The organism is Pseudomonas sp. B21-019 (assembly GCF_024749225.1).
Taxonomy (GTDB): Bacteria; Pseudomonadota; Gammaproteobacteria; order Pseudomonadales; family Pseudomonadaceae; genus Aquipseudomonas.
The window spans coordinates 5,656,101-5,711,832 of the sequence record NZ_CP087193.1 but is presented as its reverse complement, the minus strand read 5'-3'; the positions used below and the strand labels follow the sequence as shown (position 1 = coordinate 5,711,832).

The 55,732-nt window shown below is 55.5% G+C and carries 57 protein-coding genes, 6 tRNA genes and 3 rRNA genes (2 of these 66 only partly in view); 57 read left to right on the top strand and 9 right to left on the bottom strand.

The annotated features are described in order from the left end of the window. Positions 1–1,019, bottom strand: the 5' portion of a protein-coding gene (locus LOY36_RS25725) for an anhydro-N-acetylmuramic acid kinase (RefSeq protein ID WP_026345948.1). The gene continues 73 nt to the left of window position 1, outside the view; 1,019 of the gene's 1,092 nt are visible here — the first part of the coding sequence; it begins with the start codon at positions 1,017–1,019; its stop codon lies beyond the left edge, outside the window. A gap of 3 nt (positions 1,020–1,022) precedes the next feature. Beyond that, complete coding sequence (locus tag LOY36_RS25720) at positions 1,023–2,441, bottom strand: peptidoglycan DD-metalloendopeptidase family protein (RefSeq protein WP_019650356.1); 1,419 nt, start codon at positions 2,439–2,441, stop codon at positions 1,023–1,025. Between the two features lie 210 nt (positions 2,442–2,651). Between LOY36_RS25720 and tyrS the strand changes: the two genes are divergently transcribed. The 55 genes from tyrS to bfr all read left to right on the top strand — a co-directional run bounded on the left by tyrS (position 2,652) and on the right by bfr (position 45,181). After that, positions 2,652–3,851 carry a tyrosine--tRNA ligase gene (gene tyrS / locus LOY36_RS25715; RefSeq protein WP_007941670.1) on the top strand — a complete coding sequence of 400 codons (1,200 nt, stop codon included), beginning with the start codon at positions 2,652–2,654 and terminating at the stop codon, positions 3,849–3,851. Between the two features lie 552 nt (positions 3,852–4,403). Continuing rightward, positions 4,404–5,942: ribosomal RNA gene (locus tag LOY36_RS25710) — 16S ribosomal RNA — on the top strand. A gap of 82 nt (positions 5,943–6,024) precedes the next feature. After that, positions 6,025–6,101, top strand: a tRNA-Ile gene (locus tag LOY36_RS25705). Between the two features lie 29 nt (positions 6,102–6,130). Next, positions 6,131–6,206 (top strand) — tRNA-Ala (locus LOY36_RS25700). 245 nt (positions 6,207–6,451) lie between these two features. Continuing rightward, positions 6,452–9,343 (top strand): 23S ribosomal RNA (locus tag LOY36_RS25695). A 149-nt stretch (positions 9,344–9,492) separates the two neighbouring features. Then, positions 9,493–9,608: ribosomal RNA gene (gene rrf / locus LOY36_RS25690) — 5S ribosomal RNA — on the top strand. The 16S, 23S and 5S rRNA genes sit together here with 2 tRNA genes alongside, the layout of an rRNA operon. 135 nt (positions 9,609–9,743) lie before the next feature. Continuing rightward, a complete protein-coding gene (gene birA, locus LOY36_RS25685) occupies positions 9,744–10,703 on the top strand; it encodes a bifunctional biotin--[acetyl-CoA-carboxylase] ligase/biotin operon repressor BirA (protein ID WP_019650825.1) in 960 nt (319 codons plus the stop codon). After that, the gene (locus LOY36_RS25680; protein WP_258671298.1) at positions 10,693–11,442 is read left to right on the top strand and encodes a pantothenate kinase; all 750 of its coding nucleotides are present in this window, start codon (positions 10,693–10,695) and stop codon (positions 11,440–11,442) included. The genes birA and LOY36_RS25680 overlap by 11 nt, the downstream gene beginning before the upstream one ends. Before the next feature lie 7 nt (positions 11,443–11,449). Beyond that, the gene (locus LOY36_RS25675; protein WP_019650827.1) at positions 11,450–11,890 is read left to right on the top strand and encodes a hypothetical protein; all 441 of its coding nucleotides are present in this window, start codon (positions 11,450–11,452) and stop codon (positions 11,888–11,890) included. 143 nt (positions 11,891–12,033) lie between these two features. Continuing rightward, positions 12,034–12,118, top strand: a tRNA-Tyr gene (locus LOY36_RS25670). Between the two features lie 24 nt (positions 12,119–12,142). Beyond that, positions 12,143–12,216: transfer RNA gene (locus tag LOY36_RS25665), tRNA-Gly, on the top strand. Between the two features lie 26 nt (positions 12,217–12,242). After that, positions 12,243–12,318 (top strand) — tRNA-Thr (locus tag LOY36_RS25660). Positions 12,319–12,492: 174 nt separating this feature from the next. Continuing rightward, positions 12,493–12,568, top strand: a tRNA-Trp gene (locus tag LOY36_RS25655). Positions 12,569–12,613: 45 nt separating this feature from the next. Beyond that, a complete protein-coding gene (gene secE, locus LOY36_RS25650) occupies positions 12,614–12,982 on the top strand; it encodes a preprotein translocase subunit SecE (RefSeq protein ID WP_007933728.1) in 369 nt (122 codons plus the stop codon). A 9-nt stretch (positions 12,983–12,991) separates the two neighbouring features. Further along, positions 12,992–13,525 carry a transcription termination/antitermination protein NusG gene (gene nusG / locus LOY36_RS25645; protein ID WP_007933727.1) on the top strand — a complete coding sequence of 178 codons (534 nt, stop codon included), beginning with the start codon at positions 12,992–12,994 and terminating at the stop codon, positions 13,523–13,525. Positions 13,526–13,642: 117 nt separating this feature from the next. Next, entirely contained in the window at positions 13,643–14,074 is a 432-nt protein-coding gene (gene rplK / locus LOY36_RS25640; protein WP_007933726.1) for a 50S ribosomal protein L11, read from the top strand. Continuing rightward, on the top strand, positions 14,074–14,769 hold the full coding sequence (gene rplA / locus LOY36_RS25635; protein WP_007933725.1) for a 50S ribosomal protein L1: 696 nt from the start codon (positions 14,074–14,076) through the stop codon (positions 14,767–14,769). The genes rplK and rplA overlap by 1 nt, the downstream gene beginning before the upstream one ends. A gap of 198 nt (positions 14,770–14,967) precedes the next feature. Further along, entirely contained in the window at positions 14,968–15,468 is a 501-nt protein-coding gene (gene rplJ, locus LOY36_RS25630) for a 50S ribosomal protein L10 (protein ID WP_018925653.1), read from the top strand. Between the two features lie 78 nt (positions 15,469–15,546). After that, positions 15,547–15,912, top strand: coding sequence for a 50S ribosomal protein L7/L12 (rplL, locus tag LOY36_RS25625; protein ID WP_018925654.1), 366 nt, complete (start codon positions 15,547–15,549; stop codon positions 15,910–15,912). Positions 15,913–16,132: 220 nt separating this feature from the next. Further along, positions 16,133–20,206, top strand: a complete 4,074-nt coding sequence (gene rpoB / locus LOY36_RS25620) for a DNA-directed RNA polymerase subunit beta (RefSeq protein WP_018925655.1) — start codon at positions 16,133–16,135, stop codon at positions 20,204–20,206. A gap of 64 nt (positions 20,207–20,270) precedes the next feature. After that, positions 20,271–24,470 carry a DNA-directed RNA polymerase subunit beta' gene (gene rpoC / locus LOY36_RS25615; protein ID WP_019650829.1) on the top strand — a complete coding sequence of 1,400 codons (4,200 nt, stop codon included), beginning with the start codon at positions 20,271–20,273 and terminating at the stop codon, positions 24,468–24,470. A 218-nt stretch (positions 24,471–24,688) separates the two neighbouring features. Beyond that, positions 24,689–25,060, top strand: coding sequence for a 30S ribosomal protein S12 (gene rpsL / locus LOY36_RS25610; RefSeq protein WP_003186084.1), 372 nt, complete (start codon positions 24,689–24,691; stop codon positions 25,058–25,060). Positions 25,061–25,178: 118 nt separating this feature from the next. Continuing rightward, positions 25,179–25,649 (top strand): 30S ribosomal protein S7, encoded by a 471-nt coding sequence (gene rpsG / locus LOY36_RS25605; RefSeq protein WP_002555493.1) that lies wholly within the window; start codon positions 25,179–25,181, stop codon positions 25,647–25,649. Between the two features lie 30 nt (positions 25,650–25,679). Further along, complete coding sequence (gene fusA, locus LOY36_RS25600) at positions 25,680–27,785, top strand: elongation factor G (RefSeq protein WP_007933703.1); 2,106 nt, start codon at positions 25,680–25,682, stop codon at positions 27,783–27,785. Positions 27,786–27,815: 30 nt separating this feature from the next. Then, positions 27,816–29,009 carry an elongation factor Tu gene (tuf, locus tag LOY36_RS25595; protein ID WP_007933700.1) on the top strand — a complete coding sequence of 398 codons (1,194 nt, stop codon included), beginning with the start codon at positions 27,816–27,818 and terminating at the stop codon, positions 29,007–29,009. Between the two features lie 158 nt (positions 29,010–29,167). Further along, complete coding sequence (gene rpsJ / locus LOY36_RS25590; protein ID WP_003186070.1) at positions 29,168–29,479, top strand: 30S ribosomal protein S10; 312 nt, start codon at positions 29,168–29,170, stop codon at positions 29,477–29,479. 80 nt (positions 29,480–29,559) lie between these two features. Beyond that, complete coding sequence (gene rplC / locus LOY36_RS25585) at positions 29,560–30,195, top strand: 50S ribosomal protein L3 (protein WP_003186059.1); 636 nt, start codon at positions 29,560–29,562, stop codon at positions 30,193–30,195. Positions 30,196–30,207: 12 nt separating this feature from the next. Continuing rightward, entirely contained in the window at positions 30,208–30,810 is a 603-nt protein-coding gene (rplD, locus tag LOY36_RS25580) for a 50S ribosomal protein L4 (RefSeq protein ID WP_003228735.1), read from the top strand. Then, positions 30,807–31,106 (top strand): 50S ribosomal protein L23, encoded by a 300-nt coding sequence (gene rplW / locus LOY36_RS25575; protein WP_002555488.1) that lies wholly within the window; start codon positions 30,807–30,809, stop codon positions 31,104–31,106. The genes rplD and rplW overlap by 4 nt, the downstream gene beginning before the upstream one ends. A gap of 14 nt (positions 31,107–31,120) precedes the next feature. Beyond that, entirely contained in the window at positions 31,121–31,945 is an 825-nt protein-coding gene (gene rplB, locus LOY36_RS25570) for a 50S ribosomal protein L2 (RefSeq protein WP_003210080.1), read from the top strand. Between the two features lie 16 nt (positions 31,946–31,961). Next, complete coding sequence (gene rpsS / locus LOY36_RS25565; protein ID WP_002555486.1) at positions 31,962–32,237, top strand: 30S ribosomal protein S19; 276 nt, start codon at positions 31,962–31,964, stop codon at positions 32,235–32,237. An 11-nt stretch (positions 32,238–32,248) separates the two neighbouring features. Then, positions 32,249–32,581 (top strand): 50S ribosomal protein L22, encoded by a 333-nt coding sequence (gene rplV / locus LOY36_RS25560; protein WP_003103908.1) that lies wholly within the window; start codon positions 32,249–32,251, stop codon positions 32,579–32,581. Positions 32,582–32,594: 13 nt separating this feature from the next. Continuing rightward, positions 32,595–33,281, top strand: a complete 687-nt coding sequence (gene rpsC / locus LOY36_RS25555) for a 30S ribosomal protein S3 (RefSeq protein WP_003176422.1) — start codon at positions 32,595–32,597, stop codon at positions 33,279–33,281. 12 nt (positions 33,282–33,293) lie between these two features. After that, entirely contained in the window at positions 33,294–33,707 is a 414-nt protein-coding gene (gene rplP / locus LOY36_RS25550; protein ID WP_003228729.1) for a 50S ribosomal protein L16, read from the top strand. Continuing rightward, positions 33,707–33,898, top strand: coding sequence for a 50S ribosomal protein L29 (rpmC, locus tag LOY36_RS25545; protein ID WP_002555481.1), 192 nt, complete (start codon positions 33,707–33,709; stop codon positions 33,896–33,898). The genes rplP and rpmC overlap by 1 nt, the downstream gene beginning before the upstream one ends. A gap of 2 nt (positions 33,899–33,900) precedes the next feature. Further along, a complete protein-coding gene (gene rpsQ, locus LOY36_RS25540; protein WP_003176419.1) occupies positions 33,901–34,167 on the top strand; it encodes a 30S ribosomal protein S17 in 267 nt (88 codons plus the stop codon). A 23-nt stretch (positions 34,168–34,190) separates the two neighbouring features. Next, positions 34,191–34,559: a 50S ribosomal protein L14 gene (gene rplN, locus LOY36_RS25535; protein WP_002555479.1), complete on the top strand. Its 369-nt coding sequence runs from the start codon at positions 34,191–34,193 to the stop codon at positions 34,557–34,559. 11 nt (positions 34,560–34,570) lie between these two features. Then, the gene (gene rplX, locus LOY36_RS25530) at positions 34,571–34,885 is read left to right on the top strand and encodes a 50S ribosomal protein L24 (protein WP_007896770.1); all 315 of its coding nucleotides are present in this window, start codon (positions 34,571–34,573) and stop codon (positions 34,883–34,885) included. Positions 34,886–34,905: 20 nt separating this feature from the next. After that, positions 34,906–35,445, top strand: a complete 540-nt coding sequence (rplE, locus tag LOY36_RS25525; RefSeq protein WP_003210069.1) for a 50S ribosomal protein L5 — start codon at positions 34,906–34,908, stop codon at positions 35,443–35,445. 13 nt (positions 35,446–35,458) lie between these two features. Beyond that, positions 35,459–35,764 (top strand): 30S ribosomal protein S14, encoded by a 306-nt coding sequence (rpsN, locus tag LOY36_RS25520; protein WP_003176414.1) that lies wholly within the window; start codon positions 35,459–35,461, stop codon positions 35,762–35,764. Positions 35,765–35,974: 210 nt separating this feature from the next. Next, positions 35,975–36,367, top strand: a complete 393-nt coding sequence (gene rpsH, locus LOY36_RS25515) for a 30S ribosomal protein S8 (protein ID WP_003186040.1) — start codon at positions 35,975–35,977, stop codon at positions 36,365–36,367. A 12-nt stretch (positions 36,368–36,379) separates the two neighbouring features. Then, positions 36,380–36,913 carry a 50S ribosomal protein L6 gene (gene rplF / locus LOY36_RS25510; protein WP_003176412.1) on the top strand — a complete coding sequence of 178 codons (534 nt, stop codon included), beginning with the start codon at positions 36,380–36,382 and terminating at the stop codon, positions 36,911–36,913. 10 nt (positions 36,914–36,923) lie between these two features. Beyond that, positions 36,924–37,274 (top strand): 50S ribosomal protein L18, encoded by a 351-nt coding sequence (rplR, locus tag LOY36_RS25505; protein WP_003186037.1) that lies wholly within the window; start codon positions 36,924–36,926, stop codon positions 37,272–37,274. 3 nt (positions 37,275–37,277) lie between these two features. Beyond that, positions 37,278–37,778, top strand: coding sequence for a 30S ribosomal protein S5 (rpsE, locus tag LOY36_RS25500; protein WP_003186035.1), 501 nt, complete (start codon positions 37,278–37,280; stop codon positions 37,776–37,778). Positions 37,779–37,780: 2 nt separating this feature from the next. Beyond that, the gene (gene rpmD / locus LOY36_RS25495; RefSeq protein WP_003176408.1) at positions 37,781–37,957 is read left to right on the top strand and encodes a 50S ribosomal protein L30; all 177 of its coding nucleotides are present in this window, start codon (positions 37,781–37,783) and stop codon (positions 37,955–37,957) included. 3 nt (positions 37,958–37,960) lie between these two features. Further along, positions 37,961–38,398 carry a 50S ribosomal protein L15 gene (rplO, locus tag LOY36_RS25490; RefSeq protein WP_003228720.1) on the top strand — a complete coding sequence of 146 codons (438 nt, stop codon included), beginning with the start codon at positions 37,961–37,963 and terminating at the stop codon, positions 38,396–38,398. After that, positions 38,399–39,727, top strand: a complete 1,329-nt coding sequence (gene secY / locus LOY36_RS25485) for a preprotein translocase subunit SecY (protein ID WP_003228718.1) — start codon at positions 38,399–38,401, stop codon at positions 39,725–39,727. Between the two features lie 27 nt (positions 39,728–39,754). Further along, a complete protein-coding gene (rpmJ, locus tag LOY36_RS25480) occupies positions 39,755–39,871 on the top strand; it encodes a 50S ribosomal protein L36 (RefSeq protein WP_002555468.1) in 117 nt (38 codons plus the stop codon). Between the two features lie 130 nt (positions 39,872–40,001). Continuing rightward, positions 40,002–40,358, top strand: coding sequence for a 30S ribosomal protein S13 (gene rpsM / locus LOY36_RS25475; protein WP_003186020.1), 357 nt, complete (start codon positions 40,002–40,004; stop codon positions 40,356–40,358). 30 nt (positions 40,359–40,388) lie between these two features. Further along, complete coding sequence (gene rpsK / locus LOY36_RS25470; protein ID WP_002555466.1) at positions 40,389–40,778, top strand: 30S ribosomal protein S11; 390 nt, start codon at positions 40,389–40,391, stop codon at positions 40,776–40,778. 18 nt (positions 40,779–40,796) lie between these two features. Further along, positions 40,797–41,417 (top strand): 30S ribosomal protein S4, encoded by a 621-nt coding sequence (gene rpsD, locus LOY36_RS25465; RefSeq protein ID WP_003176404.1) that lies wholly within the window; start codon positions 40,797–40,799, stop codon positions 41,415–41,417. A gap of 22 nt (positions 41,418–41,439) precedes the next feature. Beyond that, positions 41,440–42,441: a DNA-directed RNA polymerase subunit alpha gene (locus tag LOY36_RS25460; protein WP_003186012.1), complete on the top strand. Its 1,002-nt coding sequence runs from the start codon at positions 41,440–41,442 to the stop codon at positions 42,439–42,441. 42 nt (positions 42,442–42,483) lie between these two features. After that, positions 42,484–42,870, top strand: a complete 387-nt coding sequence (gene rplQ / locus LOY36_RS25455; protein WP_007924175.1) for a 50S ribosomal protein L17 — start codon at positions 42,484–42,486, stop codon at positions 42,868–42,870. A gap of 242 nt (positions 42,871–43,112) precedes the next feature. Beyond that, on the top strand, positions 43,113–44,552 hold the full coding sequence (locus LOY36_RS25450; protein ID WP_258671297.1) for a catalase: 1,440 nt from the start codon (positions 43,113–43,115) through the stop codon (positions 44,550–44,552). Positions 44,553–44,716: 164 nt separating this feature from the next. Further along, positions 44,717–45,181 (top strand): bacterioferritin, encoded by a 465-nt coding sequence (gene bfr, locus LOY36_RS25445; RefSeq protein ID WP_007933692.1) that lies wholly within the window; start codon positions 44,717–44,719, stop codon positions 45,179–45,181. Positions 45,182–45,255: 74 nt separating this feature from the next. Here bfr and uvrA read toward each other — a convergent pair whose 3' ends face one another. Beyond that, positions 45,256–48,090, bottom strand: coding sequence for an excinuclease ABC subunit UvrA (gene uvrA, locus LOY36_RS25440; RefSeq protein ID WP_258671296.1), 2,835 nt, complete (start codon positions 48,088–48,090; stop codon positions 45,256–45,258). Positions 48,091–48,281: 191 nt separating this feature from the next. On the opposite strand from uvrA, the gene LOY36_RS25435 reads away from it, so the two are divergent. Together LOY36_RS25435 and LOY36_RS25430 are read left to right on the top strand one after the other, a co-directional pair. Continuing rightward, positions 48,282–49,679, top strand: a complete 1,398-nt coding sequence (locus tag LOY36_RS25435) for an MFS transporter (protein WP_019650831.1) — start codon at positions 48,282–48,284, stop codon at positions 49,677–49,679. Positions 49,680–49,688: 9 nt separating this feature from the next. Beyond that, the gene (locus LOY36_RS25430; protein ID WP_007933689.1) at positions 49,689–50,210 is read left to right on the top strand and encodes a single-stranded DNA-binding protein; all 522 of its coding nucleotides are present in this window, start codon (positions 49,689–49,691) and stop codon (positions 50,208–50,210) included. 71 nt (positions 50,211–50,281) lie between these two features. On the opposite strand, the gene LOY36_RS25425 is transcribed toward LOY36_RS25430, so the two are convergent. The 6 genes from LOY36_RS25425 to LOY36_RS25400 all read right to left on the bottom strand — a co-directional run. Beyond that, entirely contained in the window at positions 50,282–52,486 is a 2,205-nt protein-coding gene (locus LOY36_RS25425) for an OsmC domain/YcaO domain-containing protein (protein WP_258671295.1), read from the bottom strand. 120 nt (positions 52,487–52,606) lie between these two features. After that, entirely contained in the window at positions 52,607–53,764 is a 1,158-nt protein-coding gene (locus LOY36_RS25420) for a glutathionylspermidine synthase family protein (RefSeq protein WP_258671294.1), read from the bottom strand. Between the two features lie 12 nt (positions 53,765–53,776). Continuing rightward, the gene (locus LOY36_RS25415; protein ID WP_019650834.1) at positions 53,777–54,505 is read right to left on the bottom strand and encodes a DUF1190 domain-containing protein; all 729 of its coding nucleotides are present in this window, start codon (positions 54,503–54,505) and stop codon (positions 53,777–53,779) included. A gap of 19 nt (positions 54,506–54,524) precedes the next feature. Beyond that, positions 54,525–54,953, bottom strand: coding sequence for a DUF350 domain-containing protein (locus LOY36_RS25410; protein ID WP_019650835.1), 429 nt, complete (start codon positions 54,951–54,953; stop codon positions 54,525–54,527). 14 nt (positions 54,954–54,967) lie between these two features. Further along, a complete protein-coding gene (locus LOY36_RS25405) occupies positions 54,968–55,648 on the bottom strand; it encodes a YjfK family protein (RefSeq protein WP_258671293.1) in 681 nt (226 codons plus the stop codon). Continuing rightward, positions 55,635–55,732, bottom strand: the end of a protein-coding gene (locus LOY36_RS25400; protein ID WP_258671292.1) for an ion channel. It continues 937 nt past the right edge of the window; the window shows 98 of its 1,035 coding nt (coding positions 938–1,035); its start codon lies off the right edge, out of view — the gene reads right to left on this strand; it ends in the stop codon at positions 55,635–55,637. Before LOY36_RS25400 ends, LOY36_RS25405 begins: the two co-directional genes overlap by 14 nt.

Sequence of the window (55,732 nt, the reverse complement as noted above, 5' to 3'; positions counted from 1 at the left end):
CCTTCCAGGCAGCAATGAGCCAGCCAGGCAAAGGCCATGGCTTCAACCCAGTCCGGGTCTACACCATAAGCGGCAGTGCTGCTGACTTTCGCGTTCGGCAACAGGTTGGCCAACCGTTTCATCAATGTGGCGTTGTGTGCGCCACCGCCGCAGACCAGCAGCTCCCGGGTATCCGATTGAGCGCTTTGCAATGACTCGACGATGGTCAGGGCGGTCAGCTCAAGCAGTGTGGCCTGTACGTTTTCGGCTGCGAAGGTTGGCAGCTGTGACAGATGCTGCATCAGCCATGGCAGATTGAACACTTCGCGGCCAGTGCTCTTCGGGCCTTGAGTGACAAAGAACGGATCACTGAGCAGCTCATTCAACAGAGCCGGTTCAACCTTGCCGCTGGCGGCCCACTGGCCATCGCGATCGAAGTTGTCGCCGCGTTGCCGGTGAATCCAGGCATCCAGCAGGACGTTCCCCGGGCCGCAGTCAAAACCCGCGACAGGCTTGCCGGGTTCGATCAGGCTGAGGTTACTGAACCCACCGACGTTCAGCACCGCGCGGTTACCGGGCTGCTGTTCAAACAAGGCTTCGTGAAAGGCTGGAACCAATGGGGCGCCTTGTCCGCCAGCGGCTACGTCGCGGCTTCGGAAATCGCTGACCACGGTGATGCCGGTCAGCTCGGTGAGCAGCGCAGGGTTGCCGATCTGCACCGTGAACCCGCGTGCCGGTTCGTGGCGAATGGTCTGGCCGTGGCTGCCAATCGCGCGAATGTCGTCGGGCTTGAGGTTTTGTTGGTCGAGGAGGGTGTGAATGCCCTGTGCGGCCAGTTTCACCCAGTTTTGCTGGGCAATGGCGGAGCGGGCAATCTCGTCCGGACCGCTGGCGCACAAGCCAAGCAGCTCGGCGCGCAGGGATTCGGGCATGGGGATGTAATGCGTGGCGATCAGCTTGATCGCCGGGGCTTGCTCGATCAGCGCAATGTCCAGGCCATCAAGGCTGGTCCCGGACATCACACCTATATAGAGCGCCATGGCTTAGCGTTTGCTCGAAGCCAGCAGGGTGGCTTTCTCTTGGTCCATACGCGCCATCAGCGGTTGGCTTTGCGCAAGGAAGCGTGAGCGTTCAGCTTTGGAGATCGGATCGGCCATCGCTACCTTCTGACCCAGTGGATCGACGTGCACACCATTGACCTGGAACTCGTAGTGCAGGTGCGGGCCGGTGGAGAGGCCGGTGGTGCCGATGTAGCCGATCACCTGACCTTGCTTGACGCTGCCGCCAGTCTTGATGCCTTTGGCGAAGCCCTGCATGTGGCCGTACAGCGTACGGTAAGTACTGCCGTGTTGGATAATCACGGTATTGCCGTAACCGCCACGGCGACCGGCCAACAATACCTGGCCGTCGCCGGCAGCCTTGATCGGTGTGCCGCGCGGTGCTGCGTAATCGACACCCTTGTGGGCGCGGATCTTGTTCAGGATCGGGTGCTTGCGGCCCATGGAGAATTTCGAGCTGATGCGGGCGAAGTCTACCGGAGTCCGGATGAACGCCTTGCGCATACTGTTGCCGTCAGCCGTGTAGTAGCTGCTGTTGCCTTGTTTGTTGGTGTAGCGCACAGCGGTGTAAGTCTTGCCACGGTTGGTGAAGCGTGCGGAAAGAATCGGACCGTTACCGACCGCTTTACCGTTGACGACTTTCTGTTCATAGATCACATCGAACTCGTCACCCTGGCGAATATCCTGGGCGAAGTCGACGTCATAGCCAAACACGCTGGCCATATCCATGGTCAGGCTATGGGACAAACCGGCACGGGCTGCGGATTGCGACAGCGAACTGTTGATCACGCCATGTACGTAGGCGGTGCGAACAGTGGGCTTGGCGGTAATGCGGTTGAATGTATAACCCTTATCGTTCTTGGTCAGGCTGATGCTTTCCGTGTCGCTGACTTTGCTGTGCAAATTGGTCAGTTGGCCGTTCGGGCCGAGTTCGAACTCGAGCTTCTGGCCATGTTTGAGCTGGCTGAACTGCTTGGCCTGCTTGTCGCTGGCCAGCACTTCATGCACCGAAGTGGCCGGAAGGCCGACTTTCTCAAACAATGTCGAGAGAGTGTCGCCTTTGGCAACGATCACTTCCCTGTGGCCTGGCGCCTTCTTTTCTTCGACGACTGGCGCGGGGGCGGCCTGGGCGGCTTCCTGAGTATTTTCGGCGCTGTTTTCGATCTGCGCGAAAGGGGAGGCTGCCGGCTCATTTGTGGCTTGGACGACGTCGGCGGCGTCTTGATCTTGTGTCAGTTGTTCTACAGGGCTTTCCAGTTCAAGACTCAGGGTCGTCTTTTTGGCTTCAACATCACTGGAAGGAAATACCAGAAGCGCCAGGCTCAGAAGGGCGGCGATACCGCTTGCTGCGAGCAGGTGGGTCTTCGGGTAAAGCGGTGGCGCTTTAGACGATTCTTTGGTCATAAGTAATTTTGACTTTGAAAAAATGAATTGGAAAAGATGAATGACATGATGAAGACGAAATAACTGTATAAAATATAACCAAATCATCTCTGAAGCAAGCCTGCGGACGCTCTGTCCGTGGATTGGCGTCCGTGCGCCGGGCAAAACTTGTATTTGACGCCCGATCTTGTATGGTTGGTCCCCTTTGAATTCGAGTCTTGCAGGTCTGTTATGAAGTCGGTTGAAGAGCAGCTAGCGCTGATCAAGCGTGGTGCAGAAGAACTGTTGGTCGAGTCCGAGCTGATCGAAAAGCTCAAGCGTGGCCAGCCGCTACGTATTAAGGCAGGCTTCGATCCGACCGCGCCGGATTTGCACCTGGGTCACACCGTGCTCATTAATAAGCTGCGCCAGTTCCAGGATCTGGGGCATCAGGTGATCTTCCTTATCGGTGACTTCACCGGGATGATCGGTGATCCGAGTGGCAAGAGCGCGACACGTCCACCGCTCACTCGTGAACAGGTTCTCGAGAATGCCGAGACCTACAAGACTCAGGTCTTCAAGATTCTTGATCCGGCCAAAACCGAAGTGGCGTTCAACTCCACCTGGATGGATCAGATGGGGCCGGCTGACTTCATTCGCCTGACTTCGCAATACACTGTGGCACGCATGCTCGAGCGCGACGACTTCGACAAGCGCTACACGACCAATCAGCCAATCGCCATTCACGAATTCCTCTATCCGCTGGTTCAGGGTTACGACTCGGTCGCTTTGCGCGCGGATGTCGAGCTGGGCGGTACCGATCAGAAGTTCAACCTGCTGATGGGGCGTGAGCTGCAGCGTAGTTATGGTCAAGAGGCTCAATGCATTCTGACCATGCCGTTGCTCGAAGGGCTGGATGGCGTGAAGAAGATGTCCAAGTCGTTGGGCAACTATGTCGGTATCCAGGAGGCGCCGGGTGTCATGTACGGCAAGCTGGTCTCTATTCCTGATGTGCTGATGTGGCGCTACTTCGAACTGCTCAGCTTCCGCTCCATGGAAGAGATCGATGCTTTGCGGGCTGACGTCGAGGCGGGTGCGAATCCGCGTGACATCAAGATCAAGTTGGCCGAAGAGATCGTTGCGCGTTTCCATGGTGAGGAGGCTGCGGCCAATGCTCACCGTGCAGCAGGCAACCGTATGAAAGATGGCGAGCTGCCGGATGATTTGCCAGAGATCGAATTGACCGCTGCCGAAGATATGCCGATCGCCGCTGTTCTTAATAAGGCGGGTCTGGTGAAGAACTCTGCCGTGGCGCGTGACCTTCTGGGTTCCGGTGGTGTGCGTATAGATGGTGAAGTTGTCGATCGCACCTTTATATACGCACTGGGCGCGACCCACGTTTGCCAGGCCGGGAAGAAGGCATTTGCGCGTATTACGCTCAAATCCGAATAAAGCTGAAATCAGGGGTTGACGGCAGATCCTGGGCGTCTATAATTCGCCCCACTTCCGGCGCAGTCGAAACGGAAAACTCCTTGGTAAACAATGAGTTACGCGGTTTTCGACAGCGGTTACGCTTCAGTTCATCGAAGCCAGAAGGAGTTGGTAGGGCAGGGTGTTGTCGCCTTATTGACGGTTCGATCTTCTCGGTCGAAAGCGGAGAAAAAGAGGTGTTGACAGCAGCGACTAACGCTGTAGAATTCGCCTCCCGCTAACGAGAGATCGGAAGCGCAAGTGGTTGAAGTTGCAAGGGAAACTTTGAAAACTTCTGAAAATAACCGCTTGACAGTAACAGAGGCTGCTGTAGAATGCGCGCCTCGGTTGAGACGAAAGATCTTAACCAACCGCTCTTTAACAACTGAATCAAGCAATTCGTGTGGGTGCTTGTGGAGTCAGACTGATAGTCAACAAGATTATCAGCATCACAAGTTACTCCGCGAGAAATCAAAGATGTAACCAACGATTGCTGAGCCAAGTTTAGGGTTTCTTAAAAACCCAAAGATGTTTGAACTGAAGAGTTTGATCATGGCTCAGATTGAACGCTGGCGGCAGGCCTAACACATGCAAGTCGAGCGGCAGCACGGGTACTTGTACCTGGTGGCGAGCGGCGGACGGGTGAGTAATGCCTAGGAATCTGCCTGGTAGTGGGGGATAACGTTCGGAAACGAACGCTAATACCGCATACGTCCTACGGGAGAAAGCAGGGGACCTTCGGGCCTTGCGCTATCAGATGAGCCTAGGTCGGATTAGCTAGTTGGTGAGGTAATGGCTCACCAAGGCGACGATCCGTAACTGGTCTGAGAGGATGATCAGTCACACTGGAACTGAGACACGGTCCAGACTCCTACGGGAGGCAGCAGTGGGGAATATTGGACAATGGGCGAAAGCCTGATCCAGCCATGCCGCGTGTGTGAAGAAGGTCTTCGGATTGTAAAGCACTTTAAGTTGGGAGGAAGGGCAGTTACCTAATACGTAATTGTTTTGACGTTACCGACAGAATAAGCACCGGCTAACTCTGTGCCAGCAGCCGCGGTAATACAGAGGGTGCAAGCGTTAATCGGAATTACTGGGCGTAAAGCGCGCGTAGGTGGTTCGTTAAGTTGGATGTGAAATCCCCGGGCTCAACCTGGGAACTGCATTCAAAACTGTCGAGCTAGAGTATGGTAGAGGGTGGTGGAATTTCCTGTGTAGCGGTGAAATGCGTAGATATAGGAAGGAACACCAGTGGCGAAGGCGACCACCTGGACTGATACTGACACTGAGGTGCGAAAGCGTGGGGAGCAAACAGGATTAGATACCCTGGTAGTCCACGCCGTAAACGATGTCAACTAGCCGTTGGGAGCCTTGAGCTCTTAGTGGCGCAGCTAACGCATTAAGTTGACCGCCTGGGGAGTACGGCCGCAAGGTTAAAACTCAAATGAATTGACGGGGGCCCGCACAAGCGGTGGAGCATGTGGTTTAATTCGAAGCAACGCGAAGAACCTTACCAGGCCTTGACATCCAATGAACTTTCCAGAGATGGATTGGTGCCTTCGGGAACATTGAGACAGGTGCTGCATGGCTGTCGTCAGCTCGTGTCGTGAGATGTTGGGTTAAGTCCCGTAACGAGCGCAACCCTTGTCCTTAGTTACCAGCACGTAATGGTGGGCACTCTAAGGAGACTGCCGGTGACAAACCGGAGGAAGGTGGGGATGACGTCAAGTCATCATGGCCCTTACGGCCTGGGCTACACACGTGCTACAATGGTCGGTACAGAGGGTTGCCAAGCCGCGAGGTGGAGCTAATCCCACAAAACCGATCGTAGTCCGGATCGCAGTCTGCAACTCGACTGCGTGAAGTCGGAATCGCTAGTAATCGCGAATCAGAATGTCGCGGTGAATACGTTCCCGGGCCTTGTACACACCGCCCGTCACACCATGGGAGTGGGTTGCACCAGAAGTAGCTAGTCTAACCTTCGGGGGGACGGTTACCACGGTGTGATTCATGACTGGGGTGAAGTCGTAACAAGGTAGCCGTAGGGGAACCTGCGGCTGGATCACCTCCTTAATCGACGACATCAGCTGCTCCATAAGTTCCCACACGAATTGCTTGATTCATTGAAGAAGACGATACGAAGCAGCCCGAAATTGGGTCTGTAGCTCAGTTGGTTAGAGCGCACCCCTGATAAGGGTGAGGTCGGCAGTTCGAATCTGCCCAGACCCACCAATTTTGTGTGGGAATACCTGTAGAAATACGGGGCCATAGCTCAGCTGGGAGAGCGCCTGCCTTGCACGCAGGAGGTCAACGGTTCGATCCCGTTTGGCTCCACCACTACTGCTTCTGTTGTTGAAAGCTTAGAAATGAGCATTCCATCGTGATGATGGTGAATGTTGATTTCTAGTCTTTGGCTAGATCGTTCTTTAAAAATTTGGGTATGTGATAGAAAGATAGACTGAACGTTACTTTCACTGGTAACGGATCAGGCTAAGGTAAAATTTGTGAGTTGCTCTTTGAGCAAGTGCGAATTTTCGGCGAATGTCGTCTTCACAGTATAACCAGATTGCTTGGGGTTATATGGTCAAGTGAAGAAGCGCATACGGTGGATGCCTTGGCAGTCAGAGGCGATGAAAGACGTGGTAGCCTGCGAAAAGCTTCGGGGAGTCGGCAAACAGACTTTGATCCGGAGATGTCTGAATGGGGGAACCCAGCCATCATAAGATGGTTATCTTGTACTGAATACATAGGTGCAAGAGGCGAACCAGGGGAACTGAAACATCTAAGTACCCTGAGGAAAAGAAATCAACCGAGATTCCCTTAGTAGTGGCGAGCGAACGGGGACTAGCCCTTAAGTGGCTTTGAGATTAGCGGAACGCTCTGGAAAGTGCGGCCATAGTGGGTGATAGCCCTGTACGCGAAAATCTCTTAGTCATGAAATCGAGTAGGACGGAGCACGAGAAACTTTGTCTGAATATGGGGGGACCATCCTCCAAGGCTAAATACTACTGACTGACCGATAGTGAACTAGTACCGTGAGGGAAAGGCGAAAAGAACCCCGGAGAGGGGAGTGAAATAGATCCTGAAACCGTATGCGTACAAGCAGTGGGAGCCCACTTTGTTGGGTGACTGCGTACCTTTTGTATAATGGGTCAGCGACTTATTTTCAGTGGCGAGCTTAACCGAATAGGGGAGGCGTAGCGAAAGCGAGTCTTAATAGGGCGTCTAGTCGCTGGGAATAGACCCGAAACCGGGCGATCTATCCATGGGCAGGTTGAAGGTTAGGTAACACTGACTGGAGGACCGAACCGACTACCGTTGAAAAGTTAGCGGATGACCTGTGGATCGGAGTGAAAGGCTAATCAAGCTCGGAGATAGCTGGTTCTCCTCGAAAGCTATTTAGGTAGCGCCTCATGTATCACTGTAGGGGGTAGAGCACTGTTTCGGCTAGGGGGTCATCCCGACTTACCAAACCGATGCAAACTCCGAATACCTACAAGTGCCGAGCATGGGAGACACACGGCGGGTGCTAACGTCCGTCGTGAAAAGGGAAACAACCCAGACCGTCAGCTAAGGTCCCAAAGTTATGGTTAAGTGGGAAACGATGTGGGAAGGCTTAGACAGCTAGGAGGTTGGCTTAGAAGCAGCCACCCTTTAAAGAAAGCGTAATAGCTCACTAGTCGAGTCGGCCTGCGCGGAAGATGTAACGGGGCTCAAACCATACACCGAAGCTACGGGTATCACTTAGGTGATGCGGTAGAGGAGCGTTCTGTAAGCCTGTGAAGGTGAGTTGAGAAGCTTGCTGGAGGTATCAGAAGTGCGAATGCTGACATGAGTAACGACAATGGGTGTGAAAAACACCCACGCCGAAAGACCAAGGTTTCCTGCGCAACGTTAATCGACGCAGGGTTAGTCGGTCCCTAAGGCGAGGCTGAAAAGCGTAGTCGATGGAAAACAGGTTAATATTCCTGTACTTCTGGTTATTGCGATGGAGGGACGGAGAAGGCTAGGCCAGCTTGGCGTTGGTTGTCCAAGTTTAAGGTGGTAGGCTGGAATCTTAGGTAAATCCGGGATTCCAAGGCCGAGAGCTGATGACGAGTGTTCTTTTAGAACACGAAGTGGTTGATGCCATGCTTCCAAGAAAAGCTTCTAAGCTTCAGGTAACCAGGAACCGTACCCCAAACCGACACAGGTGGTTGGGTAGAGAATACCAAGGCGCTTGAGAGAACTCGGGTGAAGGAACTAGGCAAAATGGCACCGTAACTTCGGGAGAAGGTGCGCCGGTGAGGGTGAAGCACTTGCTGCGTAAGCCCACGCCGGTCGAAGATACCAGGCCGCTGCGACTGTTTATTAAAAACACAGCACTCTGCAAACACGAAAGTGGACGTATAGGGTGTGACGCCTGCCCGGTGCCGGAAGGTTAATTGATGGGGTTAGCTAACGCGAAGCTCTTGATCGAAGCCCCGGTAAACGGCGGCCGTAACTATAACGGTCCTAAGGTAGCGAAATTCCTTGTCGGGTAAGTTCCGACCTGCACGAATGGCGTAACGATGGCGGCGCTGTCTCCACCCGAGACTCAGTGAAATTGAAATCGCTGTGAAGATGCAGTGTATCCGCGGCTAGACGGAAAGACCCCGTGAACCTTTACTATAGCTTTGCACTGGACTTTGAATTTGCTTGTGTAGGATAGGTGGGAGGCTTTGAAGCGTGGACGCCAGTTCGCGTGGAGCCATCCTTGAAATACCACCCTGGCAACTTTGAGGTTCTAACTCAGGTCCGTTATCCGGATCGAGGACAGTGTATGGTGGGTAGTTTGACTGGGGCGGTCTCCTCCTAAAGAGTAACGGAGGAGTACGAAGGTGCGCTCAGACCGGTCGGAAATCGGTCGTAGAGTATAAAGGCAAAAGCGCGCTTGACTGCGAGACAGACACGTCGAGCAGGTACGAAAGTAGGTCTTAGTGATCCGGTGGTTCTGTATGGAAGGGCCATCGCTCAACGGATAAAAGGTACTCCGGGGATAACAGGCTGATACCGCCCAAGAGTTCATATCGACGGCGGTGTTTGGCACCTCGATGTCGGCTCATCACATCCTGGGGCTGAAGCCGGTCCCAAGGGTATGGCTGTTCGCCATTTAAAGTGGTACGCGAGCTGGGTTTAGAACGTCGTGAGACAGTTCGGTCCCTATCTGCCGTGGACGTTTGAGATTTGAGAGGGGCTGCTCCTAGTACGAGAGGACCGGAGTGGACGAACCTCTGGTGTTCCGGTTGTCACGCCAGTGGCATTGCCGGGTAGCTATGTTCGGAATAGATAACCGCTGAAAGCATCTAAGCGGGAAACTAGCCTCAAGATGAGATCTCACTGGGACCTTGAGTCCCCTGAAGGGCCGTCGAAGACTACGACGTTGATAGGTTGGGTGTGTAAGCGCTGTGAGGCGTTGAGCTAACCAATACTAATTGCCCGTGAGGCTTGACCATATAACACCCAAGCAATTTGCGCTTAAGAGCCAGATTGCGGTGTGTGAAGACGCAATGAACCGAAAGTTCGCAACCATTCACAAAAGCCGCACAAACTATCGCATACCCAATTTGCTGAAGCGTCGAAAGACGGTTCGGTACCCGAATTTCTTGACGACCATAGAGCATTGGAACCACCTGATCCCATCCCGAACTCAGAAGTGAAACGATGCATCGCCGATGGTAGTGTGGGGTTTCCCCATGTGAGAGTAGGTCATCGTCAAGATTAAATTCCGAAACCCCTATCTGCGTATGCAGGTAGGGGTTTTGTTTTGCCCGCAGAAAAACTGACGTTTAGGGTTTCTATGCAACTGCTCGGTGTATGGCTATCATGCGGGCCTCATTGTGAGGCGAGACTTGCATGCTGACGTTGTTAAAGCTTCTTAAGGATGGCCGATTCCATTCGGGCCAGGCCCTGGGCGTAGCCTTGGGCGTCAGTCGTAGCGCTGTATGGAAGCAGCTTCAGCATTTGGAGGCTGAGCTCGGCTTATCCATTCATAAAGTGCGCGGTCGCGGCTATCAGCTGGCTGCGCCATTGACGCTGCTTGATCCTGTCGAGATATGCGCGCGTGAGCCTTCCTGTGAGTGGCCCATCCTGGTCCTCGACTCAATTGACTCAACCAATGCTGAAGCCTTGCGCGCTATCGAACGTGGCCAGATCGCGCCATTTCTGGTGCTTGCCGAGCGGCAAACGGCTGGTCGCGGACGGCGTGGACGCAAGTGGGTGAGTCCGTTCGCAGAAAACATCTATTACAGCCTGGTGTTGCGCATTGAGGGTGGGATGCGGCAGCTGGAAGGCTTGAGTCTAGTTGTTGGGCTCGCCGTACTGCAGGCCTTGCGAGAGCTTGGTATTTCAGGCGCGGGGTTGAAGTGGCCTAATGATGTTCTGGTTGGTCAGAAAAAAATTGCTGGAATATTGCTCGAATTAGTGGGCGATCCTGCAGATGTGTGTCACGTAGTGATCGGTGTCGGGATCAATGTGAACATGCAGATGACTGATGAGGTTGACCAGCAGTGGACGTCCATGCGGCTCGAGTCGGGCAAGGCGGTTGATCGCAATCACCTGGTTGCGAAGTTGGGCGTGATGCTCCGGGCCTACTTGAGTCGCCACCAGGTCGACGGATTTCCGGCTATCCGGGCGGAGTGGGAGCAAAATCATCTATGGCAGGGGCGCGCCGTGTCGTTGATTGCTGGAGCTAGTCAGATAGATGGAGAGGTGTTGGGTATCGATGGTCAGGGTGCCTTGCGCTTGAAGGTGAATGGCGTGGAAAAAGTCTTTAGTGGTGGTGAGCTCAGCCTGAGGTTGCGTGATGATTCTTGAGCTCGATTGTGGAAACAGTTTCATCAAGTGGCGTGTGCTCGGCGTGGATGTCGGGCGGGTGGTTGGTGAGGGTGTCGTTGATTCGGATCTCGCGCTGCTTGAGAGTTTGAAGGGGCTCAAGGGGCTCGCTCTCAAGCATTGTCGGTTAGTGAGCGTCAGAACCGCTGAAGAAACCGGAGCCTTGATCTCTTTGTTGTCAGAGACTTTCGGTGTTTCCGTAGTGTGCGCTACGCCGGCTCGCGAAATGTCCGGGGTTCGTAATGGCTATGAAGAGTTCGAGCGGCTAGGGCTTGATCGCTGGCTTGCAATGCTCGGAGGATTTCACCTGGCTTCAGGTGCTTGTCTGGTGCTCGACTTCGGTACCGCAGTCACGGCTGATTTTGTCGCTAGGGATGGCGAGCATCTTGGAGGCTTCATCTGTCCGGGAATGCCCTTAATGCGTAACCAGTTGCGTACTCATACCCGTAGAATCCGCTATGGCGACCTTGCTGCCGAGCGCGCTTTGGAGAGTCTTGTTCCTGGGCGTACTACCGTCGAGGCGGTCGAGCGAGGTTGCTTGCTGATGTTGAGAGGCTTTGTTCAGGCTCAGCTAGAGTTGGCGCGCAGCTATTGGGGGGAGGATTTCGCTGTATTCCTCACAGGAGGAGATGCTGATCTGGTCTCCGAGGTTGTGCCTGGGGCCAGGGTGGTTCCAGATTTGGTGTTTGTAGGGTTGGCTATGGCGTGTCCCTTGTCTTGAGGTTTTTATGCGTTGGTTGTTCCTGCTGCTGCTTGTTCTCAATGTGTTCTATTACGTCTGGCACCAACAGGAGGCTCCGCTTCGCGCGAAGGATGTAACCCCCTTGAGTATGTATCGGGGCTCTCAGCAGGACATTCGTTTGTTGAGCGAGGCGACTGATACGACCCGAGACAAAGGAAAATCCACGCAGACGGAAAGCAGTTGTCTCTATCTGGGCGGTTCTGCCCGGCAGGAAGTCGCTCAGGCAGTCGAGCATCGATTGAGTGGCATGGACATCAAGTTTCAGCCCTTGCCGAAGGATCTCCCTGAATATGCGGGTTACTGGGTGCGTGTGGCGCCGGAAAGCCGGCGTTTGCTGGACGACTTGCAGTTGCAAAGCCTTTCTAAAGAATTCAATGAGTTAAAACATAAAATAATGCCGTGTGAGGGGGTTGCACCTGTCGAATAGTTTGCATAGAATGGCGCCCGCTTCGCAGTGAAGACCTTTTAAAGGTTGACGGTGCGAAGCGAGGTCAACGCAGCTAACCTCAGGTTTTTAATGAGAAAATGCTTGACAGAAGGCTGGCATAGTATAGAATGCCGGCTCGCTTAGGAGGGGTTCCCGAGCGGCCAAAGGGATCAGACTGTAAATCTGACGTCTACGACTTCGAAGGTTCGAATCCTTCCCCCTCCACCATTTTTAGCGAGAGCTGCAAGCTCCGCGGGTATAGTTTAGTGGTAGAACCTCAGCCTTCCAAGCTGATGATGCGGGTTCGATTCCCGCTACCCGCTCCAGGTTTGCAGGTCCTGCAAAGTGTTACGCTCTTGTAGCTCAGTTGGTAGAGCACACCCTTGGTAAGGGTGAGGTCAGCGGTTCAAATCCGCTCAAGAGCTCCATATAACAAGGCAGATATGAAAATATCTGCCTTTGTTTTAATGGCTTGTAGATGCGCGTTGTTGCCTGAGAGGGTGTTGTGCGTCTTTGGTGCTGGTGTGCATGGCCAGGATCGATGAGTAAATTGTTGTAAAGTCTTTTTCGGGCCGGCATAATGGTCGGCCTGATTTTGTTTTAGGTCAGTAGCTCAATTGGCAGAGCGACGGTCTCCAAAACCGTAGGTTGGGGGTTCGATTCCCTCCTGACCTGCCAGATTCACCAGGTGTGTCTGGCTTTCTTTTCACAGGATCTTCATAGATGACTCCTAAAGCTGAAGCTCAAGGCTCTCGCTTCGATCTACTCAAGTGGCTGGTAGTAGTTGCTTTGGTGATTGTTGGCGTTGTTGGCAATCAGTATTACTCTGCTTCGCCGATCCTGTACCGCGTGCTCGCTTTGCTGGTCATTGCTGCTGTAGCTGCCTTTGTAGGCCTGCAGACGGTTAAGGGCAAGTCTTTCTTTGTACTGGTTAAGGAAGCGCGCACCGAGATTCGTAAAGTCGTTTGGCCAACTCGCCAAGAAACTACGCAGACCACGTTGATCGTTGTGGCTGTTGTTCTGGTTATGGCGTTGCTGTTGTGGGGGCTTGATTCCCTGCTCGGTTGGCTTGTTTCCTTGATCGTCGGCTAAGGGTGTCCCGTGGCTAAGCGTTGGTACGTTGTGCATGCTTACTCCGGTTACGAGAAGCATGTCATGCGTTCGTTGATCGAGCGCGTAAAGCTGGCTGGCATGGAAGATGGCTTCGGCGAAATTCTGGTTCCCACTGAAGAAGTGGTTGAAATGCGTAATGGCCAGAAGCGCAAAAGCGAACGCAAATTCTTCCCTGGTTATGTGCTGGTTCAGATGGACATGAACGAGGGTACTTGGCACTTGGTCAAGGATACTCCTCGGGTGATGGGTTTCATCGGTGGTACTGCCGACAAGCCTGCACCAATCACAGATAAAGAAGCAGAAGCGATTCTGCGTCGCGTTGCTGATGGTAGCGACAAGCCGAAGCCGAAGACGTTGTTCGAGCCGGGTGAGTCGGTACGTGTCAACGACGGGCCGTTTGCCGATTTTACCGGCACGGTTGAAGAGGTTAACTACGAAAAGAGCCGGATCCAAGTGGCGGTGCTCATTTTCGGTCGCTCTACTCCGGTAGAGTTGGAGTTCAGCCAGGTCGAAAAGGTCTAGCTGAGCAAGCATCCCAACCCCGCAGCCCTAGGCTGTGGGGTTTTGTCGTCACTGGGATAAACGCGCAAGTAACCGGGGAGCCTTTCGAGGCGTTTGAACCCGTAATTGGAGTGCCTCATGGCCAAGAAGATTACCGCTTACATCAAGCTGCAAGTGAAGGCCGCTCAGGCTAACCCAAGCCCACCTGTTGGTCCTGCTCTGGGTCAGCACGGCGTGAACATCATGGAATTCTGCAAGGCTTTCAACGCCCGTACTCAGGGTCTTGAGCCAGGTCTGCCGACTCCAGTGATCATCACTGTCTACAGCGACCGTAGCTTCACGTTCGAAACCAAATCCACTCCTGCTTCGGTTCTGCTGAAGAAGGCTGCTGGTCTGACTAGCGGTTCCGCTCGTCCGAACACCGTTAAGGTTGGCACTGTGACTCGTGCTCAGCTGGAAGAAATCGCGAAAACCAAAAACGCGGATCTGACTGCAGCTGATATGGAAGCAGCCGTGCGTACTATCGCCGGTTCTGCTCGTAGCATGGGCCTTAACGTGGAGGGTGTGTAATGGCTAAGCTGACCAAGCGTCAAAAGGCTATCGCCGGCAAAATCGAAGCAGGCAAGGCCTACAACTTTGTAGACGCTGCTGCTCTGCTGTCCGAGCTGTCGACTGTCAAGTTCAGCGAGTCGTTCGACGTAGCTGTGAACCTGGGTGTTGACCCGCGTAAATCCGACCAGGTCGTTCGTAGCGCTACCGTGCTGCCGCACGGTACCGGCAAGACCGTTCGCGTTGCTGTGTTCACTCAGGGTCCAGCTGCCGAGGCCGCTCTGGCTGCCGGCGCTGACCGTGTAGGTATGGACGACCTGGCTGCCGAAATGAAAGGCGGCGACCTGAACTATGACGTAGTGATCGCATCCCCGGATGCAATGCGCGTTGTAGGTCAGTTGGGTCAGATCCTCGGTCCACGTGGTCTGATGCCTAACCCTAAAGTCGGCACAGTAACTCCAGACGTAGCTACCGCGGTTAAAAACGCCAAGGCTGGTCAGGTTCGTTATCGCACCGACAAAAACGGCATCATCCACACTTCCGTTGGCAAAGTCGGCTTCGATGCCGTCAAGCTGAAGGAAAACGTTGAAGCCCTGATCGCTGATCTGAAGCGTATCAAGCCAGCTTCCTCGAAAGGTATTTACGTCAAGCGCGTTACCCTGAGCACTACTATGGGTCCAGGTCTGGTCATCGACCAGGGTTCGCTCGACGCGTAAGACGCAGGTTGGCGCAAGTAATTGCGCCAATTGAAAGATTGGGGTCCCTGCCTGGCGGGGGCTATCCAAGACCGTAGGCGACGCAAGTCTTAAACCTCAAGCCTACGCAGATGGTGCTCCCGGTTCCTTACCGAATCAGACACCAAAACGACATCCGGTTTCGACTGGATGAAACGGTAACAAGCAGGAGTTAAACCCGTGGCAATTAAACTCGAAGACAAGAAGGCCATCGTCGCTGAAGTCAACGAGGCTGCCAAAGTCGCTCTGTCCGCTGTCGTGGCTGATGCCCGTGGCGTAACAGTAGGCGCGATGACCGGACTCCGTAAAGAGGCTCGTGAAGCTGGCGTTTATGTACGTGTCGTACGTAACACCCTGCTCAAGCGCGCTGTTGCTGACACTGAATTCAGTGTCCTCAACGACGTGTTCACCGGCCCTACCCTGATTGCATTCTCCAAAGAACATCCAGGCGCTGCTGCCCGGATTTTCAAAGAGTTCGCCAAGGGTCAGGACAAGTTCGAGATCAAGGCAGCTGCGTTTGATGGCAAGTTCCTTGCCGCTAACCAGATCGACGTGTTGGCTACCCTGCCGACCCGCGACGAAGCTATTGCGAAACTGATGAGCGTGATCCAAGGCGCTACCAGCAAGCTGGCTCGTACCCTGGCAGCCGTTCGCGACCAGAAAGAAGCTGCTGCTGCCTAAGGCACAGCGAGACCTTTCAAAATCATATGTTTAATTTGATGGCTGCGTAAGCTGTCACCCCAATACAGGATTCAAGTCATGTCTCTGACTAACGAACAAATCATCGAAGCAATCGGCCAGAAAACCGTTCTGGAAGTTGTTGAGCTGATCAAAGCAATGGAAGAAACCTTCGGCGTTACCGCTGCTGTTGCTGCTGCTGGTCCAGCTGCTGCTGCCGCTGTTGTTGAAGAGCAAACTGAATTCAACGTCATGCTGACCGAAGCTGGCGAGAAGAAAGTTAACGTGATCAAGGCTGTACGTGAGCTGACCGGTCTGGGCCTGAAAGAAGCCAAGGCTGTAGTTGACGGCGCTCCTGCCATGGTTCTGGAAGCTGTTGCCAAAGACGCAGCTGACAAAGCCAAAGCAGCTCTGGAAGAAGCAGGCGCTAAAGTCGAGCTGAAATAAGCATCGACTTTGCTCCTCCAGCCCGAGCGTTAAGCGAAAGGCTGATGGCTGGTGGCTCTTGCCACCGGCCTTTTTCCGTTATTGGCAGCCGACTGGGTCGGTGCTGGTAACGAGCTGTATCCACCCGATGTGGTGGCGCAAACCATGGGGTTTGCACGATTTTCTGGCTGCTCCCGTCGGGAGGGGCCAAACAAGCAGGTGACCAAGCTGGGGAACGCTGATGGCTTACTCATATACTGAGAAAAAACGTATCCGCAAGGACTTTAGCAAGTTGCCGGACGTCATGGATGTGCCGTACCTCCTGGCCATCCAGCTGGATTCGTATCGTGAATTCTTGCAAGCGGGAGCGACTAAAGATCAGTTCCGCGACGTGGGCCTGCATGCGGCCTTCAAATCCGTTTTCCCGATCATCAGCTACTCCGGCAATGCTGCGCTGGAGTACGTCGGTTATCGCCTGGGCGAACCGGCATTTGATGTCAAAGAATGCGTATTGCGCGGTGTAACTTACGCCGTACCTTTGCGGGTAAAAGTGCGCCTGATCATTTTCGACAAAGAATCGTCGAACAAAGCGATCAAGGACATCAAAGAGCAAGAAGTCTACATGGGTGAAATCCCCCTGATGACTGAGAACGGTACCTTCGTAATCAACGGTACCGAGCGTGTAATCGTTTCCCAGCTGCACCGTTCCCCGGGCGTGTTCTTCGACCACGACCGTGGCAAGACGCACAGCTCCGGCAAACTGCTGTACTCCGCGCGCATCATTCCTTACCGCGGTTCGTGGTTGGACTTCGAGTTCGACCCGAAAGATTGCGTATTTGTGCGTATCGACCGTCGCCGCAAGCTGCCTGCATCGGTACTGCTGCGCGCGCTGGGCTATACCACTGAAGAAGTGCTGGACGCGTTCTACACCACCAACGTCTTCCATGTGCAGGGTGAAAACCTCAGCCTGGAACTGGTGCCTCAGCGCCTGCGTGGTGAAATTGCTGTCCTCGATATTCAGGATGACAAAGGCAAGGTTATTGTCGAGCAAGGTCGTCGTATCACCGCTCGCCACATCAACCAGCTGGAAAAAGCCGGGATCAAAGAGCTGCAAGTGCCTCTGGACTACGTCCTGGGTCGCACTACCGCCAAGGTCATCGTGCATCCGGCTACCGGCGAAATCCTGGCAGAGTGCAACACCGAGCTGAACACCGAAATCCTGGCAAAAATTGCCAAGGCGGGCGTTGTTCGCATCGAAACTCTGTACACCAACGATATCGACTGCGGTCCGTTCGTCTCCGACACCCTGAAGATCGACTCCACCAGCAACCAATTGGAAGCGCTGGTCGAAATCTATCGCATGATGCGTCCAGGCGAGCCGCCAACCAAGGACGCTGCCGAGACACTGTTCAACAACCTGTTCTTCAGTCCTGAGCGCTATGACCTGTCTGCGGTCGGCCGGATGAAGTTCAACCGTCGTATCGGTCGTACCGAGATCGAAGGTTCGGGCGTGTTGTGCAAAGAAGACATCGTCGCGGTTCTGAAGACTCTGGTCGACATCCGTAACGGTAAAGGCATCGTCGATGACATCGACCACCTGGGTAACCGTCGTGTTCGCTGCGTAGGCGAAATGGCCGAGAACCAGTTCCGCGTTGGCCTGGTACGTGTTGAGCGTGCGGTCAAAGAGCGTCTGTCGATGGCGGAAAGCGAAGGCCTGATGCCGCAAGACCTGATCAACGCCAAGCCAGTGGCTGCGGCGGTGAAAGAGTTCTTCGGTTCCAGTCAGCTGTCCCAGTTCATGGACCAGAACAACCCGCTGTCCGAGATCACCCACAAGCGTCGCGTCTCTGCACTCGGCCCAGGCGGTTTGACTCGCGAACGTGCAGGCTTCGAAGTCCGTGACGTACACCCGACTCACTACGGTCGTGTATGCCCGATTGAAACGCCGGAAGGTCCGAACATCGGTCTGATCAACTCCCTGGCCGCCTATGCGCGCACCAACCAGTACGGCTTCCTCGAGAGCCCGTACCGTGTGGTGAAAGACGCTCTGGTCACCGACGAGATCGTTTTCCTGTCCGCCATCGAAGAAGCTGATCACGTGATCGCTCAGGCTTCGGCCACGATGAACGACAAGAAAGTCCTGATCGACGAGCTGGTAGCTGTTCGTCACTTGAACGAGTTCACCGTCAAGGCGCCGGAAGATGTCACCTTGATGGACGTGTCGCCGAAGCAGGTAGTTTCGGTTGCTGCGTCGCTGATCCCGTTCCTCGAGCACGACGACGCCAACCGTGCGTTGATGGGTTCGAACATGCAGCGTCAAGCTGTACCAACCCTGCGTGCTGACAAGCCGCTGGTAGGTACCGGCATGGAACGTAACGTGGCTCGCGACTCCGGCGTTTGCGTCGTGGCTCGTCGTGGCGGCGTGATCGATTCCGTCGATGCCAGCCGTATCGTGGTTCGTGTTGCTGATGATGAAGTTGAAACCGGCGAAGCTGGTGTCGACATCTACAACCTGACCAAGTACACCCGCTCCAACCAGAACACCTGCATCAACCAGCGTCCGCTGGTGAGCAAAGGTGATCGGGTTCAGCGCAGCGACATCATGGCCGACGGTCCGTCCACCGATATGGGTGAACTGGCTCTGGGTCAGAACATGCGCATCGCGTTCATGGCATGGAACGGCTTCAACTTCGAAGACTCCATCTGCCTGTCCGAGCGTGTTGTTCAGGAAGACCGTTTCACCACGATCCACATCCAGGAACTGACCTGTGTGGCGCGTGACACCAAGCTTGGGCCAGAGGAAATCACAGCAGACATCCCGAACGTGGGTGAAGCTGCACTGAACAAGCTGGACGAAGCCGGTATCGTTTACGTAGGTGCTGAAGTAGGCGCAGGCGACATCCTGGTAGGTAAGGTCACTCCGAAAGGCGAGACCCAACTGACTCCGGAAGAAAAACTGCTGCGTGCGATCTTCGGTGAAAAAGCCAGCGACGTTAAAGACACCTCCCTGCGTGTGCCTACCGGCACCAAGGGTACTGTCATCGACGTACAGGTCTTCACCCGTGACGGCGTTGAGCGTGATGCTCGTGCACTGTCGATCGAGAAGACTCAACTCGACGAGATCCGCAAGGACCTGAACGAAGAGTTCCGTATCGTTGAAGGCGCTACTTTCGAACGTCTGCGTTCCGCTCTGGTCGGCCACAAAGCCGAAGGCGGCGCCGGTCTGAAGAAAGGTCAGGAAATCACCGACGAAGTTCTCGACGGTCTTGAGCACGGCCAGTGGTTCAAGCTGCGCATGGCTGAAGATGCTCTGAACGAGCAGCTCGAGAAGGCTCAGGCCTACATCGTTGATCGCCGCCGTCTGCTGGACGACAAGTTCGAAGACAAGAAGCGCAAGCTGCAGCAGGGCGATGACCTGGCTCCAGGCGTGCTGAAAATCGTCAAGGTTTACCTGGCAATCCGTCGCCGCATCCAGCCGGGCGACAAGATGGCCGGTCGTCACGGTAACAAGGGTGTGGTCTCCGTGATCATGCCGGTTGAAGACATGCCGCACGATGCCAATGGCACCCCGGTCGACGTCGTCCTCAACCCGTTGGGCGTACCTTCGCGTATGAACGTTGGTCAGATCCTTGAAACCCACCTGGGCCTCGCGGCCAAAGGTCTGGGCGAGAAGATCAACCGGATGGTCGAAGAGCAGCGTAAGGTTGCTGAACTTCGCACCTTCCTGGACGAGATCTACAACCAGATCGGCGGTCGTAACGAAGATCTGGATAGCTTCTCCGACCAGGAAATCCTGGATCTGGCGAAGAACCTGCGTGGCGGCGTTCCAATGGCCACTCCAGTGTTCGACGGCGCCAAGGAAAGCGAAATCAAGGCCATGCTGAAACTGGCAGACCTGCCAGAAAGCGGCCAGATGCAGCTGACCGACGGCCGTACCGGCAACAAGTTCGAGCGCCCGGTTACTGTTGGCTACATGTACATGCTGAAGCTGAACCACTTGGTAGACGACAAGATGCACGCTCGTTCTACCGGTTCGTACAGCCTGGTTACCCAGCAGCCGCTGGGTGGTAAGGCGCAGTTCGGTGGTCAGCGTTTCGGGGAGATGGAGGTCTGGGCACTGGAAGCATACGGTGCTGCTTACACTCTGCAAGAAATGCTCACAGTGAAGTCGGACGATGTGAACGGCCGGACCAAGATGTACAAAAACATCGTGGACGGCGATCACCGTATGGAGCCGGGCATGCCCGAGTCCTTCAACGTGTTGATCAAGGAAATTCGTTCCCTCGGCATCGATATCGATCTGGAAACCGAATAACACGTGACGCGAATCGAGAGCGGGGCAGGATTGCCCGCTCTCTGCTCCGCCAGGAGGAAAGGCCTTGAAAGACCTACTGAATTTGCTGAAAAACCAGGGTCAAGTCGAAGAGTTCGACGCCATCCGTATTGGATTGGCATCGCCTGAGATGATCCGTTCGTGGTCGTTCGGTGAAGTTAAAAAGCCGGAAACCATCAACTACCGTACGTTCAAACCTGAGCGTGACGGCCTGTTCTGCGCCAAGATCTTTGGCCCGGTAAAGGATTACGAGTGCCTGTGCGGTAAGTACAAGCGCTTGAAGCACCGTGGTGTGATCTGCGAGAAGTGCGGCGTTGAAGTCGCGCTGGCAAAAGTTCGTCGTGAGCGCATGGCGCACATCGAGCTGGCCTCGCCAGTAGCCCACATCTGGTTCCTGAAATCGCTGCCGTCCCGTATCGGCTTGCTGATGGACATGACCCTGCGTGATATCGAGCGCGTTCTCTACTTCGAGAGCTATGTCGTTATCGATCCAGGCATGACCACCCTTGAAAAGGGTCAGCTGCTCAACGACGAGCAGTACTTCGAAGCGCTGGAAGAGTTCGGCGACGATTTCGATGCCCGCATGGGTGCCGAAGCTGTCCGTGAACTGCTGCACGCTATCGACCTGGAACACGAGATTGGCCGTCTGCGTGAAGAGATTCCGCAAACCAACTCCGAAACCAAAATCAAAAAGCTGTCCAAGCGTCTGAAGTTGATGGAAGCCTTCCAGGGTTCCGGCAACCTGCCAGAGTGGATGGTGCTGACCGTTCTGCCGGTTCTGCCGCCAGATCTGCGTCCACTGGTCCCATTGGATGGCGGTCGTTTCGCGACTTCCGACCTCAACGATCTATATCGTCGAGTGATCAACCGTAACAACCGTTTGAAGCGCCTGCTTGATCTGTCCGCTCCGGACATCATCGTGCGCAACGAAAAGCGTATGTTGCAGGAAGCCGTCGACGCACTGCTCGACAACGGTCGTCGTGGCCGCGCTATCACCGGTTCCAACAAGCGTCCTCTGAAATCCCTGGCTGACATGATCAAGGGTAAGCAAGGTCGTTTCCGTCAGAACTTGCTCGGTAAGCGTGTTGACTACTCCGGTCGTTCGGTAATTACCGTAGGTCCGACTCTGCGTCTGCACCAGTGCGGTCTGCCGAAGAAGATGGCTCTCGAGCTGTTCAAGCCGTTCATTTTCGGCAAGCTGGAAATGCGTGGTCTTGCTACCACCATCAAAGCGGCCAAGAAGATGGTTGAGCGTGAGCTGCCAGAGGTTTGGGACGTTCTCGCTGAAGTGATTCGCGAACACCCGGTTCTCCTCAACCGTGCACCGACCCTTCACCGTCTGGGTATCCAGGCGTTTGAACCGGTACTGATCGAAGGTAAGGCTATCCAGCTGCACCCTCTGGTCTGTGCTGCGTACAACGCCGACTTCGACGGCGACCAAATGGCCGTGCACGTACCGCTGACGCTGGAAGCCCAGCTGGAAGCGCGTGCGTTGATGATGTCGACCAACAACATTCTGTCGCCAGCCAACGGTGAGCCAATCATCGTTCCTTCGCAGGACGTTGTATTGGGTCTGTACTACATGACTCGTGAAGCGATCAACGCCAAAGGCGAAGGTCGTGTGTTCGCGGATCTGCAAGAAGTTGACCGTGTGTTCCGTGCCGGCGAAGCCGCACTGCACGCCAAGGTCAAGGTGCGGATCAACGAAACCGTGAACGATCGTGATGGCGGCAGCGTGACCAACACTCGTATCGTCGACACTACCGTCGGCCGTGCGCTGTTGTTCCAGGTTGTGCCAAAAGGTCTGTCCTTCGACGTCGTCAACCTGCCGATGAAGAAGAAAGCGATCTCCAAACTGATCAACCAGTGCTACCGCGTGGTTGGTTTGAAAGAGACCGTGATCTTCGCTGACCAGTTGATGTACACCGGTTTTGCCTATTCGACCATCTCCGGCGTTTCCATCGGTGTTAACGACTTCGTTATCCCTGATGAAAAAGCCCGCATCATCGGTGCAGCCACCGACGAAGTGAAAGAGATCGAAAGTCAGTACGCCTCCGGCCTGGTAACCCAGGGCGAGAAGTACAACAAGGTGATCGACCTTTGGTCCAAGGCGAACGACGAAGTTTCCAAGGCGATGATGGCCAACCTCTCGAAAGAGAAAGTCATCGACCGTCATGGCGTCGAAGTCGACCAGGAATCCTTCAACTCGATGTACATGATGGCCGACTCGGGCGCACGGGGTTCTGCCGCGCAGATCCGTCAGCTCGCCGGTATGCGTGGCCTGATGGCCAAGCCGGACGGTTCCATCATCGAAACGCCGATTACTGCGAACTTCCGTGAAGGTTTGAGCGTACTTCAGTACTTCATCTCTACTCACGGTGCTCGTAAAGGTCTGGCGGATACCGCGTTGAAAACTGCGAACTCCGGTTACCTGACTCGTCGTCTGGTAGACGTGGCGCAGGATCTGGTTGTGACCGAGATCGATTGCGGCACCGAACATGGCCTGGTGATGACTCCGCACATTGAAGGCGGTGACGTTGTTGAGCCGTTGGGTGAGCGCGTATTGGGTCGTGTCATTGCCCGTGACGTATTCAAGCCAGGTACCGAGGAAGTTATCGTTCCTGCCGGCACTCTGGTAGACGAGAAGTGGGTCGAGTTCATCGAGCTGAACAGCATCGACGAAGTGATCGTGCGTTCGCCGATCAGCTGCGAAACCCGCTACGGCATTTGCGCCAAGTGCTACGGCCGTGACTTGGCTCGTGGTCACCAGGTGAACATCGGTGAAGCGGTCGGCGTTATCGCTGCCCAGTCCATCGGTGAGCCGGGTACCCAGCTGACCATGCGTACGTTCCACATCGGTGGTGCGGCAAGCCGGACCTCCGCAGCCGACAGCGTTCAGGTGAAGAATGGCGGTACCGTCCGTCTGCATAACCTGAAGCACGTTGAGCGAGTGGATGGTTGCCTGGTTGCTGTGTCCCGTTCCGGTGAGCTGGCAATCGCTGATGACTTCGGTCGTGAGCGTGAGCGCTACAAGCTGCCGTACGGTGCTGTGATTTCGGTTAAAGAAGGTGACAAGGTCGACGCTGGCGCAATCGTGGCCAAGTGGGATCCGCACACTCACCCAATCGTTACCGAAATGAAAGGTACCGTGACCTACGTGGGCATGGAAGAAGGCATCACGATCAAGCGTCAGACTGACGAATTGACCGGTATGACCAACATTGAAGTACTCGACGCCAAAGACCGTCCAGCTGCCGGTAAAGATATCCGTCCTGCTGTGAAGATGGTTGATGACAACGGCAAGGATCTCTTGCTGCCGGGTACCGACGTAATTGCTCAGTACTTCCTGCCTGCTAACGCCCTGGTCGGTGTAGCGGACGGTGCGAAAATCGCGATCGGTGATGTTATCGCTCGTATTCCGCAAGAGACTTCGAAGACCCGTGACATCACCGGTGGTCTGCCGCGTGTTGCCGACTTGTTCGAAGCCCGTCGTCCGAAAGAAGCCTCGATCCTGGCTGAAGTCAGCGGCACCATCGCGTTCGGTAAAGAGACCAAAGGCAAGCGCCGTCTGGTTATCACCCCGAACGACGGTAGCGATCCGTACGAAGAGCTGATTCCGAAGTGGCGTCACCTGAACGTCTTCGAAGGCGAACAGGTAAACCGCGGCGAAGTTATCTCCGACGGTCCGAGCGATCCACACGACATCCTGCGTCTGCTGGGTGTGAGTGCGCTGGCCAAGTACATCGTGAACGAGATCCAGGACGTTTACCGTCTGCAAGGCGTGAAGATCAACGACAAGCACATCGAGACCATCCTGCGTCAGATGCTGCGTAAAGTTGAGATCGCTGAGTCCGGCGACTCCAGTTTCATCAAGGGCGACCAGATGGAATTGACTCACGTACTGGTAGAGAACGAGCGTCTGAGCACTGAAGACAAATTTGTCTCCAAGTTCACTCGTGTACTGCTGGGTATCACCAAGGCGTCGTTGTCCACCGAATCGTTCATCTCGGCGGCTTCCTTCCAGGAAACCACTCGCGTACTGACCGAAGCGGCGGTAACCGGCAAGCGCGATTACCTGCGCGGCCTGAAAGAAAACGTGGTCGTGGGTCGTCTGATCCCGGCCGGTACCGGTCTGGCTTATCACAGCGAGCGCAAGCGCCGCCGTGATGCTGACAAACCGTTGCGCGTGAGCGCCAGTGAAGTGGAAGCTGCACTGACCGAAGCGCTGAACTCGAGCGGTAACTGAGTTCTGCGGTAGTAAATGAGTGCAGGCCCTGATCGCTCCGTTCATCCAGTCGAGACAATTTGTCGAGGTTGGATGGGGGGAGAGGTCGGGGCCTTGCCTTGACTGGGGACAAGATCCTCTTTAGACTCTTGTACCCCTAAATTTGGCGGGGATTCGTTCCTGCCATTTTGCTTTTCTTGCAAGACAATAGCGTCGCAAGACAACAGTGGAGCTAGTAGATGGCAACTATCAACCAGCTGGTACGTCAGCCGCGTAAGCGTATCGTCGAGAAATCCGACGTGCCTGCGCTGCAGAACTGCCCGCAACGTCGTGGCGTATGCACCCGTGTGTATACCACTACGCCGAAAAAACCTAACTCGGCACTGCGTAAAGTATGCCGTGTGCGTCTGACCAACGGTTTCGAGGTTTCCTCGTACATCGGTGGTGAAGGCCACAACCTGCAAGAGCACAGCGTGGTACTGATCCGCGGCGGTCGTGTAAAAGACTTGCCAGGTGTTCGTTACCACACCGTTCGCGGCTCTTTGGATACTTCCGGCGTTAAAGGTCGTAACCAAGGTCGTTCGAAGTACGGTACCAAGCGTCCGAAGTAATAGTCGCTTGCAGCAAAAAACCGATTTCTATTTTTCTGAGTCGATAAGAGTAAGGTCGGAGGCGTCCCGAAAGGGCACCGATTCCGAGCGAACCTGAAGACCGTTTGAGGGCTTATCCATGCCAAGAAGACGCGTAGCAGCCAAGCGCGAAGTGCTTGACGATCCAAAATACGGAAGCCAAATCCTGGCCAAGTTCATGAACCACGTGATGGAAAGCGGCAAAAAAGCCGTTGCCGAGCGTATCGTTTATGGCGCGCTGGAAAAGGTTAAAGAGCGCAAGAACAGCGACCCCCTGGAAATCTTCGAGAAAGCTCTCGACGCCATCGCTCCGCTGGTCGAAGTAAAGTCGCGCCGTGTAGGCGGTGCTACTTACCAGGTTCCGGTCGAAGTTCGTCCGTCCCGTCGTAACGCGCTGGCAATGCGCTGGTTGGTAGACTTCGCCCGTAAGCGCGGCGAGAAGTCTATGGCTCTGCGTTTGGCTGGCGAACTGTTGGACGCTGCTGAAGGTAAAGGTGCTGCTGTTAAGAAGCGTGAAGACGTGCACCGTATGGCTGAAGCCAACAAGGCTTTCTCGCACTACCGCTTCTAATTTTAGCTTCACTAATTTTGCGAGGGCTTTATGGCTCGTACTACTCCGATTAGCCGCTACCGTAACATCGGTATCGTTGCTCACGTGGATGCTGGTAAAACCACCACCACCGAGCGCGTCCTTTTTTACACTGGCAAAAGTCACAAAATGGGCGAGGTGCATGACGGCGCCGCGACCACAGACTGGATGGTGCAGGAGCAGGAGCGTGGTATTACCATTACTTCTGCTGCTATCACCGCCTTCTGGAAAGGTTCTGAGAAGCAGTACTCGCACGAACACCGTTTCAACGTTATCGATACCCCGGGCCACGTAGACTTCACTATTGAAGTTGAACGCTCCCTGCGCGTACTCGACGGCGCTGTCGTTGTGTTCTGCGGTACTTCGGGTGTTGAGCCTCAGTCGGAAACCGTATGGCGTCAGGCCAACAAGTACGGCGTTCCACGTCTTGTTTACGTGAACAAGATGGACCGTGCTGGCGCTAACTTCCTGCGCGTGATCGGTCAGATCAAGCAGCGTCTGGGTCACACTCCGGTGCCAATCCAGTTGGCTATCGGTTCCGAAGACAACTTCCAGGGTCAGATCGATCTGATCAACATGCAAGCTGTCTACTGGAATGACTCTGACAAGGGTATGGTCCCTGTTCGCAAGGACATTCCTGCTGAGCTGCAAGAGCTGGCTGAAGAGTGGCGCAGCAACATGGTCGAGGCTGCGGCCGAAGCCAACGAAGAGCTGATGAACAAGTATCTCGAAGGGGAAGAGCTCTCCATCGAGGAAATCAAGGCCGCTCTGCGTCAGCGTACTATCGCTGGTGAGATCGTTCTGGCTGTTTGCGGTTCTTCCTTCAAGAACAAGGGTGTTCCCCTGGTTCTCGACGCCGTTATCGACTTCCTGCCTGCTCCAACCGACATTCCTGCTATCAAGGGTTCCAACCCGGATAACGAGGAAGAGGAAATGGAGCGTCATGCAAGCGACGACGAGCCTTTCGCGGCTCTGGCGTTCAAAATCGCTACCGACCCATTCGTGGGTACCTTGACCTTTGTTCGGGTTTACTCGGGCGTGTTGGCCTCCGGCGACGGCGTGATCAACTCGGTAAAAGGCAAGAAAGAGCGCGTGGGTCGTATGGTGCAAATGCACGCAAACGCCCGTGAAGAAATCAAGGAAGTGCGCGCTGGTGACATCGCGGCCTTGATCGGCATGAAGGACGTCACCACTGGTGAAACTTTGTGCAACGCTGACAAGCCAATCATCCTGGTTCGCATGGACTTCCCGGAGCCGGTTATTTCGGTTGCCGTAGAGCCTAAGACCAAGGATGACCAGGAAAAAATGGGTATCGCTCTGGGCAAACTTGCTCAGGAAGACCCGTCTTTCCGCGTCAAAACTGATGAAGAGACTGGTCAAACGATCATCTCCGGCATGGGCGAGCTGCACCTGGACATCCTGGTTGACCGGATGCGCCGTGAGTTCAACGTCGAAGCCAACATCGGTAAGCCTCAAGTTTCGTACCGTGAGCGCATCACGAAGAGCTGCGAAATCGAAGGCAAGTTCGTTCGTCAGTCCGGCGGTCGTGGCCAGTTCGGTCATTGCTGGATCCGTTTTGCACCTGCTGACGAAGGTCAGGAAGGTCTGCAATTCCTGAACGAAGTAGTGGGTGGTGTGGTTCCTAAGGAATACATCCCGGCTATCCAGAAGGGTATCGAAGAGCAGATGAAGAACGGTGTTGTTGCCGGCTATCCGCTGATCGGCCTGAAGGCTACCGTGTTTGATGGTTCTTACCACGACGTCGACTCGAACGAGATGGCGTTTAAGGTGGCTGCTTCCATGGCGACCAAGCAACTGGCCCAGAAGGGTGGTGGTGAGTTGCTTGAGCCGATCATGGCGGTAGAGGTTGTTACGCCTGAAGACTATATGGGTGACGTGATGGGCGACCTTAACCGTCGTCGCGGCATGATTCTGGGTATGGAAGATACGGTTTCCGGTAAAGTAATTCGTGCCGAGGTTCCGTTGGGCGAGATGTTCGGTTATGCGACCGACGTTCGTTCCATGTCTCAGGGTCGCGCAAGCTACTCTATGGAATTCAAAAAATACAATACGGCTCCGTCGCACATCGTCGAAACCGTTACCAAAAAACAAGGCTGATTCAGTCCTTTAGGCAAGGAGTTAATTGTCGTGGCTAAAGAAAAATTTGATCGTTCCCTACCGCACGTCAACGTTGGCACTATCGGTCACGTTGACCACGGTAAAACCACTCTGACCGCTGCTCTGACTCGCGTCTGCTCCGAAGTTTTCGGTTCGGCTCGTGTTGACTTCGACAAGATCGACAGCGCACCAGAAGAAAAAGCTCGCGGTATCACCATCAACACCGCTCACGTTGAGTACAACTCGAAGATCCGTCACTACGCTCACGTTGACTGCCCAGGTCACGCTGACTATGTGAAGAACATGATCACCGGTGCTGCTCAAATGGACGGCGCTATCCTGGTTTGCTCGGCCGCTGATGGTCCGATGCCACAAACCCGTGAGCACATCCTGCTGTCCCGTCAGGTAGGCGTTCCGTACATCGTGGTTTTCCTGAACAAGGCTGACCTGGTAGACGACGCTGAGCTGCTGGAACTGGTTGAGATGGAAGTGCGCGATCTGCTGAGCACTTACGACTTCCCAGGCGACGACACTCCAATCATCATCGGCTCCGCTCGTATGGCGCTGGATGGTCTGGACGATAACGAGATGGGCACCACTGCCGTCAAGAAACTGGTTGAAACTCTGGACAGCTACATCCCAGAACCAGTTCGTCTGACTGACAAGCCGTTCCTGATGCCAATCGAAGACGTATTCTCGATCTCGGGTCGCGGTACTGTTGTGACTGGTCGTATCGAGCGCGGTATCGTTCGCGTTCAGGATCCACTGGAAATCGTTGGTCTGCGTGACACCACCGTCACCACCTGCACCGGTGTTGAAATGTTCCGCAAGCTGCTCGACGAAGGTCGTGCTGGCGAGAACTGCGGCGTGCTGCTGCGCGGCACCAAGCGTGATGACGTGGAGCGTGGTCAGGTTCTGGTTAAGCCAGGTACCGTTAAGCCGCACACCAAGTTCACCGCAGAAGTTTACGTTCTGAGCAAAGAAGAAGGCGGTCGTCACACTCCGTTCTTCAAAGGCTACCGTCCACAGTTCTACTTCCGTACTACTGACGTGACTGGTAACTGCGAGCTGCCAGAAGGCGTTGAAATGGTAATGCCAGGCGATAACATTCAAATGACTGTTACCCTGATCAAAACCATCGCAATGGAAGACGGTCTGCGTTTCGCTATTCGCGAAGGCGGCCGTACCGTTGGTGCTGGCGTTGTAGCTAAAATCATCGAGTAAGCTTCTCTTCTGAGATAGCTTCGATGCTTTGAAAAAGCCCCCGCTTAGCGGGGGCTTTTTTATTGGGTTGACACCTATCGGGGGCGTCTATAGAATTGCGCCTCCTTTTAACGGGCGTATTGCGCCCGGTGGGAATAGCAGCCGGAGTCTGAAATCCAATGCAAAATCAGCAAATCCGTATCAGGTTGAAGGCTTTTGACCATCGCCTGATCGACCAATCCACCCAGGAAATCGTGGAAACCGCGAAACGTACTGGTGCTCAAGTGCGTGGTCCAATTCCACTGCCTACCCGTAAAGAGCGGTTCACCGTTCTGGTCTCCCCGCACGTCAACAAAGACGCGCGTGACCAGTACGAGATCCGTACTCATAAGCGCGTTCTGGACATCGTCCAGCCAACGGATAAAACCGTTGATGCTCTTATGAAGCTTGATCTTGCGGCCGGTGTGGAAGTGCAGATCAGCCTCGGCTAAGACTCGGTCTTAGTCGTGTAACGCTCTGAAATGGGCGGCCATAGCGGGTGAAAGCCCCGTACACTCATGAGGTTTACAACATGACTATTGGTGTAGTCGGTCGTAAATGCGGTATGACCCGTATTTTCACCGAAGAAGGTGTCTCCATTCCGGTCACGGTCATTGAGATCGAGCCGAATCGCGTCACCCAGTTCAAAACTGAAGAGACCGATGGCTATCGTGCAGTGCAAGTCACTGTAGGCGAGCGTCGTGCTTCGCGTGTTACAGCTGCGCAAGCTGGCCACTTCGCTAAGGCGAACGTTGCCGCTGGTCGTACCGTAATGGAATTCCGCCTTGAAGAAGGCGAGTACCAGGCCGGCGATCTGATCAACGCTGAAATCTTCGCTGCTGGTCAACTGGTTGATGTAACCGGTCAGTCCAAGGGTAAAGGCTTCCAGGGTACGATCAAGCGTTGGAATTTCCGCGGGCAAGATAACACCCACGGTAACTCCGTATCCCACCGCGTTCCAGGCTCTATCGGCCAGTGCCAGACTCCTGGTCGTGTATTCAAGGGCAAAAAAATGTCCGGTCATATGGGCGCTGAGCGCGTGACCGTGCAGTCCCTCGAAGTAGTGCGCGTGGACGCTGAACGCAATCTGTTGTTGGTCAAGGGCGCTGTTCCTGGCGCTACTGGCGGCAACTTGGTTGTACGTCCAGCAGCCAAGGCTCGCGGTTAAGGGGAAGCTGACATGCAATTAAATGTAAATGACGCTCAAGCGATCGAAGTTTCCGAACTGACATTTGGCGGCGAATTCAACGAGACGCTGGTTCACCAAGCAGTCGTGGCCTACATGGCCGGCGGCCGTCAAGGTAGCAAGCAGCAAAAGACCCGTTCCGACGTTCGTGGTGGCGGTAAGCGCCCATGGCGTCAGAAAGGTACTGGCCGTGCTCGTGCCGGTACTATCCGTAGCCCAATCTGGCGTGGCGGCGGTACCACTTTCGCAGCTCGTCCTCAGGATCACTCCCAGAAGCTGAACAAGAAGATGTATCGCGCAGCAATGCGTTCCATCCTTGCTGAGCTGGTGCGTACTGATCGTCTGGTCGTGGTTCAGGATTTCGCTGTTGAAACGCCGAAAACCAAAGACCTGCTGGGCAAACTGAACAACATGAGCCTGACCGACGTTCTGATCGTGTCGGACGCTGTTGATCAGAACCTGTACCTGGCTGCTCGTAACCTGCCGCACGTTGATGTACGTGATGTGCAAGGTTCCGATCCAGTTAGTCTGATCGCATACGACAAGGTGTTGATCACCGTGTCGGCCGTGAAGAAATTCGAGGAGCTGCTGGGATGAACCAGGAACGCGTATTTAAAGTTCTGCTTGGCCCGCACGTTTCCGAGAAGGCTACGGTTCTGGCAGACAAGAAAGGCCAGTTCGTTTTCAAGGTTGCCACTGACGCAACCAAGCTGGAAATCAAGAAGGCCGTCGAAAGCCTGTTCAGCGTGAAAGTAGAGCGTGTTACTACCCTGAATGTTCTGGGTAAGAGCAAGCGCACTGCTCGCGGTCTGGGCAAGCGTAATGACTGGAAGAAGGCAGTTATCTCCCTTCAGCCAGGCCAAGATCTCGATTTCAGCAGCAGTGCTGAGTAAGGAAGGGGTGCATCATGGCAATCGTTAAATGCAAACCGACTTCCCCTGGCCGCCGTTTTGTGGTCAAGGTGGTCAACCAGGAGCTGCATAAAGGCGCTCCTCACGCACCGCTGCTCGAGAAAAAATCGAAGACTGGTGGTCGTAACAACAATGGTCGTATTACCACTCGTCACATCGGTGGTGGCCATAAGCAGCATTATCGTCTGGTCGATTTCCGTCGCAACGACAAAGATGGCATCGCTGCCACTGTTGAGCGTATCGAATACGATCCAAACCGTACTGCTCACATCGCTCTGCTGCTGTACGCAGATGGCGAGCGTCGCTACATCATTGCGCCTAAAGGCGTGAGTGCTGGCGACCAGCTGATCGCAGGTGCTCTGGCACCGATCAAGCCGGGCAACGCTCTGCAACTGCGTAACATTCCAGTTGGTAGCACCGTACACGGCATCGAATTGAAGCCAGGTAAAGGCGCGCAAATCGCTCGTTCCGCTGGTGCTTCGGCTCAGCTGATCGCTCGTGAAGGTGTCTACGTGACCCTGCGTCTGCGTTCTGGTGAGATGCGTAAAGTGCTGGCTGAGTGCCGCGCGACCCTGGGCGAAGTCTCGAACTCCGAGCACAGCCTGCGTTCGCTGGGTAAAGCTGGTGCCAAACGCTGGCGTGGCGTTCGCCCAACCGTTCGTGGTGTTGCCATGAACCCGGTTGACCACCCACATGGTGGTGGTGAAGGTCGTACCTCTGGTGGTCGTCATCCGGTATCGCCATGGGGCTTCCCGACTAAGGGCGCGAAGACTCGTGGTAATAAGCGTACCGACAAAATGATCGTCCGTCGTCGCAAGTAAATAGAGGGATACGACAGTGCCACGTTCTCTGAAAAAAGGTCCTTTTATCGATCTTCACCTACTGAAGAAGATCGAAGTGGCGGCGGAAAAGAACGATCGCAAACCAGTTAAAACCTGGTCGCGTCGCTCGATGATCCTGCCACAAATGGTCGGTCTGACCATCGCAGTACACAACGGTCGTCAACACGTCCCAGTTCTCGTTAACGAAGACATGGTCGGCCACAAACTGGGCGAGTTCGCCGGTACCCGCACATATCGTGGGCACGTGGCAGACAAGAAAGCCAAGCGTTAAGGGGTTAGGAAATGGAAGTAGCCGCTAAGTTGTCGGGCGCTCGAATCTCCGCCCAGAAAGCCCGCTTGGTCGCCGACCAGATCCGCGGGAAGAAGGTGGGCGAAGCGCTCAACCTGTTGGCTTTCAGCAGTAAGAAAGCCGCCGAGATCATGAAGAAAGTGCTGGAGTCGGCCGTAGCCAACGCCGAGCATAACGAAGGCGCAGACGTTGATGACCTGAAAGTCAGCACCGTTTTCGTTAACGAAGGGCGTTCGCTGAAGCGCATCATGCCACGTGCCAAAGGCCGTGCTGATCGCATCGTCAAGCGGTCTTGCCATATCACTGTCAAGGTTGCTGACAAGTAACGGAGTCGAAGAGATGGGTCAGAAAGTACATCCCATTGGCATTCGCCTGGGAATCGTCAAGGAGCACACCTCCGTCTGGTACGCAGACGGTCGGACTTATGCGGACTACTTGTTCGCTGATCTGAAGGTGCGTGAGTATCTCCAAGACAAACTAAAAAGCGCGTCCGTAAGCCGTATCGATATCCATCGTCCGGCCCAAACTGCACGTATCACCATCCACACCGCTCGTCCAGGTATCGTTATCGGGAAGAAAGGTGAAGATGTTGAGAAACTGCGTCAGGACCTGACCAAGCAAATGGGTGTGCCTGTGCACATCAATATCGAAGAGATCCGCAAGCCGGAGCTCGACGGTATGCTGGTTGCGCAGAGCGTAGCTCAGCAGCTGGAGCGTCGCGTAATGTTCCGTCGCGCTATGAAGCGCGCTGTTCAGAACGCCATGCGCATTGGTGCCAAAGGCATCAAAATCCAAGTGAGCGGTCGTCTCGGCGGTGCTGAAATCGCACGTACTGAATGGTATCGCGAAGGTCGTGTGCCTCTGCACACCCTGCGTGCCGACATCGACTATGCCAACTACGAAGCTCACACCACTTATGGTGTGATCGGTGTAAAGGTTTGGATCTTCAAAGGCGAAGTAATTGGTGGTCGCCAAGAAGAACTGAAACCACAAGCACCAGCGCCTCGTAAAAAAGCTGCTAAGTAAGGGGTACGCCAAATGTTGCAACCAAAGCGTACGAAGTTCCGCAAGCAAATGACTGGTCACAACCGTGGCCTGGCATTGCGCGGTAGCAAAGTCAGCTTCGGCGAGTTCGCGCTGAAGTCTGTTGCTCGTGGTCGTCTCACCGCTCGTCAGATCGAGTCAGCGCGTCGTGCTCTGACCCGTCACGTTAAACGTGGCGGCAAGATCTGGATCCGTGTATTCCCGGACAAGCCTATTTCCAAAAAGCCACTCGAAGTTCGGATGGGTAAAGGTAAGGGTAACGTGGAATACTGGGTTGCCCAGATTCAGCCAGGCAAAGTCCTGTATGAAATCGAGGGTGTTTCTGAAGAGCTGGCGCGTGAGGCTTTCGCCCTGGCTGCTGCAAAGCTGCCGCTCGCCACCTCCTTTGTTAAACGGACGGTGATGTGATGAAAGCGAATGAACTTCGTGAAAAATCCGCACAGCAGCTGAACGAGCAACTGCTCGGCCTGCTGCGCGACCAGTTCAATCTGCGTATGCAGAAAGCAACTGGCCAGTTGGGGCAGTCTCATCTGCTCTCGCAAGTTAAGCGTGACATCGCTCGCGTGAAGACTGTGCTCAACCAGCAGGCAGGTAAGTAATCATGGCTGAAGCCGAAAAAACTGTCCGTACGCTGACTGGCCGTGTTGTCAGCGACAAGATGGACAAAACCATCACCGTTCTGATCGAGCGTCGCGTTAAGCACCCGATCTACGGTAAATACGTTAAGCGTTCGACTAAGCTGCACGCGCACGACGAAACCAATCAGTGCCACATCGGCGACAAAGTCACTATTCGTGAAACTCGTCCTTTGGCCAAGACCAAGTCTTGGGCGCTGGTTGATGTTCTCGAACGCGCTGTGGAAGTCTAAGGACTAGGGGTCGGAGAAATTATATGATTCAGACTCAATCCATGCTCGATGTGGCCGATAACAGCGGCGCTCGCCGCGTTATGTGCATCAAGGTGCTGGGTGGCTCCCATCGTCGTTACGCTGGTATCGGTGACATCATCAAAGTTACCGTGAAGGAAGCAATTCCTCGCGGTAAGGTGAAAAAAGGCCAAGTGATGACTGCTGTTGTAGTCCGCACTCGTCACGGCGTTCGCCGTGCAGATGGCTCCATTATCCGCTTTGATGGCAACGCTGCTGTTCTTCTGAACAACAAGCAAGAGCCGATCGGCACCCGTATCTTTGGGCCAGTGACCCGTGAACTTCGTACTGAGAAGTTCATGAAGATCGTCTCGCTCGCCCCAGAAGTGCTGTAAGGAGATCCGACATGCAAAAGATTCGTCGTGACGACGAGATCATCGTGATCGCCGGCAAAGACAAAGGTAAGCGCGGTAAGGTGCTGAAGGTTCTCGCTGATGACCGTCTGGTCGTTGGTGGTCTGAACCTGGTCAAGCGTCATACCAAGCCTAACCCGATGTCGGGCGTACAGGGCGGTATCGTCGAGAAAGAAGCGCCATTGCACGCTTCCAACGTCGCCATCTTCAACGGCGAAACCAACAAGGCTGACCGCGTTGGTTTCAAAGTAGAAGACGGTAAGAAAATTCGTGTCTTCAAGTCGACCCAAAAAGCGGTTGATGCTTGAACACTGCTAGGTAGAAGACCATGGCACGACTAAAAGAGATTTACCGGAAGGAAATCGCACCGAAACTTAAGGAAGAACTTAAGCTTTCGAACGTGATGGAAGTTCCGCGCGTTACCAAAATCACCCTGAACATGGGTCTGGGCGAAGCGATCGGCGACAAAAAAGTCATCGAGCACGCTGTTGCTGACCTGGAAAAGATCACCGGCCAGAAAGTCGTTGTGACCTACGCTCGGAAATCCATCGCTGGCTTTAAAGTCCGTGAAGGTTGGCCGATCGGCGTCAAAGTGACCCTGCGCCGTGAGCGTATGTACGAGTTCCTGGATCGTCTGCTGTCGATCTCCCTGCCTCGGGTTCGCGACTTCCGCGGCCTGAATGCCAAGTCCTTCGATGGTCGTGGTAACTACAGCATGGGCGTTAAAGAGCAGATCATCTTCCCGGAAATCGACTACGACAAGATCGATGCTCTCCGCGGTCTGGACATTACCCTGACCACCACTGCCAAGAACGATGATGAAGGTCGCGCCCTGTTGCGTGCTTTCAAATTCCCGTTCCGCAACTGATTGGAGTAGGAAAATGGCCAAGATGAGCATGAAAAACCGCGAGCTGAAGCGTCAGCTCACGGTTGCCAAGTACGCCAAAAAGCGTGCAGCACTGAAAGCTATCATCGTTGATCTGAACGCAAGTCCAGAAGCGCGTTGGGAAGCTACAGTAGCTCTGCAGAAGCAGCCACGTGACGCAAGTGCTTCGCGCATGCGTAACCGCTGCCGCCTGACCGGTCGTCCACACGGCGTTTACCGCAAGTTCGGCCTTGGCCGTAACAAGCTGCGTGAAGCTGCAATGCGTGGTGACGTACCTGGTCTGGTTAAAGCCAGCTGGTAAGCACTGTCAAAGTCTCGGTGTTCGGGGTCGCAAGATCCTGACCATCGGTGACCTTGAACTTGAATCAAGCCCCTATTGGGGCTTGATTCATTTGTGGGGTGTGTCTAGAATACCCGGCTCGCCTGAGCCCGTGCTTTTTTTGCGCGGATGTACTCGGCGACACGTAGTAGCCGCAAGGCTAATTTTTTGTGTATTAGGAGCGTCTAGCCCATGAGTATGCAGGACCCGTTAGCGGACATGCTAACTCGAATCCGTAATGCCCAGATGGCTGAAAAGTCCGTCGTAAGCATGCCATCTTCTACTTTGAAGGTAGCTGTTGCCAAAGTCCTGAAGGACGAAGGTTACATTGCGGGTTATCAGATCAGCAGCGAAATCAAGCCACTGCTGTCCATCGAGCTGAAGTACTTCGAAGGCCGTCCGGTCATCGAGGAAGTGAAGCGCGTTAGCCGTCCAGGCCTGCGTCAGTACAAGTCCGTCGATGATCTGCCAAAAGTTCGTGGCGGTCTCGGTGTGTCTATCGTCTCCACCAACAAAGGTGTGATGACGGATCGTGCTGCGCGCGCTGCCGGTGTCGGCGGCGAAGTTCTTTGCACTGTGTTCTAAGGGGGGATAAGCATGTCACGCGTCGCTAAGAACCCCGTTAAGCTGCCAGCCGGTGTCGAAGTCAAATTCGCAGGCCAACAGCTTTCGGTGAAGGGTGCCAAGGGCACTCTCGAACTGAACATCCATTCGTCCGTTGAGATCGTTGAAGAAGCTGGTGAGCTGCGTTTCGCTGCTCGCAATGGCGATCAACAAACTCGCGCAATGGCTGGTACCACTCGTGCGTTGGTAAACAACATGGTCCAAGGCGTAAGCCAAGGCTTCGAGCGTAAGCTCCAGCTGGTCGGTGTTGGTTACAAAGCGCAAGCAAAAGGCACAGTGCTGAACCTGGCTCTTGGCTTCTCGCACCCAGTGGATTATGAACTGCCGGAAGGCATCACCGCTGAGACTCCTAGCCAGACCGATATCCTGATCAAGGGCATCGACAAGCAGCTGGTAGGTCAAGTGGCCGCCGAGATCCGCGACTTCCGTCCACCAGAGCCGTACAAAGGCAAAGGTGTGCGCTACGCGGACGAAGTCGTCCGTCGTAAAGAAGCCAAGAAGAAGTAGGGCATAGCAAATGACCGACAAAAAAGTTACTCGACTGCGTCGCGCTCGCAAAGCACGCCTGAAAATGCACGAACTCGAAGTCGTGCGTCTCTGCGTGTTCCGCTCGTCGCAGCACATCTACGCCCAGGTCATTTCGGCCGACGGCAACAAAGTCCTGGCAAGTGCCTCGACTTTGGATAAAGAACTGCGTGATGGTGCCACCGGCAACATCGACGCGGCCACTAAGGTTGGCCAGCTGGTCGCTACGCGTGCTAAAGCCGCTGGCGTCTCGCAGGTGGCTTTCGACCGCTCTGGCTTCAAGTACCACGGCCGCGTCAAGGCGCTGGCTGATGCTGCTCGTGAAGCTGGGCTGGAGTTCTAAGTTATGTCAAATAACGACCAAAAGCGCGACGAAGGCTACATCGAGAAGCTGGTTCAAGTTAACCGCGTAGCCAAAACCGTTAAAGGCGGCCGTATCTTCACTTTCACCGCGTTGACCGTGGTTGGTGATGGTAAAGGGCGCGTTGGCTTCGGCCGTGGCAAGTCGCGTGAAGTGCCTGCTGCGATCCAGAAGGCAATGGAAGCTGCTCGCCGCAACATGATCCAGGTTGATCTGAACGGCACCACTCTGCAGTACGCAATGAAGTCCGCCCACGGCGCTTCGAAGGTGTACATGCAGCCTGCTTCTGAAGGTACCGGTATCATCGCTGGCGGCGCTATGCGTGCTGTCCTCGAAGTTGCTGGCGTTCAGAACGTTCTGGCCAAGTGCTACGGCTCGACTAACCCGGTAAACGTGGTTCACGCCACTTTCAAGGGTTTGAAAGCAATGCAGTCTCCTGAATCCATTGCCGCCAAGCGTGGCAAAAGCGTCAAGGAGATCTTCTGATCATGGCTACCGTTAAAGTTACGCTGATCAAAAGCATGACCGGCCGCATCCCTAACCACAAACTGTGCGTTAAGGGTCTGGGTCTGCGTCGCATCGGTCACACTGTAGAAGTCCAGGATACTCCCGAGAATCGCGGGATGATCAACAAGGCTTACTACATGCTGCGTGTCGAGGGTTAATCGATGAAACTCAATGATCTGAGTCCAGCGCCGGGTTCCCGTCGCGAAAAGCATCGTCCGGGCCGTGGTATCGGTAGCGGTTTGGGTAAGACTGGTGGCCGTGGTCACAAAGGTCAAACCTCCCGTTCCGGTGGCACCATTGCTCCAGGCTTTGAAGGCGGTCAACAGCCGCTGCATCGTCGCCTGCCGAAGTTTGGTTTCGTTTCCCTGAAAGCCATGGACCGCGCAGAAGTGCGTCTGTCCGAGCTGGCTAAAGTGGAAGGCGACATCGTCACCGTGCAGTCCCTGAAAGATGCCAACGTGATCAACGTCAACGTTCAGCGTGTGAAAATCATGCTGTCCGGCGAAGTTACTCGCGCTGTCACCATCGGAAAGGGAATCGGCGCCACCAAAGGTGCGCGTGCGGCTATCGAAGCAGCTGGCGGCAAGTTCGAGGAATAAATGGCTAAGCAAGGTGCTCTCTCTGCGCTCGGCAAAGGCGGTATGTCTGAACTCTGGGCTCGTCTGCGTTTTCTGTTCCTGGCGATTATCGTCTACCGAATAGGCGCACACATCCCGGTTCCAGGTATCAACCCGGACCGACTCGCGGACCTGTTTCGACAGAATGAGGGGACCATTCTTAGCTTGTTCAACATGTTTTCCGGCGGCGCGCTGGAACGGATGAGCATCTTTGCGTTGGGGATCATGCCGTACATTTCGGCATCGATCATCATGCAACTGATGACCGCCGTCAGCCCGCAGCTGGAACAGTTGAAGAAGGAAGGTGAAGCTGGCCGTCGCAAGATCAGCCAGTACACCCGCTACGGCACTGTCGTCCTCGCTCTCGTCCAGGCTATTGGCATGTCCATTGGTCTGGCGGGGCAGGGCGTTGCGTTCACTGGTGACTTTGGCTTCCATTTCGTCGCGGTATCCACTTTTGTGGCTGGTGCGATGTTCATGATGTGGCTGGGTGAGCAGATTACTGAGCGTGGTGTTGGCAACGGTATCTCGATGTTGATTTTTTCGGGTATCGTCGCCGGTCTTCCGAGAGCGATCGGGCAGTCTTTCGAGTCTGCACGTCAGGGTGATATCAATATCTTCGCCCTGGTTGCCATCGGTTTGCTGGCAGTAGCGATTATCGGTTTCGTGGTGTTCATTGAGCGTGGCCAGCGTCGTATTGCTGTTCACTACGCCAAGCGTCAGCAGGGCCGTAAGGTCTTCGCTGCGCAGACCAGCCACTTGCCGCTGAAGGTGAACATGGCCGGTGTTATTCCGGCTATTTTCGCGAGCAGCATTTTGCTGTTCCCGGCTTCGTTGGGTGCCTGGTTCGGTCAGTCTGAAGGTATGGGCTGGTTGCAGGACATCTCGCAGTCGATCGCTCCTGGTCAGCCGTTGAATATTCTGCTGTTTAGTGCAGGGATTATTTTCTTCTGCTTCTTCTATACGGCGTTGATGTTCAATCCGAAAGACGTAGCGGAAAACCTGAAGAAGTCCGGTGCCTTTATTCCGGGCATCCGTCCAGGTGAGCAGTCTGCGCGCTACATTGATGGCGTTCTGACTCGCTTGACCATGTTCGGTGCTCTTTACATGACGGCCGTCTGCCTGTTGCCCCAGTTCCTGGTGGTTGCAGCAAACGTACCGTTCTACCTTGGCGGGACCTCGTTGCTGATCGTGGTCGTGGTTGTGATGGACTTCATGTCCCAAGTACAATCGCACCTCGTTTCGCACCAGTACGAATCCCTGATGAAGAAAGCCAACCTGAAGGGTTACGGCAGCGGCATGTTGCGCTGAGTACCCATAAGGTTCGAGGAGTTGGTGATGAAAGTTCGTGCATCGGTGAAAAAGCTGTGCCGTAACTGCAAGATTATTCGCCGCGAAGGTGTTGTTCGAGTAATTTGCAGCGCGGAACCGCGTCACAAACAGCGCCAAGGCTGAGTGTGATTGTGCTTCAAGCCCGGCAGCTAGTGCGCTGCCGGGTTGATTATTTGTTATTACAGCGATATTATCTCGCGCCCTATTTCTTGGCTTCCGGGGCGTAGGTAGCTGTCAATTGGAGTCCCACTGAATGGCCCGTATTGCAGGCGTTAACATTCCAGATAACAAGCATACTGTTATCTCGCTGACCTACATCTATGGTGTTGGTCGCACTACTGCACAGAAAATTTGTGCAGTGACTGGGGTAAACCCAGCGGCAAAGATCAAAGATCTGAGCGACGAGCAGATTGAACAGCTGCGTGGCGAAGTGGCGAAGTTCACCACTGAAGGTGACCTGCGTCGCGAAATCAACATGAAAATCAAGCGTTTGATGGACCTCGGTTGCTATCGCGGTCTGCGTCATCGTCGTGGTCTGCCAGTACGCGGTCAGCGTACCAAGACCAACGCGCGTACCCGTAAAGGTCCGCGTAAGCCGATCCGCAAGTAATCGCCCCAGCGAATCGACAGGAAATTAATCATGGCAAAACCTGCTGCTCGTCCTCGTAAAAAAGTTAAAAAGACAGTGGTTGATGGCATCGCCCACATCCATGCTTCTTTTAACAACACCATCGTGACCATTACCGACCGTCAAGGTAACGCTCTTTCCTGGGCTACCTCCGGTGGTTCGGGTTTCCGCGGTTCCCGCAAGTCCACCCCGTTCGCTGCTCAAGTAGCTGCTGAACGTGCTGGTCAAGCTGCGCTGGAATACGGCCTGAAAAACCTCGACGTTAACGTCAAAGGTCCAGGTCCAGGTCGTGAATCCGCAGTCCGCGCTTTGAACGGCTGTGGCTACAAGATCGCCAGCATCACCGACGTGACGCCAATCCCGCACAACGGGTGCCGTCCGCCGAAGAAGCGCCGCGTGTAATCCAGGAGATTGTAAAGAATGGCTCGTTACATTGGTCCAAAATGCAAACTCGCTCGTCGCGAAGGCACCGATCTCTTTCTGAAGAGCGGCGTGCGCGCGATCGAATCGAAGTGCAACATCGAAGCAGCACCTGGTATCCACGGCCAACGCCGCGGTCGCCAGTCCGATTACGGCACCCAACTGCGTGAAAAGCAGAAGGTCCGTCGTATCTACGGCGTTCTCGAGCGTCAATTCAGCGGCTACTACAAAGAAGCTGCTGGCAAGAAAGGCGCAACTGGCGAAAACCTGTTGCAACTGCTCGAATGCCGTCTGGACAACGTTGTATACCGTATGGGTTTTGGCTCTACTCGTGCCGAATCCCGTCAGCTGGTATCGCACAAGTCGATCAGCGTTAACGGTCAGACCGTAAACGTTCCGTCCTACCAGGTTCGTGCTGGTGACGTGGTCGCAGTTCGCGAGAAAGCAAAGAACCAACTTCGCATTGTCCAAGCTCTCGATCTGTGTGCCCAACGTGGCCGCGTAGAATGGGTAGAAGTAGACACTGAGAAGAAGTCGGGCGTTTTCAAGAACGTTCCTGCTCGCAGTGATCTGTCCGCCGACATCAACGAAAGCCTGATTGTCGAGCTCTACTCCAAGTAAGGGCTAGAAAATAGGTGCATCCATGCAGATTTCGGTAAATGAGTTCCTGACACCCCGCCATATTGATGTGCAGGTTGTCAGTCCAACCCGCGCCAAGATCACTCTCGAGCCTCTCGAGCGTGGTTTCGGCCACACCCTGGGCAACGCGCTGCGCCGCATCCTGTTGTCCTCAATGCCCGGCTGTGCAGTAGTCGAGGCCGAGATTGACGGTGTGCTCCACGAGTACAGCGCCATCGAAGGTGTACAGGAAGACGTAATTGAAATCCTGTTGAACCTTAAAGGTCTGGCTATCAAGCTGCACGGTCGAGACGAAGTTACGCTGACCTTGTCGAAGAAGGGTTCGGGGGTGGTTACCGCTGCCGATATTCAGCTGGATCATGATGTCGAGATCGTTAACCCCGATCACGTAATCGCTAACCTGGCGTCTAACGGCGCCCTGAACATGAAGCTCACTGTAGCTCGTGGTCGTGGTTATGAACCGGCAGACTCGCGTCAGAGCGATGAAGACGAAAGCCGCAGCATCGGTCGCTTGCAGCTTGACTCTTCGTTCAGCCCGGTTCGCCGTATCGCATACGTGGTGGAAAACGCCCGTGTCGAACAGCGTACTAACCTGGACAAGCTGGTTATTGATCTGGAAACCAACGGTACCCTGGATCCTGAAGAGGCTATCCGCCGTGCTGCAACCATCCTGCAACAGCAGTTGGCTGCGTTCGTCGATCTCAAAGGTGACAGTGAGCCAGTGGTTGTCGAGCAGGAAGACGAGATCGATCCGATCCTGCTTCGCCCGGTTGACGATCTGGAACTGACTGTACGTTCGGCTAACTGCCTTAAGGCGGAAAACATCTACTACATCGGCGACCTGATTCAGCGTACCGAAGTAGAGCTGTTGAAGACTCCGAACCTTGGCAAGAAATCCTTGACTGAAATCAAGGACGTTCTGGCCTCCCGCGGTCTGTCCCTCGGCATGCGCCTCGACAACTGGCCGCCTGCAAGTCTTAAGAAGGACGACAAGGCGACTGCCTGATCGTCGTAATCACCGAACGTTGTGTTTGGTAAGGAATGAACCATGCGTCATCGTAAAAGTGGTCGTCACCTGAGCCGCACCAGCTCGCACCGCAAGGCCATGTTTCAAAACATGGCGGTGTCGCTGTTCGAGCACGAGCTGATCAAAACTACACTGCCAAAAGCCAAAGAACTGCGCCGCGTTGCTGAGCCGCTGATCACTTTGGCCAAGACAGACAGCCTGGCTAACCGCCGTCTGGCTTTCGACCGTACTCGTTCGAAAGCTATCGTTGGTAAGCTCTTCAACGACCTGGGCAAGCGTTACGCTACCCGTGAGGGTGGCTACCTGCGCATCCTCAAGTGCGGTTTCCGCGCTGGCGACAACGCGCCTATGGCGTACGTCGAGTTGGTTGATCGTGCTGTCGGCGGTGAAGCTGTATCCGCTGAGTAAGACGTCAGTCTGAAACAAAGAACCGGGCCTAGTGCCCGGTTTTTTGTGCCTATAAAAAATGCGCCATGCATACAAGCTTCTATGCTGTCTAGGTCTGCATTATAGACAGGGGGAAATTATTGTTAGTTATTTCCTATTGAGGCCTACAGATTAATGCATTGGTAGCGTTCATATAGAAGATTAATACTTCCCCTCAAGCCGATTAGCCGGCATATCAAAATTGATAGAGGAAGAAGATCAAAATGAGCCAAAACAAGACGTTGACCACCGCCAGCGGCGCACCTGTCGCGGATAATCAGAACTCCCTTTCCGCCGGCCCTCGAGGCCCGTTGCTGCTCCAGGATTTTCACCTGATAGAAAAGCTGGCGCACTTTAACCGTGAAAACATCCCGGAGCGTCGTGTACACGCCAAGGGCTCCGGTGCCTACGGCACGTTCACCGTCACCCATGACATCACTCAGTACACCAGGGCAGCCCTGTTTTCGACGGTAGGCAAGCAGACTCCGACCTTCCTGCGTTTTTCCACCGTGGGTGGTGAGCGCGGTTCGGCTGACACCGCACGAGATCCGCGTGGTTTCGCTCTGCGGTTCTATACCGAAGAAGGTAACTGGGACGTCGTTGGCAACAATACGCCGGTGTTCTTCATTCGCGATCCGCTGAAGTTTCCCGACTTCATTCACACGCAAAAGCGTGACCCGCACACCAATTTGAAAAGTTCGCAGAATGTTTGGGACTTCTGGTCGCAGTCGCCGGAGGCGCTGCACCAGATCACTATCCTGATGTCCGATCGGGGTATTCCCGATGGCTACCGGCACATGCACGGATTCGGCAGCCACACCTTCAGCCTGATCAACGCCCAAGGCGTTCGTCACTGGGTTAAATGGCACTACAAGACCCAACAAGGCATCAAAAACCTCGATCCAGCAGTCGCGGCGCAACTTGCGGGTACTGATCCGGATTACGCCCAGCGCGACCTGTTCAATGCCATCGAGCGAGGAGATTTTCCGAAATGGCACGTACGCATGCAGGTCATGACTGAGGCTCAGGCCGCTAACCATCCTGATAATCCCTTTGATGTGACCAAGACCTGGTCTCAAAACGACTTTCCATTGATTGATGTCGGTGTGCTGGAGTTGAACCGCAATCCTGTCAATTACCACGCTGAGGTGGAACAAGCTGCCCTCGCTCCGAGCAATATCGTGCCTGGCGTCGGCTTCTCGCCGGATCGCATGTTGCAAGGTCGGATCTTCGCTTACGCTGATGCGCATCGGTACCGCGTGGGGACCAACCACCAGCAACTGCCGGTGAACGCACCGCGCAACCCGGTGAATACCTATCAGCGTGATGGTGCCATGGCGTATGGCAATTACGGCACTGGCGCGCCCAACTACGAGCCAAACAGCTATCCGAATGCACCGAAGCAGGATCCAGGCTACGACGAGCCGCCATTGCCACTGAATGGCGCTGCTGATCGTTATGATCATCGTGTAGACCGGGATTATTACAGCTATGCCGGAGATTTGTTCCGGCTGATGACCCCTGCACAGCAAGCGCTGTTGGTCAGCAACATCGCCGGTTCGATGGACGGTGTCTCTGGTGACGTCATCGATCTGGCATTGACGCATTTCTACCAGGCTGACCCGGCGTACGGAGCCGCAATCGCAGCACTGTTAGGCAAATAGCTTAACGAAGTCTAAACGATAAGCAGAACCGCCCTCATTTGGGCGGTTTTTGCGTTATTTAAACCGCTTTTCTCAGAATATCTTCGCTTTTATTGCGTCAGGCGAGTGACCTTCGGGTCAGCTTGGTTCAAACTACAGACTTTCAAGCAGGGAGATGTAGGGCGATGCAAGGTCACCCAGACGTAATCGATTACCTCAACACGTTGCTGACAGGCGAACTGGCAGCGCGTGATCAATATTTCATCCATTCGCGGATGTACGAGGACTGGGGGTTCACCGAGCTCTACGAGCGTATCAACCACGAGATGGAAGAAGAGGCGCAGCATGCTGACGCCCTGATGCGTCGGATCCTGATGCTCGAAGGTACGCCGCGCATGCGTCCAGACGATCTCGATGTCGGCACCACCGTGCCGGACATGCTCGCCGCTGACCTGCGTCTGGAATATAAAGTTCGTGCCGCGCTGTGCAAGGGCATTGAGCTTTGCGAGCTGCACAAGGATTACGTCAGCCGCGAGATCCTGCGCATTCAGCTGAATGACACCGAGGAAGATCACACCTACTGGCTGGAGAAACAGCTGGGTTTGATCAAATTGATCGGTCTGGAGAATTACCTGCAATCGCAGTTCTGATCCTTCAGGCAGATCACGCACAAAAAAAGCCCCTGTCACCAACAAAGTGACAGGGGCTTTTTCATGGGCCCGATTCAGGCCTTGTCGCGAGCCAGCAGTGGCTTGAGATAGTAGCCAGTGTGAGACTGCTTCATCTCCGACACATCCTCCGGCGTACCGGCGGCGATGATCTGGCCGCCCTTGGAACCACCTTCCGGCCCCAGATCCACCAGCCAGTCGGCGGTCTTGATCACATCCAGGTTGTGCTCGATTACCACCACGGTGTTGCCGTGGTCGCGCAAACGATGCAACACGTCGAGCAGTTGCTGGATATCCGCGAAGTGCAGGCCGGTAGTCGGTTCATCGAGGATGTACAGGGTCTTGCCGGTATCGCGCTTGGACAACTCGCGGGACAGTTTCACCCGCTGGGCTTCACCACCCGACAGCGTCGTCGCCGATTGCCCCAGTTTGATGTACGAAAGGCCTACGTCCATCAACGTCTGAAGCTTGCGCGCCAAGGCCGGAACCGCGTCGAAGAACACCCGGGCTTCCTCGATGGTCATCTCGAGGGTTTCGTGGATGCTCTTGCCCTTGTACTTGATCTCAAGGGTTTCGCGGTTGTAGCGCTTGCTCTTGCAGATGTCGCACGGGACATAGATGTCCGGCAGGAAGTGCATTTCCACTTTGATCAGGCCATCGCCCTGACAGGCTTCACAGCGTCCGCCCTTCACGTTGAAGGAGAAACGCCCCGGTCCGTAACCGCGGGAGCGGGACTCCGGTACGCCGGCGAACAACTCGCGAATCGGCGTGAACAATCCGGTGTAGGTCGCCGGGTTGGAGCGCGGCGTGCGACCGATCGGGCTCTGATCGATGTCGACGACTTTATCCAGGTGCTCAAGGCCCTTGATACTGTCGTGAGCCGCCGCTTCCAGGGTGGTTGCCCCGTTGAGTGCGGTAGCGCTCAAAGGAAACAGCGTGTTGTTGATCAGCGTCGATTTGCCCGAGCCGGACACGCCGGTCACGCAGGTCAGCAGGCCGATCGGAATCTCCAGATCGACATTGCGCAAATTGTTGCCGCGAGCACCCTTTAGGGACAACGACAACTTCTTGTTACGGGGTGTGCGTTTGGCTGGAACAGCGATCTTTACTCGGCCCGACAAATACTTGCCAGTCAGCGAATCAGGGTGAGCCATGACTTCGTCCGGCGTCCCTTCGGCAACGATATGCCCGCCGTGCACACCTGCGCCCGGGCCGATGTCCACCACATAGTCAGCCAGACGAATCGCGTCTTCATCGTGCTCGACCACGATCACCGTGTTGCCGATGTCACGCAGGTGCTTGAGTGTGCCGAGCAATCGGTCGTTGTCCCGCTGGTGCAGGCCAATTGACGGTTCATCGAGGATGTACAGAACCCCCACCAGACCGGCGCCAATCTGACTGGCCAGGCGAATGCGCTGGGCCTCACCGCCGGACAGCGTGTCGGCACTGCGATCCAGTGACAGATAGTCCAGGCCAACGTTGACCAGAAACTGCAGGCGTTCGCGGATTTCCTTGAGGATCTTGTCGGCAATTTCGCCACGGCGGCCAGTCAGCTTCAGCACGCCGAAGTATTCGCAGGCATCGCCGATCGGCAAGTTGGTCACCGCTGGCAAGGTCTTCTCGCCAACCCACACGTGTCGCGCCTCGCGACGCAGACGGGTGCCACGGCAATCCGGGCAAGGCTGGGTGCTGAGGAACTTGGCCAGCTCTTCGCGGACCGAAGCTGATTCGGTTTCGCGGTAGCGGCGTTCCAGGTTCGGCACGATGCCTTCGAACGGGTGCGAGCGTTTGACGATATCGCCGCGGTCGTTCAGGTACTTGAAGTCGACATTCTGCGAGCCGCTACCATGCAGGATGAATTTCTGTTGATCGGCCGGCAGTTCGTTGAACGGCACTTCGAGGCTGAACTTGTAGTGGGCAGCCAGCGAGCCAAGCATCTGGAAGTAATAGACGTTGCGCCGGTCCCAGCCGCGGATCGCGCCTTCGGCCAGGGTCAGTTCACCGTTCACCAATCGTTTGGTGTCGAAGAACTGCTTAACCCCCAGGCCATCGCAGGTCGGGCAGGCGCCGGCCGGGTTGTTGAAGGAAAACAGCTTGGGTTCCAGCTCGCTGATGGCGTGGCCGCAGATCGGACAGGCAAAGCGTGCGGAGAAGATGATTTCTTCGCCGGGCTCGTCGTCCATTGGCGCCACCAGAGCGATGCCGTCCGCCAGTTTCAGCGCGGTCTCGAACGATTCGGCCAGGCGTTGTTGCAGATCGGCGCGGACCTTGAAGCGGTCGACCACGACGTCGATCGAGTGCTTCTTCTGTTTATCCAGCTTCGGCAACTCGTCCAGCTCACAGAGTTTGCCGTTGACCCGGGCCCGCACAAAGCCCTGGGCCCGCAGTTCTTCGAAGACCGAGAGGTGTTCGCCCTTGCGCTCGCGGATTACCGGAGCCAACAGCATCAGTTTGCTGCCTTCCGGTTGCGCCAGCACCAGGTCGACCATCTGGCTGACGGTCTGGGCTTCCAGCGGAATGTCGTGGTCCGGGCAGCGCGGAATACCGACGCGAGCGTAGAGCAGGCGCAGGTAATCGTAGATTTCGGTAATGGTGCCAACCGTCGAGCGCGGGTTGTGCGAGGTCGACTTCTGTTCGATGGAGATCGCCGGCGACAGACCTTCGATGGTGTCGACGTCAGGTTTTTCCATCATCGACAGGAATTGCCGGGCGTAGGCCGACAGCGATTCGACATAGCGGCGCTGGCCTTCGGCGTACAGCGTGTCGAAGGCCAGGGACGACTTGCCGGATCCGGACAGGCCGGTGATGACGATCAGTTTGTCCCGTGGCAGGGTCAGGTCGATGTTCTTCAGGTTGTGGGTTCGGGCCCCACGAATCAGGATCTTGTCCAAAGTGGCCTCGCTCGGCGGGCGTCGAAAACGTAGGAGTATACGGCCAAATACTGGATGGATGCACACTATCAAATGAGGGGCGCGCAACCTTGCATGAAGATTGCGTCATCTGTACGCGTCATAGCGTCGCGATATACCCCGTCAATCGATGGGACTGGTAGAATCGCCGCCGGTTCACATGAGGTTTTTCCATGCACGATCCCCACAGCGAACGCATGAGTGGCAGTGAGACCCGCGCAGCAAGCGGTCTGGCCCTGGTGTTCGCCTTCCGTATGCTTGGCATGTTCATGGTGTTGCCGGTGCTGGCGACCTATGGGATGGACCTGGCGGGCGCGACCCCGGCCCTCATCGGGTTGGCGATTGGCGCTTACGGCCTGACCCAGGCGATTTTTCAGATTCCCTTTGGCTTCATTTCCGACCGCATCGGTCGTCGTCCAGTGATTTACCTGGGGCTGATCGTCTTCGCCCTGGGCAGCGTGCTGGCGGCCAATGCCGATTCGATCTGGGGCGTCATCGCCGGACGCATCCTGCAAGGCGCCGGGGCGATTTCCGCGGCGGTCATGGCGTTGCTGTCGGACCTGACCCGGGAACAGCATCGGACCAAAGCCATGGCCATGATCGGCATGACGATCGGTCTGTCGTTCGCGATTGCCATGGTGGTAGGGCCATTGCTGACCCGTGCCTTCGGCCTCTCGGGGCTGTTCTTCGCCACCGGCGGCATGGCGCTGCTCGGTATCGTCATCGTGATGTTCATGGTGCCGCGCGCCACCGGGCCATTGCAGCACCGCGAGTCCGGCGTCGCGCGTCAGGCGCTGATACCGACGCTCAAACACCCGGACCTGCTGCGCCTGGACCTGGGCATTTTTGTGTTGCACGCGATGTTGATGTCGAGCTTCGTTGCATTGCCCCTGGCGCTGGTCGAAAAAGCCGGTTTGCCCAAGGAGCAACACTGGTGGGTGTACCTGGCTGCGCTGCTGATTTCCTTCTTCGCCATGATCCCGTTCATTATTTACGGCGAGAAGAAACGCAAAATGAAACGAGTTTTATTGGGCGCCGTGCTGACGCTGATGCTCACTGAGCTATTCTTCTGGCAGTTCGGCGACAGCTTGCGGGCTCTGGTAATTGGCACGGTGGTGTTCTTCACCGCGTTCAATCTGCTGGAAGCTTCATTACCGTCGCTGATCAGCAAGGTTTCACCGGCAGGTGGCAAGGGCACGGCGATGGGGGTCTATTCCACCAGTCAGTTCCTCGGTTCGGCACTGGGCGGGATCCTCGGCGGCTGGTTGTTCCAGCATGGCGGTTTGTCGGTTGTATTCCTTGGATGCGCCGGCCTGGCTGCCCTCTGGTTGGCCTTTGCTGTTACCATGCGCGAACCACCTTATGTCACGAGCCTGCGCTTGCCGTTGTCGCCCGAGGCGATCCGCGAAGCGGGTCTGGTTGAGCGCCTGAAGGCCGTCGTAGGGGTAACAGATGCGGTGATCGTTGCTGATGAAGCGGCGATTTACATCAAATTGGACACAGAACTATTGGATCGCACGACCCTTGAGCGCCTGGTGAACAACCCGGCCGAGGCAGCGTGCGTAGCCTAGGAGAACGTTATGGCCCGTGGGGTTAACAAAGTCATATTGGTCGGCACTTGCGGCCAGGATCCCGAAGTTCGCTACTTGCCTAACGGTAACGCCGTGACCAACCTGAGTCTGGCGACCAGCGAACAGTGGACCGACAAGCAAACCGGTCAGAAGGTCGAGAAGACCGAATGGCACCGTGTTTCGATGTTCGGCAAAGTAGCCGAAATCGCCGGCGAATACCTGCGTAAAGGTTCGCAGGTCTACATCGAAGGCAAACTGCAGACCCGCGAGTGGGAAAAAGACGGTATCAAGCGTTACACCACTGAAATCGTGGTCGACATGCAAGGCACCATGCAACTGCTGGGCGGCCGTCCACAACAGGGCGACCAACAAGGCGGGGGCAATAACTACCAGCAATCCGCTCCAGCTCCACGCCAGCAGGCTCCGCGTCCGCAGCAGTCGGCACCGCAACAGTCGCGCCCGGCTCCACCGCAGGCCGCACCGCAACCGGCTCCGGATTTCGACAGCTTTGATGACGATATTCCGTTCTGATAAAGCTGCTATCCAGTCAGTAATAAAAAAAGCGAAGCCATTGATCTGGCTTCGCTTTTTTGTTGGCGCTGTTAACTGGATAGAGCGGTCATGTTGGCCCGCGCCATGTGCAGTTTTTTGTAGCTCTCGATCAAGCGCAGATGCCTATCGAGCCCCTCCAGCTTCATGCTGGTCGGCGTCAAGCCATGGAAGCGCACGCTGCCGTCCACCGATCCGATCGCTGCATCCATCCGCTCGTTGCCAAACATCCGGCGGAAATTGGCCTCGTAGTCTTCCAGTTCCAGGTCTTCGTCCAGCTTCATTTCCAGCACCACATTGACCGCCTGATAGAACAAGCCGCGCTCGACGGTGTTGTCGTTGTACTGCAGGAACATTTCCACCGCCTCTTTCGCCTCTTCAAATTGCTGTAGGGCGAGATAAATCAGCAGCTTCAACTCCAGGATCGTCAGCTGACCCCAGGCCGTATTGTCGTCAAACTCGATGCCGATCAAGGTGGTGATGTCGGTGTAGTCGTCCAGCTCACTTTCCACCAGACGCTCAACCAGCGCTTGCAGTTCCTCTTCGTCCAGGCGATGCAGGTTCAGGATGTCGGCGCGGAAGAACAGTGCTTTGTTGGTGTTATCCCAGATCAGATCGTCTACTGGATAAATTTCCGAATAGTCTGGCACCAGGATGCGGCAGGCCGTTGCACCGATATGCTCGTAGACCGCCATGTACACTTCTTTGCCCATGCCTTCGAGAATGCCGAACAAGGTTGCGGCTTCCTCGGCATTCGAGTTTTCACCCTGGCCGGAGAAGTCCCACTCCACGAATTCGTAATCCGATTTTGAGCTGAAGAAGCGCCACGACACCACGCCGCTGGAGTCGATAAAGTGCTCGACGAAGTTATTTGGCTCGGTCACGGCATGACCTTCAAACGTCGGCTGGGGCAGGTCGTTGAGGCCTTCGAAGCTGCGGCCCTGCAGCAATTCGGTCAGGCTGCGCTCCAGCGCCACTTCCAGGCTCGGGTGCGCGCCGAACGAGGCGAACACACCGCCGGTACGCGGGTTCATCAACGTGACGCACATCACCGGGAATTCACCTCCCAGGGACGCATCCTTCACCAGCACGGGGAACCCTTGCTCTTCCAGCGCCTGAATCCCGGCCAGTATCCCGGGGTACTTCGCCAGCACGTGAGCCGGCACATCCGGCAGGGCAAATTCACCTTCGATGATTTCGCGTTTTACCGCGCGCTCGAAAATCTCCGACAGGCACTGCACCTGGGCTTCGGCCAGCGTGTTACCGGCACTCATGCCGTTGCTCAGGAACAGGTTTTCAATCAGGTTGGACGGGAAATACACCACCTCGCCGTCGGACTGGCGCACGTACGGCAGCGAGCAGATGCCGCGCTCTTCATTGCCTGAGTTGGTGTCGATCAGGTGGGAACCACGCAGCTCGCCGTCGCGGTTGTAAATCTTCAGGCAGTACTCGTCGAGGATTTCGGTCGGCAGTGCATCCTTACGGCCAGGCTTGAACCAGCGCTCGTCCGGGTAGTGCACAAACGCTGCGTTGGCGATGTGTTCGCCCCAGAACTGGTCGTTGTAGAAGAAGTTGCAGTTGAGTCGCTCGATAAACTCGCCCAACGCCGACGCCAACGCGCCTTCCTTGGTCGCACCCTTGCCGTTGGTAAAGCACATCGGCGAGTGCGCATCGCGGATATGCAGCGACCACACATTGGGCACGATATTACGCCACGAGGCGATTTCAATCTTCATGCCCAGGTCCGCCAGAATGGCCGACATGTTGGCGATGGTTTGCTCCAGCGGCAGATCCTTGCCGGCAATATAGGTGCTCGCCTCTGAGCTGGAAGCAGGCATCAGCAACGCCTGGGCATCGGCGTCGAGGTTGTCCACTTCTTCGATCACAAATTCAGGCCCGGCTTGCACCACTTTCTTCACGGTGCAACGGTCGATGGAGCGCAGGATGCCCTGGCGGTCCTTGTCGGAGATGTCCGCCGGCAACTCGACCTGGATCTTGAAAATCTGGTTGTAGCGGTTTTCCGGGTCAACAATATTGTTCTGCGACAGGCGGATGTTATCCGTGGGGATATTGCGCGTGTTGCAGTACAACTTCACAAAATACGCCGCACACAACGCCGACGAAGCCAGGAAGTAGTCGAACGGACCCGGTGCCGAGCCATCGCCCTTGTAGCGGATAGGTTGATCGGCCACCACCGTGAAGTCATCGAACTTGGCTTCAAGTCGCAGGTTGTCGAGAAAGTTGACCTTGATTTCCATGGGGGATTACCAGAATAACGGCTAAACGAATGGCCGCCATTATCCGGCATTTGCGCAGTAAGTCTTGTGGGTGTCTGACGATATGTCGACACCAAGCTTTTTTAGTGGGCAATGAAGGGCTCAGTCGAGTATCAGATGCGGCAAGAACCGGCTCGAATCCTTGGTAATCAAGCTGTTGTCCTCACGCACGCCGATGCCGGCCGCCTGATCCCCGATCACCCAGGAGCCGATCAGCGTGTAGCTGTCGCCAAATTTCGGCAGCGGGGCAAACTCCTGAAGGATAAACGGCGCATCAGTGTAGGGGCCGTCCTCTTTTACGATCAGACCCTCAGCGGTTTGCAGCTCAATGTTTGCGCCTTCCCGTGAGAAGAACGGCTTGCGCACCCAACCTTTGGGCACCGCTTTACTCGGATCGGAGTCCAGGTGCGCCGCGAGCAGGTTCGGGTGACCTTGGTTGAACTCCCATAGCAGCGGCAGGATGCCCTTGTTGGAGATGATGGATTTCCAGGGCGGTTCGAAAAACTGTGTGTCGCTCTGCGCAATCGCTGCGCCGAAGGGTTCGTGGAAGATGAACTCCCAGGCATGCAGTTTGAACAGGTGAGGGATCCAGCGATCTTCGAGGTCGACGAAACGTCCGTCGCTGGTGAGGCCAATGTCTTCGATGTCGATGTGCCGCGATTCGATGCCGACCTTTTCCGCGACCAGGCGCAGGTAATCAGTGGTGCCCTTGTCTTCGACCGAGTCTTTCATCGAGGCGAAATAGAAGGGCTGTTTGAGCTGCAGTTGGGCAAAAGCCTGATGCAGCTTGGTATCGATGCTGTTGAACTGGTCGGCGTGCCTGGGCAGCAAGCCGCGTTCGATGCATTGCTCCAGCCAGCCCCACTGAAACGCCGCGGCCTCATACAGGCTGGTCGGCGTGTCGTAGTTGAGTTCCAGCAACTTGGCTGGCCCGCTGCCGTTGTAGGAGAAGTCCATGCGCCCATACAGGTGCGGGTGGCCTTCGAGCCATGAAGTGCGAATCATGTCGAAGAACGGCGCGGGGATGCTCAAGCGCTCCAGCAACTCTTCGCTTTGCACCACTCGCGCCACCAGGTCCATGCACATCTCATGAACTTCGGTGGTCGGGTCTTCGAGGTCGTTCTCGATCTGCTTGAGCGTGAACTGGTAGTACGCGCTCTCGTCCCAATAGGGTTCGTCGTCGATGGTATGGAACAGGAAACCGAGGCTTTCGGCGGTCTGTTTCCAGTCATGACGCTCTGCGCAGAGGATTTTCTTCATGGCCTTGTTCCCTTAGCTACTCGAACCGCCAAAGCTCTTGCCTGATCCACCCCAGCCACTGCGTGCGCTGGCCTGGCTGCCGAACCCGCCGCGGGAGGTGGACGATGCAACGGACACCGGCTTGCTGCGGGTGATGGTGTCGGTGTAACTGCCACTGCTGCCGTAGCGCGCCTGATTGGACCTGTTGAAGGTTGAACCTGACGATACCCGCTGACTGAGTGTCGAGGACGAGTAGTCACCGCGATCATCGCGATAGCGGTAGACCGGTTCGGAGTAGTAGCTGTTGCGGTTGCTGCTGAGCATGTTGCCGATCAGCAGCCCGGTCAGCAGGCTACTGCCGGAGAAACCCGACCCTGCGGCATTCGCTTCCGATGCGGGCAATCTAGCCTTGGCCGCGTCCACTTCGGACTGCGTCACCTCGCCATCGGCACTCAGTTCGAAACCGCCGAGCTTGGGGATGAATTTGCCGGCGGAATCCTGCTGGCACCAGTCGGCAACAAAGTCAGCGTCGCAATCAGCCTGGTTGTCGTACACCGGCGCAATGCTTCGATGCTGGGCCATGGCCTTCATATAGGCGTCAGAACAGATGTCGACCGGGAGTTTTTCATCGGCGCACTGCTGGACGGACTGGAAGTTGTACTTTTTGTGTATCTCGTAGGTTTTTTCCGTCGGCCCGCAGCCTGATATGGCCATGGCGACCGATGCCGCCAGCGAGAGCTGAACGTACTTGCTTCGTTTCATCGCAATCTCCGAGGCGCAATCAGTTCTGGGAAGGGGTCATGCACGCGGCATTCAACATGCCGACGCTGATGGCCACTGCCGCGACATAGATACCCGCAGCGATTTCGCCGTTCTTGATGCGCTCAGAGGCGCCTTTTAGCACCAGGCTGGTCACCAGGAACGCCAGCAGTTGTACGAAAGCGGCGATCACCGCCCAGACGACGAAGTCCAGAATGCTGATCGAGTAGGCGATCACATTGCTGGCCGGAATGGCGAAACCGATGACGGCGCCGCCCAGGGCGATGGCGGCCGCAACGTTGCCCGCACGGATCAGTTCGAATTCCCGGTGCGGTGTGATTCGGGTGTAGATGAACTGGAACAGCGCGAACAGCACGGCGGCGCCGAGGATGTACAAAACAAACCCGAGCACGGCGGCTTTGTTCAGGGAGATGGAGAGCGCTTCAAGCATGGAGTTCTTCCTTTTTAAAAAGTGTTCAGGTCGGTGGTGTACAGCGAAATACCCAGCGAAGTGCTCAAGCTGATGGTGCCTTCGGCGTCTTCTTCGACGGAAAACAGCAGGAATTCCCGGCGATCGGTCAGGCCGGTTTCGCGGGCGTACAGCATCGAACGATGCCCGATGCTGTAGGTCTCATCCGGATTCTTCAGGTGTTCGCTCAACGGCACCAGTTCGGTCTGGCCGTTCTCGGTGCCCCATTCGCGGGTGTATTCGACCCCGTTGAGGGTGTAGGTCGGCAGCCCGATCAGGCTTTGAGGGCCGGCCAGCCGACGCAGCTCCGCTTCACTGTTGATGGTGACGTAGCTGAGGTAGTTGAACAGGATCACTGACTCGACCTGCCCGGCGATGTCACCGGTGGTGTGCACTTGCAGCCAGTAGTCTTCGTCGTTCATGTAATAGCGCGACAACCAGGTCGACTGCCCGAGATCAATGGTGCCGGCACTCCAGATCTGCTGGGAACCGGGGATGGTCACCGCGGTTTTTTCGTCGAGCAGCAGTTTCAGGGTCGTGTCGAACATCACGCCCTTGCCCAACGCCAGGCCCAGCGGGCCGCTGACTGGCAGGTTATCGTTGGCTGTCCATTTCGAATCGGTATTCGTGCTCGCGTTCGGGGCCTCAAGCCCCAGCAACTGTTTAAACCATCCCATTGGAGATTTCCTTGAGGCGAGTGGAGGCGATGTAGAAGAGTTCGCCGCCCTTGACGCGAGTGGCGCCGGGCGGGTTGATTGAAG

Excerpts from the sequence above, each read along its gene's own strand:
- LOY36_RS25720 (WP_019650356.1), bottom strand. The coding sequence starts at position 2,441 with ATGACCAAAGAATCGTCTAAAGCGCCACCGCTTTACCCGAAGACCCAC.
- tyrS (WP_007941670.1), top strand. The coding sequence starts at position 2,652 with ATGAAGTCGGTTGAAGAGCAGCTAGCGCTGATCAAGCGTGGTGCAGAA.
- birA (WP_019650825.1), top strand. The coding sequence starts at position 9,744 with ATGCTGACGTTGTTAAAGCTTCTTAAGGATGGCCGATTCCATTCGGGC.
- LOY36_RS25680 (WP_258671298.1), top strand. The coding sequence starts at position 10,693 with ATGATTCTTGAGCTCGATTGTGGAAACAGTTTCATCAAGTGGCGTGTG.
- LOY36_RS25675 (WP_019650827.1), top strand. The coding sequence starts at position 11,450 with ATGCGTTGGTTGTTCCTGCTGCTGCTTGTTCTCAATGTGTTCTATTAC.
- secE (WP_007933728.1), top strand. The coding sequence starts at position 12,614 with ATGACTCCTAAAGCTGAAGCTCAAGGCTCTCGCTTCGATCTACTCAAG.
- rplK (WP_007933726.1), top strand. The coding sequence starts at position 13,643 with ATGGCCAAGAAGATTACCGCTTACATCAAGCTGCAAGTGAAGGCCGCT.
- rplA (WP_007933725.1), top strand. The coding sequence starts at position 14,074 with ATGGCTAAGCTGACCAAGCGTCAAAAGGCTATCGCCGGCAAAATCGAA.
- rplL (WP_018925654.1), top strand. The coding sequence starts at position 15,547 with ATGTCTCTGACTAACGAACAAATCATCGAAGCAATCGGCCAGAAAACC.
- rpoB (WP_018925655.1), top strand. The coding sequence starts at position 16,133 with ATGGCTTACTCATATACTGAGAAAAAACGTATCCGCAAGGACTTTAGC.
- rpsL (WP_003186084.1), top strand. The coding sequence starts at position 24,689 with ATGGCAACTATCAACCAGCTGGTACGTCAGCCGCGTAAGCGTATCGTC.
- rpsG (WP_002555493.1), top strand. The coding sequence starts at position 25,179 with ATGCCAAGAAGACGCGTAGCAGCCAAGCGCGAAGTGCTTGACGATCCA.
- fusA (WP_007933703.1), top strand. The coding sequence starts at position 25,680 with ATGGCTCGTACTACTCCGATTAGCCGCTACCGTAACATCGGTATCGTT.
- rpsJ (WP_003186070.1), top strand. The coding sequence starts at position 29,168 with ATGCAAAATCAGCAAATCCGTATCAGGTTGAAGGCTTTTGACCATCGC.
- rplC (WP_003186059.1), top strand. The coding sequence starts at position 29,560 with ATGACTATTGGTGTAGTCGGTCGTAAATGCGGTATGACCCGTATTTTC.
- rplD (WP_003228735.1), top strand. The coding sequence starts at position 30,208 with ATGCAATTAAATGTAAATGACGCTCAAGCGATCGAAGTTTCCGAACTG.
- rplW (WP_002555488.1), top strand. The coding sequence starts at position 30,807 with ATGAACCAGGAACGCGTATTTAAAGTTCTGCTTGGCCCGCACGTTTCC.
- rplB (WP_003210080.1), top strand. The coding sequence starts at position 31,121 with ATGGCAATCGTTAAATGCAAACCGACTTCCCCTGGCCGCCGTTTTGTG.
- rplV (WP_003103908.1), top strand. The coding sequence starts at position 32,249 with ATGGAAGTAGCCGCTAAGTTGTCGGGCGCTCGAATCTCCGCCCAGAAA.
- rpsC (WP_003176422.1), top strand. The coding sequence starts at position 32,595 with ATGGGTCAGAAAGTACATCCCATTGGCATTCGCCTGGGAATCGTCAAG.
- rplP (WP_003228729.1), top strand. The coding sequence starts at position 33,294 with ATGTTGCAACCAAAGCGTACGAAGTTCCGCAAGCAAATGACTGGTCAC.
- rpmC (WP_002555481.1), top strand. The coding sequence starts at position 33,707 with ATGAAAGCGAATGAACTTCGTGAAAAATCCGCACAGCAGCTGAACGAG.
- rpsQ (WP_003176419.1), top strand. The coding sequence starts at position 33,901 with ATGGCTGAAGCCGAAAAAACTGTCCGTACGCTGACTGGCCGTGTTGTC.
- rplN (WP_002555479.1), top strand. The coding sequence starts at position 34,191 with ATGATTCAGACTCAATCCATGCTCGATGTGGCCGATAACAGCGGCGCT.
- rplX (WP_007896770.1), top strand. The coding sequence starts at position 34,571 with ATGCAAAAGATTCGTCGTGACGACGAGATCATCGTGATCGCCGGCAAA.
- rplE (WP_003210069.1), top strand. The coding sequence starts at position 34,906 with ATGGCACGACTAAAAGAGATTTACCGGAAGGAAATCGCACCGAAACTT.
- rpsN (WP_003176414.1), top strand. The coding sequence starts at position 35,459 with ATGGCCAAGATGAGCATGAAAAACCGCGAGCTGAAGCGTCAGCTCACG.
- rpsH (WP_003186040.1), top strand. The coding sequence starts at position 35,975 with ATGAGTATGCAGGACCCGTTAGCGGACATGCTAACTCGAATCCGTAAT.
- rplF (WP_003176412.1), top strand. The coding sequence starts at position 36,380 with ATGTCACGCGTCGCTAAGAACCCCGTTAAGCTGCCAGCCGGTGTCGAA.
- rplR (WP_003186037.1), top strand. The coding sequence starts at position 36,924 with ATGACCGACAAAAAAGTTACTCGACTGCGTCGCGCTCGCAAAGCACGC.
- rpsE (WP_003186035.1), top strand. The coding sequence starts at position 37,278 with ATGTCAAATAACGACCAAAAGCGCGACGAAGGCTACATCGAGAAGCTG.
- rpmD (WP_003176408.1), top strand. The coding sequence starts at position 37,781 with ATGGCTACCGTTAAAGTTACGCTGATCAAAAGCATGACCGGCCGCATC.
- rplO (WP_003228720.1), top strand. The coding sequence starts at position 37,961 with ATGAAACTCAATGATCTGAGTCCAGCGCCGGGTTCCCGTCGCGAAAAG.
- secY (WP_003228718.1), top strand. The coding sequence starts at position 38,399 with ATGGCTAAGCAAGGTGCTCTCTCTGCGCTCGGCAAAGGCGGTATGTCT.
- rpmJ (WP_002555468.1), top strand. The coding sequence starts at position 39,755 with ATGAAAGTTCGTGCATCGGTGAAAAAGCTGTGCCGTAACTGCAAGATT.
- rpsM (WP_003186020.1), top strand. The coding sequence starts at position 40,002 with ATGGCCCGTATTGCAGGCGTTAACATTCCAGATAACAAGCATACTGTT.
- rpsK (WP_002555466.1), top strand. The coding sequence starts at position 40,389 with ATGGCAAAACCTGCTGCTCGTCCTCGTAAAAAAGTTAAAAAGACAGTG.
- rpsD (WP_003176404.1), top strand. The coding sequence starts at position 40,797 with ATGGCTCGTTACATTGGTCCAAAATGCAAACTCGCTCGTCGCGAAGGC.
- LOY36_RS25460 (WP_003186012.1), top strand. The coding sequence starts at position 41,440 with ATGCAGATTTCGGTAAATGAGTTCCTGACACCCCGCCATATTGATGTG.
- rplQ (WP_007924175.1), top strand. The coding sequence starts at position 42,484 with ATGCGTCATCGTAAAAGTGGTCGTCACCTGAGCCGCACCAGCTCGCAC.
- LOY36_RS25450 (WP_258671297.1), top strand. The coding sequence starts at position 43,113 with ATGAGCCAAAACAAGACGTTGACCACCGCCAGCGGCGCACCTGTCGCG.
- bfr (WP_007933692.1), top strand. The coding sequence starts at position 44,717 with ATGCAAGGTCACCCAGACGTAATCGATTACCTCAACACGTTGCTGACA.
- LOY36_RS25435 (WP_019650831.1), top strand. The coding sequence starts at position 48,282 with ATGCACGATCCCCACAGCGAACGCATGAGTGGCAGTGAGACCCGCGCA.
- LOY36_RS25430 (WP_007933689.1), top strand. The coding sequence starts at position 49,689 with ATGGCCCGTGGGGTTAACAAAGTCATATTGGTCGGCACTTGCGGCCAG.
- LOY36_RS25425 (WP_258671295.1), bottom strand. The coding sequence starts at position 52,486 with ATGGAAATCAAGGTCAACTTTCTCGACAACCTGCGACTTGAAGCCAAG.
- LOY36_RS25420 (WP_258671294.1), bottom strand. The coding sequence starts at position 53,764 with ATGAAGAAAATCCTCTGCGCAGAGCGTCATGACTGGAAACAGACCGCC.
- LOY36_RS25415 (WP_019650834.1), bottom strand. The coding sequence starts at position 54,505 with ATGAAACGAAGCAAGTACGTTCAGCTCTCGCTGGCGGCATCGGTCGCC.
- LOY36_RS25410 (WP_019650835.1), bottom strand. The coding sequence starts at position 54,953 with ATGCTTGAAGCGCTCTCCATCTCCCTGAACAAAGCCGCCGTGCTCGGG.
- LOY36_RS25405 (WP_258671293.1), bottom strand. The coding sequence starts at position 55,648 with ATGGGATGGTTTAAACAGTTGCTGGGGCTTGAGGCCCCGAACGCGAGC.